Raw genomic sequence first — 57,671 nt, forward strand, 5'->3', positions numbered from 1 at the left:
TCCATTGCCACCAGCCATAAACCTGCAGCGCGGCGTAGATCACTTGCAGCAACATGTCCGAATACAGCTTCACTTCAAAGAAGATCCAGCTATAGAGCAACACCATGACCAGCCCGATCGGCCAGCACCACGGATTCTGTTTGACCGTCAGCCACACGGCAATGACACCGAGAGCGGCGGCAAACAGTTCAAGCCCGGACATGTGGGTTCCTTGGGGGGGAGTTGAAAGAGGGGGCGGATTGTACTGTATTCGCCAGAACACTGAAGGACCCAAGGAGCGAGCTTGCTCGCGAAAGCGTCGGCACACTCAACAATGATGCTGAATGTTGGGCCCTCATCGCTGGCAAGCCAGCTCCCACATGGATTTTTTGCGGTGCTCAGCCTTTGTGGCACGCCGACAAAGCCTGCCAACTCCCACATGGATTTATTTAGTGCTCAAAATGATGGCGCTGCACAAAAACTTGTGGGAGCTGGCTTGCCAGCGATAGCGGTGGGTCAGGCGACATCTCTACCGACAGATCCACCGTTATCGCGAGCAGGCTCACTCCTACAGGAGAATGGCGTTAGACGCGGAACTGGCGCAGCAGGCCGTTGAGTTGTTCGCTCAACTGGCCAAGTCTTACGCTGGCCGCACTCGACTGTTCTGCCGCCACGGCCGTGCTGTGCGACAGACCCGCCGCTTGAGTAACGTTCTGATTGATGTCCTCGACCACATGCGCCTGTTGCAGCGTGGCGCTGGCAATCGATGCGTTCAGGCCATTGAGATTGCGCAATGCCTGGCCGATGGCATTCAGGCTCGCGCCGGCCAGCCCAGCCTGTTCAATAGTCAGTTGCGACGCCTTGCTGCTGTCACCGATAACCTTGACCGCTGCCTCGGAATGATTTTGCAGGCGTTCGATCATCGACTGGATTTCCGCTGTCGACTTCTGCGTACGCTGCGCCAGCAAGCGCACTTCATCCGCCACCACGGCAAATCCACGACCCTGTTCACCGGCCCGTGCTGCTTCGATGGCCGCGTTGAGGGCGAGAAGGTTGGTTTGCTCGGCGATCGAACGAATCACCTCCAGCACACTGCCGATCTGGGTACTTTCGGTGGCCAGGGTGCGAATCACCTCGACCGCTTGGTCAATGGTGCCCGAGAGCTTGTCGATCTGTTGCAGGCTGCCGTCGATATTGATCTGGCCCTGTTGCGCCTGCGCCTCGGCATCACGCATTTCGGCGGCCGCATGCTCGGCGTTTTTCGCCACGTCCTGCACGCCGTAAGTCACCTCGTTGATCGCGGTGGCGACCAACTCCATTTGTTGCGACTGTTGCTGGCTACGTTGTTGGGCCTGCGAGGCATCGTTGCCCAGTTCGCTGGACGATTGACCGAGCGCGCTGGCCGACACCTGCAACTCACCGATCACCCCGCGCAATTTGGCGGTAAATGCATTGAAGTGGTGAGCCAGTTCGGTGACTTCATCCTTGCCGTGGGTGTCGAGGCTGCGGGTCAGGTCGCTTTCGCCGCTGGCGATGTTGGCCATGGCGTTCACGGTCTCCTGCAAGGGGCGCACGATGCTGCGCGCGATCAGGATCACCAACAGCGCCATGATCACGGCGATCACCAAGCCGATAACGGTGGCCTTGATCATCTGGCTCTTGAATTCGGCCTGCACGTCGTCGACGTAAACCCCAGAGCCAAGCACCCAGCCCCACGGTTCGAACAATTTCACGTAAGAAGTTTTCGCCACCGGCTCACTCGCGCCAGGCTTCGGCCAGCGGTAGTCGACCATGCCGGCGCCCTTGGACTTGGCAATCGCGACCATCTCGTTGAACACCGCAAAGCCGTCCGGATCGCGGATCGCCGACAGGTTCTGGCCTTCGAGCTTGGGGTTGGTCGGGTGCATGACCATTACGGGCGTGAGGTCGTTGATCCAGAAGTAATCGCTCTGGTCATAGCGCAGGCCACGGATGGCGGTGAGGGCTTGTTTCTGCGCGGCTTCCTTGGTCAGCGTGCCGGCGGTTTCCAGGTCATGGTAATAGGTCAGCAGGCCGCTGGCGGTCTGCACCACATGCTGGGTTTTCTGGGCTTTGGCGTGATACAGGTCATCGTGGATCTGCTTGAGCATCAACACGCCCAAGGTCAGCAACATGACCACTGCCACAATCAAGATGAGCCACAAGCGTCGGCTGATCGACACACTGCGCAAGCTGTTCATAACGCTGTCACTCCGGATTCTTTTTCTTGTAATAAACGACCGCCAGCATCCAACCACGATTTCGTGAGCGGGCATACGCGACCCAAGTCGGATAACGCGGCAGCGCTATTCAGGCTTGTCTGTTAGGATTTCGGCCCCGCGCGTGAAAACCTGAATCGAAGTTGCTATTTCACGGAATTTTGACCCTTTCGTAGGGATCCTGTGCGCGCGGAATCGGTCCAGCATTAACCAGCTACGCTGATCGCAGTGAACGTAAAAAAATACTATCGGGGCATGCCGGCGTGCATCGCTCTTTGGGGGATTGATGGATCTTTGGACCGCCTTGCAGGCATTGATACTAGGAGTTGTAGAAGGGCTGACGGAGTTTTTGCCCATTTCCAGTACCGGACACCAGATCATTGTTGCCGACTTGCTCAACTTCGGCGGCGAACGGGCCATGGCGTTCAACATCATCATTCAGCTCGGCGCGATTCTCGCGGTGGTCTGGGAATTTCGCCGCAAGATTTTCGACGTGGTCATCGGCTTGCCGACCCAGCCAAGTGCACGGCGCTTTACGGCTAATCTGCTGATCGCATTCTTGCCAGCCGTGGTGTTGGGAGTGATTTTTGCTGATCTTATCCACGAATACCTGTTCAACCCGATCACCGTGGCGGCCGCGCTGGTGGTGGGCGGGGTGATCATGTTGTGGGCCGAAAAGCGTCAGCATGAAGTGCATGCCGAGACGGTCGATGAAATTCGCTGGAGCGACGCGCTGAAAATCGGCTTCGCGCAATGCCTGGCAATGATTCCCGGCACCTCGCGTTCCGGCTCGACGATCATTGGCGGCCTGCTGTTCGGCCTGTCGCGCAAGACGGCTACCGAGTTTTCTTTCTTCCTCGCCATGCCGACCATGGTCGGTGCCGCGGTGTACTCGGGCTACAAGTATCGGGATCTGTTTGTGCCGGCGGATTTTCCGGTGTTTGCCATCGGTTTCGTCACCGCGTTTATCTTCGCGATGATCGCGGTGCGCGGCTTGCTCAAGTTCATTGGCAGCCATAGCTATGCGGCATTCGCCTGGTATCGGATCGTGTTCGGGCTGGTGATTCTGGCGACGTGGCAGTTCGGCTGGGTGGACTGGACGGCGGCCAAGGCATGAATGATTCGCGCGCCCGCCGACCCGAAGGTCGGCCGTCCGGTGGCAGCATTCAGAACCTGAAACTGAAGCTGGTCGTTCTGTTGATCGTCTGCGCGTTGCCGTTGGCCGGCTCGCTGTCGATGTGGCTGAGCGGCATTTCTCTGGTGCCGCTGGCGGCGTACGGCATCGTCAGCGTGTTGGCGTTCTTCATGTACTGGGCAGACAAACGCAAGGCGCGCACCGATGCGTGGCGTACGCCGGAAAACATCCTCCATGCCGTGGAACTGGCTGGCGGTTGGCCGGGCGCGCTGATTGCCCAGCAGGTATTCCGGCACAAGACGCGCAAGGTGTCGTTTCAAATGCTGTTCTGGGTGATTGTCGCGCTGCATCAGGTGTTCTGGATCGACCAGTTGTTCCTTGGCTCGAATCTGCTAACCCTGCTCTAACCCCACCGCAAACCCCCTGTAGGAGCTGCCGAAGGCTCGGGCCGCGATCGGACGATCTTTTGATCTTAAAAGACAAGATCAAAAGATCGTCCGATCGCGGCCCGAGCCTTCGGCAGCTCCTACAGGGAGTGAGTTACAGAAGTAGGCCAACCCGGGTTTTCTTCGGCAACTTGCTCACCACCAACTGATGCGAGCGTTGCAGCAACCCCTGCAATTCCTCGGTGCCCAGCGGGTAGGGTGGGTGCATGATGATCCACTGTGCCCGGGCCAGATAGGGCGCCGGATGAATCCCCGGTCGATCGCAATGACCAAGAAACAGGTCCTTGTCGACCTTGAACGCCAGCGAATCCCCGCGTAAACCCTGCAAGGCAAACATCTTGTTGCCCGCAATCGAAAACACCCGCACGCCACCCCACTTGTAGTCCTCGCGCGCGCCGGGCAAGGCCAGACAAAACGCGGCGACGTCCGCTTCGCTCATTTTTCCCTTGCTCATAACAACCGCTCCCCACAGGCATTGAACGACTCGACCAGGTGATCAATCCACGCACGCACCGCCGGCATGACCCCACGCCGATGCGGGTAAACTGCCTGCAGCCAACCGCCGGGCAGCGACCACTCGGGCAGCAATTGCACCAGAGCGCCGCTTTCCAGCTCCGCTTCGCAAAACATCATAGGCAGCATCGTGAAACCCTGGCCGGCCAGTACGCAGGCCTTGCGCACGACAAAATCGTCGATGCCCAGCCGTGCTTCCATGCTCAGTTCGAAGCTGTTGCCCTGCTGATCGAGTAAACGCAAGTGCACCAAGCGATCGGCCTCCAGCGCCCCGAGCACCGGCAGGTTCTTCAGCTCTTGCGGATGGCTGATCGACTGGCCTTGCATGAATGTCGGACTGGCCACGACCACCGTTTGTGCCTGGCGCAGACGTCGGGTGACCAGCAACGGGTCTTCATCACCCAGCTCGCGTACGCGCAGGGCAACATCAAAGCCTTCGGCGACCAGATCGACCCGACGATTAAGCAGCACCACTTCAAGTTGCACCTGAGGAAATTTGCCGAGAAAGTCGCTGATCACCCACGGCAGCATTTCATGCGCAAGACCGGTAGGGCAGGACACCCGCAAACGTCCCCGCGGTTCGCTGGACATGCTGGCGACGGCTTCATCGGCCATTTCCGCTTCCAGCAACATCGCCTGACAGTGCCGCAAATAACGCTCGCCGACCGCGGTGAGATTGAGTTGGCGCGTGGTGCGTTGCAGCAAACGCGCACCGAGGCGCTCTTCCAGTTCGGCGATTCTGCGTGACAGTCGTGACTTTGGAATCCCCAGCAGACGTCCGGCTGCCGCAAAACCGCCAGCCTCGACGACTTTGGCGAAATAGTAGAGATCGTTGAGATCTTGCATGGTTGGTACCCAACTGTTCTATCAGTGGGACGAACTATCGCATTGCTGGCGGCTAATCAGCTATTGGTTTCTTGCGTAGGATTGTCTCCATTCCGTCGCCACCGGCGATTCATTCCAGGAGATCCCACATGAAACTGCTGCATATCGATTCGAGCATTCTGGGCGACAACTCGGCTTCCCGTCTGTTGAGCAGCGAAGTCGTCAAAGCCTGGCAGGCCGCTGAGCCAAGTGCTGTGGTGACTTACCGTGACCTGGCCGCCGATGCCATCAGCCACTTCTCGTCGACCACTCTGGTTGCCGCCGGCACCACCGCTGAATTGCGTAACGCCGCACAGCAACACGAAGCCGACCTCAGCGCTTCGACACTGGCCGAGTTCATCGCCGCCGACGCTGTAGTCATCGCTGCACCGATGTACAACTTCACCGTACCGACGCAACTCAAGGCGTGGATCGACCGCGTTGCCGTTGCCGGTCAGACCTTCCGCTACACCGAAGCCGGCCCTGAAGGCCTGTGCGGTGGCAAGAAAGTGGTGATCGTTTCCACCTCTGGCGGCATTCACGCCGGTCAGGCCAGCGGCATCGCTCACGAAGAATATCTGAAGCTGGTATTGGGTTTCCTTGGCATCACCGACATCGAAATCGTCCGTGCCGAAGGCCTGGCGTACGGTGACGAAGTGCGCAACAACGCCATGACCGCCGCGCAAGCGAAGATCAGCGAGCAACTGTTCGCCGCCGCGTAAGGCTTGCGTAAAGAACAGCTGATGTTCAGGTAGTCTCTCAAAAACTCTGTATTCTGGTTCCGCAAGGGCCAAATACGGAGTTTTTTGTTTCTGACTGTTACATAATCTGGCCCGGGTTATGCAGTCAAACGATCAGCGTCTGAGCGCAGTGTCGACCCGGAACATCGATTACCCGTCGTTCGGGGCTCGCACTGCAACGGATCTTTGGATTGAGTCACAACAGGGTGGGGCATCCCGTGATGCGTCTTTGTGCAACGTTACTGATTTGCCTGCTCGGCAGCCTGAATTCAGTGCAGGCGGCGCCCGGGCGTCATCCTGTGTGGAGCGTCGGTTACCACGAGATGACGTTCCTCGATCCGCTCGACTTGCAACCGATGCGCGCCATCGCGTTCTATCCCTCCAACGACCGCGAACACCTGAGCCTGCTCGAGGGTTATTCGGTCGAAGCGGGCGAAGACACCAAAGTCGCCATGGGCCGTTTCCCGATGCTGATGCTGTCCCATGGCAACACCGGCACGCCGCTGGCCCTGCACGATCTCGCCACGTCGCTGGCGCGCAAGGGGTTCGTCGTGGTGGCGGTGATTCACCCCGGCGACAACTCCAAAGATCACAGCCGACTCGGCACCCTGAGCAATCTTTACGGGCGACCGATCCAGATTTCCGAAGCGATTACTGCGACCCTTGGCGACCCCATGCTGGCGCCATTCGTCAATGCAGAACAGGTCGGCGTGATCGGCTATTCGGCTGGGGGCGAGACAGCGTTGATTCTTTCGGGGGCACAACCGGACCTGGATCGCCTGCGCCGCTATTGCCAGGAACGCCCGGACGACCGCGACGCCTGCAACACCCAAGGCGAGCTCATTGTTGACCGTGATGACTTGCAGCCGGTGGCCGACCCACGCGTGCACGCCTTGTTGCTGATGGCGCCGCTCAGTTTGAAATTCGGCCGACATACGTTGGCTGACGTGCATGTGCCCGTGCTGCTGTACAGCGGCGATGGCGACAAACTCGTCGCTTTCGATAAAAACGCTGCCGCACTGGCGCGCAAACTGCCGACCGCACCGGATTTCAAATTGCTGGCCGGGGCAGGGCACTTTGTGTTCATGGCGCCGTGCAACGAAGAGCAGATTATTGCCATGCCGGCGCTGTGCACGGATGCCGATGGGGTTGATCGCAAAGACATCCATCGCAACCTGATTTCCGAGGCGGGTCGATTTTTCGCCCATGCGCTGGGCCGGCCTACACGGGCCGGGATGCAGACTGCGGATCAGTAACACGGAAGATCAAAAGATCGCAGCCTTCGGCAGCTCCTACAGATGTTCACAATCCAATGTAGGAGCTGCGGAACGCTGCGATCTTTTGATCTTTGCTTTTCAACCCACTGCCCGGCGCTTGAGCATCAAGGTCAACCCCAGCCCCGTCACCGACAACAGCGCCGCAGTGAAGAAAATCCACGAATACCCCAGATTCAACGCCACCGCGCCCATCAACGGCCCGGCAACCGCCAGTGCCAAGTCAAAGAACACCGCATAGGCACTCAACCCGGCTCCGCGACTGGAGCCCGGGACCTGCTTGATCGCCTCGACCCCCAGCGCTGGATACACCAACGACAGGCCAAAACCCGCCAGTCCGGCGCCAATCAATGCGAAAGCGGTGGAGGGCGCGAGCCACAGCATCACCAGCCCCACGGTTTCAACGGTCATGCACACGATGGCCGAGGTGAAACCGCCGAATCGACTGATCGCCGAAATAAACAGCAGTCGCGACACAATGAAACACACGCCGAACACCGTCAGGCAATACGCCGCGCCGCTCCATCCGCGGTTGAGGTAATAAAGGGTGATAAATGTGGTGAGAGTGCCGTAGCCGATCGAGGCCAGCGTGAGGCTCGCGCCGAACGGTGCAATCCGCCCGAACACGGCCCAAAACGGCAGGCGCTCACCGCGTATCACCGGCACCGAAGGTTTGTTGCGGATCAACAGCAATGCCCCCGCCGCCAACACCGACAGCGAAATGCCGAGGCTGGTGAAACCGTATTCGGCCACCATCACCACGCCCAGCGGCGCGCCAATCGCAATGGCGCCATACGACGCGATGCCGTTCCAGCCGATGGATCTGGCGGTGTGCTCAACCCCGACCTGGCCCATGCACCAACTGATGGTGCCGACACCGATCAGCCCCTGCGCAATGCCCAACAGCAATCGGCCGAGAATCAGAATCAGCAGGCTCGGCAGCGGATAGCTTTGCAGCAACGTGGACAGCAGCGTCAGCGCGCCACTGAGCACAATCCCCAGCAAGCCATAAACGATCGCCCGTTTGGTGCCGAGGGTGTCAGACATGCGCCCGGCCATCGGTCGGCTGAGCAGGGTGGCCAGGTACTGCGAGCCGATTACCAACCCGGCAATGATCGCGCTGAAACCCAGTTGTTCATGTACATAACCCGGCAGCACCGCAATCGGCAGACCGATGCAGAGGAAGGCAATAAAGGTATAGAAAACGATGGAGACGATCTGCACGGTGATCGCCATGGAGCTTTGTGGTGGCAGTTGCTGCGCAGACATGAGGACTCGTTCGCGGGCGGCGGTGGGAGAATTCGCATCATGGCGTGGGTGTGGAACAAAAGGAAGCTGGCTAACGATCAAAAGATCGCAGCCTTCGGCAGCTCCTACAAAGATCAAAAGCGGTCCGGTGTTGGGGCTGCCGAAGGCTGCGATCTTTTGATCTTCAACACTTGAATGCAAAAAGCCCTGTCACATGGACAGGGCTCTTGACTTGCAGCTAGCAGCTGAAAACTCGAAGCTGCTTTTTAGAACACCACACCCTGGCTACGCAGGTAATCGTCATACGTACCGCTGAAGTCGGTCACGCCGTCCGGGCTCAGCTCGATGATGCGAGTGGCCAGGGACGATACGAACTCACGGTCGTGGCTGACGAAAATCAGCGTGCCCGGGTAGTTTTCCAGCGCCAGGTTCAGCGCCTCGATGGATTCCATGTCCAAGTGGTTGGTCGGTTCGTCCATGATCAGCACGTTCGGCTTTTGCAGGATCAGCTTGCCGAACAGCATGCGGCCTTGCTCACCACCGGAAATCACCTTCACCGACTTGAGGATTTCGTCGTTGGAGAACAGCATGCGACCCAAAGTGCCACGGATCACTTGCTCGCCCTGAGTCCACTGACCCATCCAGTCGAACAGGGTCATGTCGTCTTCGAAGTCGTGCGCGTGATCCTGGGCGTAGTAGCCCAACTCGGCGGCGTCGGTCCACTTGATGCTACCGGCATCCGGAGTCAGTTCGTTGACCAGGGTACGCAGCAGAGTGGTCTTGCCGATACCGTTCGGGCCGATGATCGCTACGCGCTCGCCGGCTTCAACCTGGAAGCTGAAGTCCTTGAACAGTGGCTTGCCGTCAAAACCTTTGGCCATCTTCTCGACCATGACAGCCTGGCGGTGCAGCTTTTTGTTCTGATCAAAACGGATGAACGGGCTGACACGGCTCGAAGGCTTGACCTCGGCCAGCTGGATCTTGTCGATCGCCTTGGCGCGGGAAGTGGCCTGCTTGGCTTTCGAGGCGTTGGCCGAAAAGCGGCTGACGAACGATTGCAGTTCGGAAATCTGGGCTTTCTTCTTGGCGTTGTCCGACAGCAGTTGCTCGCGGGACTGGGTCGCCACGGTCATGTACTCGTCGTAGTTGCCCGGGAACAGGCGCAGCTCGCCGTAATCCAGGTCAGCCATGTGGGTGCACACGCTGTTCAGGAAGTGACGGTCGTGAGAGATGATGATCATCAGGCTGTTACGCTGGGTCAGGATGTTTTCCAGCCAGCGAATGGTGTTGATGTCCAGGTGGTTGGTCGGTTCGTCGAGCAACAGCACTTCCGGATCGGAGAACAGTGCCTGAGCCAGCAGCACACGCAGTTTCCAGCCTGGCGACACTTCGCTCATCGGGCCGAAGTGCTGCTCGATGCCGATACCCAGGCCCAGCAGCAGTTCACCGGCACGGGATTCGGCGGTGTAGCCGTCCATTTCGGCGAATTCGGTTTCCAGCTCGGCAACGGCCATGCCGTCTTCTTCGCTCATTTCCGGCAGCGAATAAATGCGATCCCGCTCGGCCTTGACCTTCCACAGCTCTTCGTGACCCATGATCACGGTGTCGATTACGGTGAATTCTTCGTAGGCGAACTGATCCTGGCGCAGCTTACCCAGGCGCACGTTCGGCTCGAGCATGACCTGGCCACCCGACGGGTCAAGGTCACCGCCGAGGATTTTCATGAAGGTCGACTTGCCGCAACCGTTGGCGCCGATCAGGCCATAACGGTTACCCGCGCCGAATTTGACGGAAACGTTTTCGAAGAGCGGCTTGGCGCCGAACTGCATCGTGATGTTAGCTGTAGAGATCAAGAGTTTTTCCTGCGAAGCATTCTGAATAGCGAGGGTGCGGCCGTAGCGCTTGGCCCGAGTCAAAGTGCGCTGAAGCGGGGAGTTCCCGGCATCAACCAAGGGGGCGCGTAAAGTTTGGCGGCGATTGTACTGGTCTGGCTCTTTAAACGATAGGGCGAAGACGTCGCGGGTGCCGATTGGCACTATCGCGGGACAGTTTTTCACAGATGAAGGTTCACTATCCGTTACAAAGTGTGGCTAAAATGCCATCCATTCAACCACCGCCCTACAGCGGCGCGGGCTCAAGGACGTGCCATTTTGTACTCAGACCACTGCATAAGACGCTGGGCCTCAGGCCGACAGGCGCGCAGTTTGTTCACTTCTGACGTGTGACGAATTCCGTGAAACTCATCATTGCTGCTATTTATGTCATTTCCATTGCATACGTTCACTTGCGTGGCCGGGTGCGCCACAAACTGGGGCGACAACTGAGCGACCATTCGACGTTTCTGGCGCCGATCAACTGCTTTCTCTACCTGTTCTCGAAAAAGCCGAACAAACCTTACCTTGATCCGACTGAATTTCCTGACCTGAGCCCGTTGCAGGCGCACTGGGAAGAAATCCGTGAAGAGGGCCAAAACCTGCTACGTGCGGGGGAAATCAAGCGCTCGAACCAATATGACGACGTCGGTTTCAACTCCTTCTTCAAAAGCGGCTGGAAGCGTTTCTACCTCAAGTGGTACGGCGAGAGCCATCCGTCGGCCATGAAACTGTGCCCCCGCACCACGGAACTGGTGCAGAGCATCGGCTCGATCAAGGCTGCGATGTTCGCCGAGCTGCCGCCAGGTTCGAAACTGGTACGCCATCGCGACCCGTACGCCGGATCCTATCGTTACCACTTGGGCCTGGACACGCCTAACGACGCGGGTTGTTACATCAACGTCGACGGTGAGAACTACCACTGGCGCGACGGTGAAGCGGTGATGTTCGATGAAACCTTCATCCATTACGCGGAAAACACCACTGACAAGAACCGGATCATCCTGTTCTGCGACATTGAGCGACCGCTGAAGTATCGCTGGGCTGCCGCGTTCAATCGCTGGTTCAGTCGTACGGTGATGTCTGCCGCCGGTGCGCCCAACGATGCGGGCGACCGTACCGGTGGGATCAACCGCTTGTTTACCAAGATCTACAAGATCCGGCTGCGTGGCAAAGAGCTGAAAAAGCGTAATCGTGCGCGGTACTACATGGAAAAGTGGGCGATTTTTGGTGGTTTGCTGGCGATCTTCATCCTGATCTGAGTGACCTCGAAACTGCGCGATTGACTGTAGGAGCTGTCGAGTGAAACGAGGCTGCGATCTTTTGACTTTGCTTTTTTTAAAGGCCAGATCAAAAGATCGCAGCGTGCCGCAGCTCCTACAGGAATTGCGTGCAGCCGGCCTGCTCGCGATGACTCTCTCAAAAACAACCTGTCAGTCAGCTGACAATCCTTCAACTGTCATGCCCCGGATGCCTTTTTGGTCTTCTTCGCCGGCGCTGCTTTCGCGGCCGTTTTGGCCTTCGGCTTCGCCGGTGCCTTGCCACCGAGGCTGCGTTTAAGCAGCTCGGTCAGGTCGATAACATCGGCAGTCTTGCGCTGTTCCTCGCCACCCACCGTCTCGACATCCTCGATCTCGCCCTCATGGGCCTTTTTCTCCACCAGTGCCATGATCTTGTCTTCGAACTCGTCTTTGTAATCCTCGGGGCTCCAGTCCCCGCTCATGTCCTCGACAAGACGTTTGGCCATGTCCAGCTCACCTTTGGCCAACTGCGGCTTGGTCACTTCGCTGCCCAGTTCCAGCTGGTCGAGACCGCGTACTTCCTGTGGCCAACGCAATTTCACCAGTACCAGCGCTGACTCCAGCGGCATCAGCGCCGCCAGATACTGACGCGTGTGCAACACGACGCGGGCGAGGGCAACCTTGTTGGTTTTGCTCAACGTTTCACGCAACAGCGCATAAACCTTGCCACCGCGCTTATCCGGCGCCAGGTAATAGGGTGTGTCGATGTTCTGTAACGGGATCTGCTCGGCGTCGACGAAGGAAAAGATGTCGATGGTCTGGGTCGAAACCGGGTGCGCTGAGCGGATTTCCTCCTCGCTGAGCACCACATAACGGCCCTTTTCATAGGCCACACCTTTGACGATGTTTTCCTTGGTAACTTCCTTGCCGGTCACCTTGTTGACGCGCTTGTAGCCAACCGGGTCCATGCTGCGACTGTCGAGCCAGTCAAAATCCACGCCTTGAGACGAGGTCGCTGAAACCAGCGCGACAGGGATATGGACCAGTCCGAAGCTGATCGCGCCTTTCCAGATTGCCCGAGCCATGGTGAGTTCTCCGAGTGATGATCAGGTGACCTGAAGCCCGGCGCGAAAGTTTCCGGAGAATGCGCGTTTTCAGTCTGGCTCGGTCAAGCCGTGTTACATGTTGTTTAAGACCGACGGGTTAACAAATCCGAACCTGAAGCGTAGCGTGGACTCGAAGGCTCTACTCCACGCACATCGAGAGGCTGTCTCATGAACCGATTTCTGATTGGCATCGCCGTCCTGACACTCAGTGGCGGTCTGGTTCATGCGGACGTTGTGCTGGCGCAGAGTCCGACCGGCAACAGCAACAACCCCTATAACAGTCCGATTCGCCGGGCCAATCCCAACAGCATGCAGGGCACCCAGCCCAGTTCGCCGCCCATCCGAGGGCCGAACACCGTTCCCGTGCCACGTCCGCCAACGCTCGACAACAGGGGCATTGGCAATGGCCAGCCGATTCGCTCGGTGCCCAGCAAGCCGCCCAACTTCATTCCCAACCCACCTTCGCGAAGCACCGACACTCAACGTTAAACGGCAGATCAAACGGTCGGCCAGCCTTTGAAACCACAAAAGGAATCGTGCATGTTGCGTAAAACCCTTCTAGCCAGCCTGTGCGCCGGCGCTCTGATAAGCGCTCCGGTGTTCGCCGCCGCCCCCCAAGAGCTGCAAAGCGAGCAAGGCACTCTTGAAGTCACCACGATTGCCCAAGGACTTGAGCATCCATGGGCGCTGGCCTTCCTGCCGGATCGCCAAGGCATGCTGGTGACCGAACGACCGGGCAATCTGCGCGTGGTCGGTGCCGATGGCAAGCTATCGGGACCCATAGACGGCGTGCCGCAAGTGTGGGCCAAGGGGCAGGGCGGTTTGCTGGATGTCGTGTTGTCACCCGACTTTAAACAGGACCGACTGGTTTACCTGTCCTACGCCGAAGGTGGCGGCGCGGGAGACAAGGCCGGCACGGCGGTGGGGCGCGGTTACCTGTCGGATGACTTGAAGACGCTGAAGGATTTCAAAGTGATCTTCCGCCAGGAACCAAAACTCTCCACCGGCAACCACTTCGGTTCTCGGCTGGTGTTTGATCGCGATGGTTATCTGTTCATCACCCTGGGTGAAAACAACGACCGGCCGACTGCGCAGGATCTCGACAAGCTGCAAGGCAAGATTGTGCGGATCTACCCGGACGGCAAAGTCCCGGACGACAATCCGTTCGTGGGTCAATCAGGCGTGCGCCCGGAAATCTGGGCCTACGGCATTCGCAACCCGCAGGGTGCAGCACTTAACCCGTGGAACGGCACAATCTGGGAAAACGAACACGGCCCGCGCGGTGGCGATGAGGTGAATATCATCGAGCGCGGGAAAAACTACGGCTGGCCGCTGGCGACCCACGGCATCAACTATTCGCTGCTGCCGATCCCGGAGGCCAAGGGAAAAACTGTTGAAGGGGGTGTCGATCCGCGCCATGTCTGGGAAAAATCGCCGGGTGTCACCGGGATGGCGTTTTACGATGCCGATCGCTTCAAGCCGTGGCAGCAAAACCTGTTTGTCGGCGCGTTGGTGAGCCAGGAGTTGATTCGCTTGCAGTTCGATGGCGACAAGGTCGTGCATGAGGAGCGCTTGCTGGGTGAACTGAAACAGCGCATTCGTGACGTGCGACAGGGGCCGGATGGGTATTTGTATGTGCTGACGGATGAGGAGAAGGGTTCGCTCTATAAGATCGGCCTGAAGCCCTGACTTTGAAATGCATGCCCTTGTAGGAGCTGCCGAAGGCTGCGATCTTTTGATCTTGTTTTTAAAAACCAGATCAAAAGATCGCAGCCTTCGGCAGCTCCTACAGGTTCAGCATCGGCATCGGCATCAGCATCAGCATCAGCATAAGGGTCAGTGTCAGAATCAGGGTCAGGGGCAGGCTAATCACTACGTGAGTAAAGAATCACAGCAGCCCGCAGCTTCCCCCGCCCAAACCGGCACATCTTCTCGAACTCTCCATGACTGACCGGCACATGCTGGCAGTCCATGGGCTGGCGATGCTGGCTGTGATCGACGTCGGGGTCATGCAGATAAACAAAATCCTCATCGCAATCGGTCACCACCACCCAATGCGGCGATTTCGATCGCGTGAGCCGATAGCTGCTGATCAGCACCAGCGGTTGGCCTCCCGCTTGCAGTAAGCGCGGCAAATCCAGCGCAGCACCTATCACTCGCTCGACATCGGTCTGCGCCAACTGCGCGGTGAACTCTTCATGGACCAGGCGCATGACGTCTTTTTTATGCTCATTGCGTACGCCGTCGAGGAACAACGGCCCCGCCAGACTCAACTCCAGACGCACGCGAAATCCCCGTCGCCACGCCGCGAGCGCCAATCCCTGCGGACTGCAACCACCATGCCCCGACGTCATGAAAACGGTGGTCGCCTCGCGCCAGATCTGCAATTCCTCCCGTCGCTCCAACAAGCGTTCTGACTGCAGTGCCCCCATGGCCATCAACAGACACGCCGGGCCACAGGTGAAATCGGTGGTTTGTCCGTACCAAGGCACTTTGATGCTGCGCGAGTCGCGATGCTGGAGAATGCGTTTCTCCAGGCGTAGCGCGTCGGCATGGTCTTCGTAGTAATCGTGGATCAGTGCAAATCGCCGGTAACCATTGCGTTCATACAGGGCAATGGCGGCGGGGTTGTCGGTGCGTACTTCCAGGCGCAGATACGCGCAATCATGTTCCAGCGCGCAAGCCTCGATCCGTTGCAGCAGTTGTTTACCCAACCCGCTCCCGCGCGCCTCGGCAGCAATCGCGATGGAATACAGCCGGGCCAGCGACGTACCACGGTGAAACAACGCCAGTGCGTAACCCCGTATTTGGCCGTCGAGCTCGGCCACCAGCAATTGTGCGTGGGCGCGGGTAATCATCCAGTGAAAACTGCGACGGCTGAGCCCGTCCGTGGTGAAACATTGCATTTCCAATGCCAGCAACGCCGGCAGATCTTCAACTACCGCCAAACGAAAAACAGCACTCATATGACCACCGTAAAAGTTGCGTAACGAAACGAGACTTTCGAAAAACTTCGTGCTTAATAGAAAAGGTCTTGTTCTCCAACGGATCAATCTCTATGTCAGCGGTACAGGGTCATTGGCGCGAAGTATCCGAGCAAAGTTTGCCGGCGGCAACTTATTTAAATGCAGCGACTGGCACTTCCAGTCGAGTGTTGATCATTGTCGAGCGCAAGGAAGACTGGGCTTCGTACTTCCCCAGCGAGGACATCATCACGGCGCAGGAATACCTCGAGCAAACCCGAGACAGCGAGCCGGGCAAGCGTGTGCAGGTAATCAATCTGTGCCGCAGCTACAAGTATCTCGGCCATGGCTATTACTGCTCGCTGCTGGCCGAAGCCCGGGGGCACAAAGTGATTCCGTCGGTTCGCACGATCAGCGAACTGACCAAGAAGTCACTCTACGGCCTGGCGCTGGATGATCTAGATAAAACCCTGGAAAAAGCCCTCAGCCATCATCTCTACAGCGATACCGAAGGTTTCACCCTGACGCTGTATTTTGGCAAAACGCATATCGAGCCGTTACAGGATCTGGCTCGACAATTGTTTGAAGTGTTTCCCTGTCCAATTCTGTTAGTTGAGTTTCGTCGAACTAACGGCTGGCACATCGAGGGCATAAAGTCCGGCACTTTGCATAAGTTGCGCGACGACCAGGAAGATCAATTCGCCAATGCGCTTGATGGCTTCAGCCGCAAAGTCTGGCGGGTGCCGCGTTCCCGGCAAGTGGCGCGGTATGACCTGGCGATCTTGCACGATCCGCAAGAAGCGTTGCCGCCATCAAACAGCAAGGCGCTTGCGAACTTTGTTCGGGTCGGCAAGACCATGGGCATCGACGTCGAACTGATCGAGCGCAAGGATTACGCGCGACTCGCCGAGTACGACGGCTTGCTGATTCGCGAAACCACCAGCGTCGACAACCATACCTACCGTTTCGCCAAGAAGGCCGAAAGCGAGGGGCTGGTGGTGATGGACGATCCGGCCTCGATTCTGCGCTGCACCAACAAGGTCTACCTCACCGACCTGCTCAACAGCCATCAACTGGGCATGCCCGCGACGGAGATTTTGTACAAGGAGCGACCCGAAGATTTCGAGCGGGTAGGGGAACGGCTTGGTTTTCCGTTGGTGTTGAAGATCCCCGACGGCTGTTTCTCGCGGGGTGTGATCAAGGTCGAAAGCCAGCAGGCGCTGCTCGAAGCCACGGCCGAGCTGTTCGAACATTCGGTGCTGTTGCTGGCCCAGGAGTTTTTCTACACCGAGTACGACTGGCGCATTGGCGTGCTCAACCGCAAACCGATTTTCGCGTGTCAGTACTTCATGTCCAAGGGCCACTGGCAAATCTACAACCACAAGGCCAAGGGCCAGGACATCAACGGCGAATGCCGGACAATGGCGGTCCACGAGGCTCCCCGCGCCGTGGTGGAGCTGGCGGTGAAAACGGCCAACCTGATCGGCGACGGCCTCTATGGCGTGGACCTGAAACAGGCCGGCGACAAGGTGGTGGTGATCGAAGTCAACGACAACCCGAACATGGACGCCGGTATCGAAGACGCTTATTTGCAGGACGATTTGTATTCACTGGTGCTGGAAGAGTTTGTGCGGCGGCTGGAGCTCAAACGTCGCGGCCAGGCCTGGTGAAGCGCCGATGATCAACAGTTTTGCATTGAGCCATGGTGCTTTGCAGCGGGTCGAACGACTGGACGCCGAGGTGATGCTGTTCAGCGATCCCGACGCCGCCGAGCGTGACCTGCTGCACAGTTATTTCAAAGTCGATGAACACGCACTGGCCTCGGCACTCGATCCGGACGAAGTGTCGCGAATCGAGTTTCACCCCGATCACTTGTTCCTGATCTGGAAGCGCCCGGAAAACTATTCCGGTGGCGGCAGCCTTGCGTTTGAGGTGTCTTCGTGCGGTTTGCTGTTCTCGCCCGGGCAGTTGCTGGTGATCGCCACCGACGACACGCCGCTGCACGGCCTCGGCACTCGCCAGCCGTTAAACACGCCGCTGGATGTTCTGCTCGACCTGCTGTTCAACAACATCCATCACTACCTCGGGCACTTGAAGGTGATCAAACTGGTCGCCCGCGAGTTGCAGCAAAAATTCAACGCCTCGATGCAGAACCAGCATCTGGTGCAGATGTTCAACCTCAGCGAAAGCCTGATCTATTACATCAACGCCCTGCACAGCAACGGCGCGGTGCTCACGCGGCTGCGCAACCACGCCGAAAAACTGCATTTCAACAGTGAAGCGATCGGCCTGATCGACGACCTGATCATCGAAAACAACCAGTGCTACAAACAGGCGGAGATTTACTCCACGGTGTTCTCCGGGCTGATCGATGCGCGCGGCAACTTGATGAACAACAGCATGAACAACCTGTTGCGCAAACTGACGTTGATCAACGTGGTGTTTCTGCCGTTGAACCTGATTGCGAGCATTGGCGGGATGTCGGAGTTCAGCATGATGACGGCGGGAACACCGTGGTGGGTGTCGTATCCGCTGTTTTTGGCGGCGATGTTGCTGGGGGCAGGGGGGATGTTGTTTGGGCTGCGGCGCTTGGCCAGTTGATCGTTGGTAATCCCTGTAGGAGCTGCCGAAGGCTGCGATCTTTTGATTTTCAAGATCAAAAGATCGCAGCCTTCGGCAGCTCCTACACGGTTTATGTATTTCTCACAGTCCCGCATTTGGCCGAACCGCCACCGTGATGCCTTGTTATAGTTCGGGCCTCATTTTCAGCCCGGTAAAGGATCACTGCCATGACTCAATACACCGCCTTCAGCGTCGAACTGGCCGACAATATCGCCCATGTGCAGATCAATCGTCCGGAAAAGATCAACTCGATGAACGCCGCGTTCTGGAGCGAGATCGTCGAGATTTTCCAGTGGATCGACGACACCGACGAAGTGCGCGTGGTGGTGCTCAGCGGCAACGGTAAACACTTTTCCTCCGGCATCGACCTGATGATGCTCGCCGGCGTCGCCAATGAACTGGGCAAGGATGTCGGCCGCAACGCGCGCCTGCTGCGCAAAAAGATCCTGACCCTGCAAGCCTCGTTCAACGCCGTCGACAATTGCCGCAAACCGGTGCTTGCGGCGATTCAGGGTTACTGCCTGGGCGGCGCCATCGATCTGATCGCCGCCTGCGATATGCGTTACGCAGCTGAAGACGCGCAATTCTCGATCAAGGAAATCGATATCGGCATGGCCGCCGATGTTGGCACTTTGCAACGGTTGCCACGGATCATCGGGGACGGCATGCTGCGTGAACTGGCTTACACCGGTCGCCACTTTGGCGCTGAAGAAGCGCGCAGCATCGGTCTGGTCAATCGCGTTTACAGTGACAATGACGCGCTGCTCGAAGGCGTGCTGGACATCGCTCGCGACATCGCGTCCAAGTCGCCCATCGCAATTGCCGGCACCAAGGAAATGATCAGCTACATGCGCGACCATCGCATCGACGACGGCCTCGAATACGTTGCCACCTGGAACGCCGCCATGTTGCAATCCACCGACTTGCGCGTGGCCATGGCCGCCCATATGAGCAAACAGAAACCCGAATTTGTGGATTGAGAACCATGACATCTCGCTGGACCACTGCAGTACTGGACACCGATCAACCCGGCGGCTTGGCCGTGGCGCGTAGCCCCGAAGGCTTTCTGTTCGACGACAACGGCGCGCTGTTCCCGCGGGAGTGGCTCAAGCGTCAGGACTTGTCGGTGCTGGCCGAGCATGGCATCGGTCACCTCGATGGCGAGCCGGTGTACCTGCTGGAGTTGCGCAGTGCCAGCGAGGTCATGGGTTGCAGCTGGAAAGGCTTGCGGGCGTTCATGCTCGACGGCGATCACACGATCTACAAAGTGCTGGGTTACGCCGCGCAGATCGGCACTTGGGCCCGTGAACACCGCTTCTGTGGCAATTGCGGGCAAGCCATGACGCAAGTGCCGCGCGAGCGGGCGATGTATTGCCAGCCCTGTGATCTGCGCAGTTATCCGCGGATTTCGCCGAGCATGATCGTGCTGATCACCCGGGGCGACGAGATTTTGCTGGCACGCTCACCGCGGTTTGTCAGTGGGGTCTACAGCACGCTGGCCGGTTTCGCCGAACCGGGCGAGTCGGCGGAGGAATGCCTGATTCGCGAGGTGCGCGAAGAAGTGCAGATCGAAGTGAAGAACATCCAGTATCTGGGCAGCCAGTGCTGGCCGTTCCCGCACTCGATGATGCTGGGGTTTCATGCCGAATACGCGGGCGGCGAGATTGTCTGTCAGGAAGACGAGATTGAAGACGCCCAGTGGTTCAACGTGCACGATCTGCCGCCGTTGCCGGCGTCAAAATCAATTGCCCGTTACCTGATCGACGTCTATGTGGCGCGGCGTTTAGGCCACGCTGAACCAGTGTTGCCAGGCTAGGCGCACGGTCAACCCCAGCACCACGGTGATGAACACCGGACGAATGAACTTGGCGCCACCGCTGATTGCGGTGCGCGCGCCAAAGAAAGCGCCAACCATCACCGACAGGCCCATGCTCAGGCCGATGATCCAGTCCACTTGCCCGGAAAATATGAACACCGACAGCGCCGCAATGTTGCTGACGAAGTTCATGCTGCGCGCCACGCCGCTGGCCTTGACCAGGTCGATCGGGTACAGCAGCAGGCTGCTGACGGTCCAGAACGCGCCCGTGCCGGGACCGGCCACACCGTCGTAGAAACCGAGGCTGAAGCCTTGGGTCGATTGCCATTTCTTCTTGATCGGTGCGTCGCTGTCCAGCGGCGCTTTTGGCGTGCCGCCGAACAGCAGATACAGGCCGCAGGCAAAGACGATCACCGGGAGCATTTTGTTCAGCCATTCCGCCGGCAGGTAATGGGCGACGACGGCGCCGGTCAACGCACCGACCAGGGTGCCGACAATCGCGTGCATCCACTGGCGAGGATGAAACAGCTTGCGCCGGTAGAAAGTGAAACTGGCCGTCGCCGAACCGAAGGTTGAACTCAGCTTATTGGTGCCCAGTACCAGATGCGGCGGCAGGCCAGCAGTCAGCAGCGCAGGCGTGGTCAACAGACCGCCGCCGCCAGCGATGGCATCGATGAAACCGGCAACGAAAGCGACAACGGCCAGAATGGCCAAAGTGGTGAGGTCAACGCTGAGTTCAAAAGGCATGGAGTCGACTTATTCGGCAGGGGCGCAGATCGGAGCTGCGGGGAAGGGCCGCCATGTTACCTGTATCCAACTGTTGCGGCGAGACGACTGAAGTCTTCGCGAGCAGGTCTTAGAGTTGTTCCCAAAACCCTGTAGGAGCTTTCGAGTGCAACGAGGCAGCGATCTTTTGATCTTGAAATTCAGAATCAAAATCAAAAAATCGCAGCGTGCCGCAGCTCCTACAGGGGTGTTGTGCTTGCTAAGAGTCAGGCGTTGCGATTGGCCAACGCGCGTTCCATCCGCGCAATCCCTTCTTCCAGCAACGACCGCGGGCACCCAAAGTTCAGCCGCACGAACTGCTGATTCTGATCGCCAAAGTCCAGCCCGGCGCTCAAACCGACCTTGCCCTGTTCCAGAAAGAACTGCTGCGGGTTTTCCAGATCCAGCGCCGAACAATCGAGCCAGGCCAGATAAGTCCCCTGCGGCACATTAATGGTCACGCCCGGCAAACGGCTGCGAACCGCTTCAACCAGATAATCACGGTTGGCCTGCAGGTAGGTTTTCAACTCGGCCAGCCATGGCCCACCTTCGCTGTAAGCGACGCGGGTAGCTTCCATGCCCAGCGGATTGACGCTGTCGACCATGCCGCAACGGGCGTGATTGACGCGTTCGCGCAGGGCGGCGTCCTGAATGATCATGAACGAGGTCTTGAGACCGGCGATGTTGTAGGCCTTGCTCGCCGACATCAGGGTGATCGTGCGCTGGGCGATTTCTGCGCTCAGCGAAGCGGTCGGAATGTGCACGCGGCCATCGAAGCACAGCTCGGCGTGGATTTCGTCGGAGATGATCCATGCGTCCTGCGCCACGCAAATGTCCGCCACCGCTTGCAGCTCATCGCGGCCGAACACTTTGCCGATCGGGTTGTGCGGGTTGCTCAAGAGCAGCGCGCCGCCGCCGTTCAGCGAATCACGCAAAGTGTCCAGCGGCGTGGCGTAGGTGCCGTCAGCCTGCGGCACGAATTCCAGCTCAACCTTGTTCAAACCCCAATGGGCCGGCGCATGGCGCAGTGGCGGGTAGTTCGGTACTTGCACCACGACATTCTGCTGCGGCTGCACCAGCGCCTTGAGCGCCATGTTGAAACCGGATTCAACGCCCGGCAGGAAGATCAGTTCTTGCGGCTGGACTTTCCAGGCGAACTTGGTCCAGAGGTCGGCAACGATGGCTTCACGCAGGTTGTCCTGCGCGACGCTGTAACCCACCAGCGGGTGCAGCAAGCGCTGTTGCAGCGCCTCGATGACCACCGGCGGCGCGGCGAAATCCATATCAGCGACCCACATCGGCAACACGTCGGCCGAGTAGCGGCTCCACTTGGTGCTGCCCGTGTTGTGGCGGTCGAATACCTGATCAAAATCGAAAGTCATGCGCGGTCTCGTGAAGGCGGGTGAGTTCTGCCGGACATGATAAACCTTGAACCCCTGTAGGAGCTGCCGAAGGCTGCGATCTTTTGATTTTGTTTTTAAAAACCGGATCAAAAGATCGCAGCCTTCGGCAGCTCCTACACAGACTCGGTTGCGCCCCGACAAACGGCCGACGGTCGGTTTTCACACAGTCTGTGTGGTCATTGTCTACAGTGAAAAGGCTGGCACCCGTTGCCGCAACCGTGATTGTCCAGATAAAGCCCGGCATCAGTACCGGGTTCCACCTGATCAGGAGTGCACGATGGATCTCAGCCGTCGTCAGTTCTTCAAGGTCGCCGGTATCGGCCTTGCAGGCTCAAGCCTGGGCGCGTTGGGCATGGCCCCGACGATTGCCTTCGCCGAGCAGGTGCGTCACTTCAAGCTTGCCCACACCCATGAAACCCGCAACACCTGCCCGTATTGCTCGGTCGGTTGCGGCTTGATCATGTACAGCCAGGGCGATGCCGGGAAGAATGTCGCGCAAAATATCATCCACATCGAGGGCGACGCCGACCACCCGGTCAACCGCGGCACCCTCTGTCCAAAAGGCGCGGGCCTGCTGGACTTCATTCACAGCCCGGGCCGTTTGCTGTATCCGCAGACGCGCAAACCCGGCAGCAGCGAATGGACACGGATCAGTTGGGATGAAGCGCTGGATCGCATCGTCGACCTGATGAAAACCGACCGCGACGCCAATTTCATCGAGAAAAATGCCAACGGGCAAACGGTGAATCGCTGGCTGACCACCGGTTTCCTCGCAGCCTCGGCGGCTTCCAACGAAGCGGGCTACATCACCCAGAAGGTGATTCGCAGCCTCGGTTTATTGGGGTTCGATAACCAGGCGCGTGTCTGACACGGTCCGACGGTGGCAAGTCTTGCCCCGACGTACGGCCGTGGAGCCATGACCAATACCTGGACCGATATCGCTAACGCGAATCTGATCCTGGTGATGGGCGGCAACGCAGCAGAAGCGCATCCGTGCGGCTTCAAATGGGTGACCGAAGCCAAGGCGCATAACGCCGCGCGGCTGATCGTGGTCGACCCGCGTTTTACCAGGACCGCTTCGGTGGCCGACTATTACGCGCCGATCCGCACCGGTACCGACATCGCCTTCATGGGCGGTTTGATCAACTACCTGCTGACCGAAGACAAGATCCAGCACGAATATGTGCGCAACTACACCGATGTGTCGTTCATCGTCAAAGCCGGATATGGCTTCGAGGACGGCATCTTCAGTGGCTACGACGTGGCCAAACGCAGCTATACCGACAAATCCGGTTGGGGTTACGAAATGGGCGAGGACGGCTTCGTCCGAGTCGACCCGACCTTGCAAGATCCGCGCTGCGTCTATCAATTGATGAAGCAGCATTACAGCCGCTACAACATCGACCTCGCGAGCCAGATCTGCGGGATGCCGGTCGATGCGATGCAGAAAATCTGGGACGAAATCGCCACGTGCTCGATACCGGGCAAAACCATGACGATTCTCTACGCGCTCGGCTGGACGCAGCATTCGATCGGCGCGCAAATCATCCGCAGTGCGGCGATGGTGCAACTGCTGCTGGGTAACGTCGGCATGCCGGGCGGCGGGGTGAATGCCTTGCGCGGGCACTCGAACATTCAGGGCCTGACCGACCTCGGATTGCTCTCCAACGCGCTGCCGGGCTATCTGTCACTGGGCACCGACACCGAGCAGGATTACGCCACCTACATCCACAAACGCACGCAAGTGCCGTTGCGGCCGGGGCAACTCTCATACTGGCAGAACTACAGCAAATTCCACGTCAGCCTGATGAAGTCGTGGTACGGCGCGCACGCCACGGCCGAGAACAATTGGCTCTACGACCATTTGCCGAAACTCGACATCCCCAACTACGACGTGTTGAAGATGTTCGACCTGATGAGCCAGGGCAAGGTCAACGGCTACTTCTGCCAGGGCTTCAACCCTATTGCGGCGTTGCCCGACAAGAACCGCGTGATGGGCGCGTTGGCCAAACTCAAATGGCTGGTAGTGATGGACCCGCTGGCCACCGAAACTTCGGAGTTCTGGCATAACGTCGGGCCCTACAACGATGTGAAAACCGACGAGATCCAGACTGAAGTCATTCGCCTGCCGACCACCTGTTTCGCCGAAGAGGACGGCTCGTTGGTCAACAGCAGCCGCTGGCTGCAATGGCACTGGAAGGGCGCCGATGGCCCGGGCGAAGCGCAGACCGACATCCGCATCATGAGCGAGCTGTTCCTGCGCCTGCGCAAGCGTTATCAGGCTGAGGGCGGCAAGTTTCCCGACCCACTGCTGAAACTGACGTGGCCGTACAAGATCGCCGACGAACCATCCCCGGAGGAACTGGCCAAAGAGATCAACGGCAGCGCCGTTACAGACTTTACCGATGCCACCGGCGCCACGGTCAAGGCTGGCACGCAACTGGCCGGGTTCGGTTTGCTCAAGGACGACGGCAGCACCGCGTCCGGTTGCTGGATCTTCGCCGGCAGCTGGACCGAGGCCGGTAATCAGATGGCGCGGCGCGACAATGCCGATCCATATGGCATGCATCAACACCAGGGATGGGCGTGGGCCTGGCCGGCCAATCGGCGGATTCTCTACAACCGCGCTTCCGCAGACGTTGCGGGCAAACCGTGGGACCCGAAAAAGCGTCTGGTCTGGTGGAACGGCAAAGTCTGGACCGGCACCGATGTGCCGGATTACAAGGCCGACGTGCCGCCGGAAGCCGGGATGAACCCGTTCATCATGAATCCGGAAGGCGTGGCGCGATTCTTCGCCGTCGACAAGATGAACGAAGGGCCATTCCCCGAGCACTACGAGCCGTTCGAAACACCCATCGGCATCAACCCGCTGCACCCGCAAAACAAACAGGCCACCAGCAACCCGGCGGCGCGGATCTTCGATTCGGTCTGGGAAACCCTCGGCGAAGCCAAGGACTTCCCGTACGCCGGCACCAGCTATCGCCTGACCGAGCATTTCCACTTCTGGAGCAAGCACTGCAAGTTGAATGCGATTGCCCAGCCTGAACAATTCGTCGAAATCGGCGAGGTGCTGGCGAAAGAGAAGGGCATCGCGGCCGGTGATCGGGTGCGGGTCAGTTGTAAACGCGGGTTCATTGAAGCGGTCGCGGTGGTGACCAAAAGGATCCGGCCGCTGCAGGTCAACGGCCAGGTGGTGCATCAGATCGGCATCCCGCTGCACTGGGGGTTCACCGGCCTGACGCGTCACGGTTACCTGACCAACACCCTGGTGCCGTTCCTCGGCGATGGCAACACACAGACCCCGGAATCCAAGTCATTCCTGGTCAACGTGGAGAAACTGTAAATGGCCAGCCAAGACATCATTGCCCGCTCGGCCACCACCACGGTGCCGCCCTCGGTGAGAAATCAGGAGGCCGTGGCCAAGCTGATCGACACCACCAAATGCATCGGCTGCAAGGCCTGCCAGGTCGCCTGTTCGGAATGGAACGAACTGCGCGACGAGGTCGGCCACAACCACGGCACCTACGACAACCCGCAGGATCTGAGCGCAGAATCCTGGACGCTGATGCGCTTCACCGAGCATGAAACCGACGCCGGCAATCTCGAATGGCTGATCCGCAAGGACGGCTGCATGCACTGCGCCGAGCCGGGGTGCCTTGCGGCATGTCCGAGCCCCGGCGCGATCATCAAGCACGCCAACGGTATCGTCGACTTCGATCAGGATCACTGCATCGGTTGCGGTTATTGCATCACCGGCTGCCCGTTCAACATTCCGCGTATCTCGCAAAAAGATCACAAGGCTTATAAGTGCACCTTGTGTTCGGATCGGGTCGCGGTGGGGCTGGAGCCGGCCTGCGTGAAAACCTGCCCGACCGGCGCCATCGTCTTCGGCACCAAGGAAGACATGAAGGAACACGCCGCCGAACGTATCGTCGACCTGAAAAGCCGTGGCTTTGAAAATGCCGGTTTGTATGATCCGGCCGGCGTCGGCGGCACTCACGTCATGTACGTGCTGCACCACGCCGACACCCCGAGGATTTACGCCGGTCTGCCCGACGCGCCGGCCATCAGTCCGCTGGTGGGTTTGTGGAAAGGCATCAGCAAACCGCTGGGCTTGCTGGCAATGGGCGCGGCGGTGCTGGCCGGGTTCTTCCACTACGTGCGCATCGGCCCGAACCGGGTTGAAGAGGATGAGCATCCGACAGCGCCCGACACCTCGGTGCATGTCGTTGATCCGGCGGTGCACACCTTCGATCCACGCGGGGAGGACCGGCCATGAGCAACAAGACGATCCTGCGTTACACCGCCAACCAGCGCACCAATCACTGGCTGGTGGCGATTCTGTTTTTCATGGCCGGGCTGTCGGGGCTGGCGCTGTTTCATCCATCGATGTTCTGGCTGACGCATCTGTTCGGCGGTGGGCCTTGGACGCGGATTCTGCACCCGTTCATGGGTGTGGCGATGTTCGTGTTGTTCCTCGGTCTGGTGTTCAATTTCTGGCGCGCCAACTTCTTCATCGCCAACGACCGGCAGTGGCTGCGGCGCATTGATCGGGTCATGGTCAACGACGAAGAATCCGTGCCACCGGTTGGCAAGTACAACGCTGGGCAAAAGCTGCTGTTCTGGACTTTACTGCTGTGCATGCTCGTGTTGCTGTTCACCGGGTTGGTGATCTGGCGCGCTTGGTTCAGCGCGTTTTTTGGCATCACCCTGATTCGCTGGTCGATGCTGCTGCATGCACTGGCCGGGTTTGTGCTGATCCTCAGCATCATCATTCACATCTACGCCGGGCTGTGGATCAAGGGCTCGGTCGACGCGATGCTGCATGGTTGGGTCAGCCGCGCCTGGGCGAGGAAACACCACGCACTGTGGTATCGCGACATCACCCGCGATGAGCGTCAACCGGACGTGCCAGAGCGACCGATCACCAAAAAGGGCTGACCTTTGCCAAGCATTCTTGAACCCGGAGAAATCGAAGCGGCGGCCAGTTCGCCGCCGTTTCTGCACCTGCCACCGCACAACCTTTTCACCCTGCGCGCCGAACGTCTGGAGCGATTGGCCGAGGGGCATCCGTTGGCCGAGTATCTGCGCTTGATCGCCGGTTTGTGCCGGGCTCAGCAGCAAGTGCTGGATGATCCGCCGTCGACCGAACCGGTTGATCAGCAGCGTCTTGCGCTGTGTCAGCAACACGGTTTGCCGCCGTTCGGCGCCGATACCTTGATCCGCGAAGATGACTGGCAAGCCTGGCTGGAGGCTCTGTTGCAGCGCTACACAGCACCCGAGCAACCCGCCGTGATCGATGCAATCGCCACATTGCGCAGCGCCGATTCTGGGCAATTGCGCAGCTGGGCGGTGGCGCTGGTCAGCGGCCAATATTCCATGGTGCCGGCGCAACTGGTGCCGTTTTTGGGCGCGGCGCTGCAAGCGGCGTGGAGCCACTGGTTGCTCAGCGCGCCCAACCTGCAACTCAAACCCGGCGACAGCCTCAGCCAATGCCCGGCCTGTGGTTCACCGGCCATGATCGGCGTCATTCGCCATCGCGGTAAACACAACGGCTTGCGCTATCTGGTGTGTTCGCTGTGCGCCTGTGAATGGCATGTGGTGCGGGTCAAATGCGTGTATTGCGAGTCGAGCAAAGGCCTCGACTACCTGAGTTTTGAGGACGATCGCCACGCCGCCAATCAGGCGCCGCTGCGTGCCGAAGTCTGTCCGGGCTGCAACAGTTATCTGAAATTGCTCTATCTGGAGAACGATGCCGACGCAGAGGCCTTGTCGGCGGACCTCAGCAGTTTGCTGCTGGACATGCGTCTGGCGCAGGACGGCTATCAGCGCCTGGCACCCAATCTGTTGCTGGCGCCGGGAGACGAATGACCGCAGCGTCTACACTCGCCGGACAGTCTTTTGTTTCGGGAGTGGCAGATGTCTGCAAGTGTTGCCCTGCGGTTACCTTCCATTGATGGTTTGTTGCGTCACCCGGCGTGCCTGCCGCTGGCCGAGCGTTATGGGCGTGAGGCGTTGCTGGCGAGTTTGCGACAGCTACTCGATGAATTGCGTTCGAGTGTGTTGAACGGGCAGTTGTCGGCGGTTGAAATCAGTCCTGAAGTGCTCGCCGGGCGGGTCGGCGAACGGCTTGTCCAGCAACAACGCAGCCAGATTCGGCGGGTATTCAACCTGACCGGCACGGTGTTGCACACCAATCTCGGCCGGGCACTATTGCCTGAAGAAGCGATTGAAGCGGTGCAAATGGCAGCGCGTTATCCGCTCAATCTGGAATTCGATCTGGCCAGCGGTAAACGCGGCGATCGTGATGATCTGATCGAAGGTCTGATCCGCGAACTGACCGGCGCCGAAGCCGTCACCGTGGTCAACAACAATGCCGCTGCGGTGCTGCTGACGCTCAACAGTCTAGGTGCGCGCAAGGAAGGCATTATCTCGCGCGGCGAGTTGATCGAGATCGGCGGCGCGTTTCGCATCCCCGACATCATGGCCCGCGCCGGCGTGCGTTTGCATGAGGTCGGCACCACCAATCGCACCCATGCTCGCGACTATGAAGCAGCGATCAGCCCGCGCAGTGGTTTGATCATGCGTGTGCATGCGAGCAATTACAGCATTGAGGGTTTTACGGCGCGGGTGGCGACCGCCGAGTTGGCCGAGTTGGCGCATCGTCACGGGCTGCCGTTGTTGGAGGATCTGGGCAGCGGCAGTCTGCTGGATTTGACGCGCTGGGGTTTGCCGGCGGAACCGACGGTGCGACAAGCGCTGCTCGATGGCGCCGATATCGTCACCTTCAGCGGCGACAAGTTGCTCGGCGGCCCGCAGGCCGGATTGATCGTCGGCAGCAAAGCGCTGATCGCGAAGATCAAGAAGAACCCGCTGAAGCGCGCATTGCGTGTCGACAAGCTGACCTTGGCGGCGCTGGAAGCAGTGCTCGGTCTGTATCGCGATCCGGATCGACTGGCCGAGCGATTGCCGAGTCTGCGCCTGCTGACCCGTGCGCAATCCGACATTTTTGCGCAGGCGTCACGATTGCAACCGGCCATGGCTGACGCTTTGGGCGAGGTCTGGAGTGTTGCTGCCGTGCATTCACTGGGCATGATCGGCAGCGGCAGCCAACCGGTGGCGCGCTTGCCCAGTGCGGCGCTGTGTTTGCGTCCGCAAGTGTCCAGGCGATTACGCGGCCGTCATCTGCTTAACCTTGAAGCCGCGCTGCGTGCCTTGCCGATCCCGGTGCTCGGGCGCATTGACGACGACGCGTTGTGGCTGGACTTGCGCCAACTCGACGACGAACCTGCGTGGCTGGCGCAGTTGCCGCAATTGCAGGTCGCGCAATGATTGTCGGCACAGCGGGGCACATCGACCACGGCAAGACGTCGTTGCTGCAAGCGCTGACCGGGCAAACCGGCGACCGCCGCCCGCAGGAACGCGAGCGCGGCATGACCATCGACCTTGGTTATCTGTATGCCGAACTGGAGCCGGGTGCCGGGCTGACCGGTTTTATCGATGTGCCCGGCCATGAAAAATTCACCCACAACATGCTCGCCGGTGCGCAGGGCATCGATCTGGTGTTGTTGGTAATCGCGGCGGATGACGGCGTGATGCCGCAAACCCGCGAACATCTGGCGATTGTCCAGTTGCTCGGCATTCCCCGCGCAGTGGTGGCGATCACCAAGTGCGACCGGGTCGAGGCGGGCAGGGTGGAGGAAGTGCAACGCCAGACACTGGACTTGCTGGAGGCCGGGCCGTTCGCCGAGGCGCCGATTTTGGCCGTGTCGAGCGTAAGCGGGCGGGGCATTGATGAGTTGCGACAGATCTTGTTGCAGAGCCAACGCGAAGTGCTGGAGCGCAGTCGAGAAGGAGGTTTTCGTCTGGCCATCGACCGCGCTTTCAGCGTTGCCGGCGCGGGGATTGTGGTCACCGGTACGGCGCTGTCGGGCTTGGTCGCGGTGGCGGACAAACTGGTTTTGGGTCCCGCCGGCAAAGCGGTCAGGGTTCGTGGTTTGCACGCGCAGAATCAGCCTGCCGAACATGCGTTTGCCGGGCAGCGGGTGGCATTGAATATCAGCGGCGATCGCTTGGCACTGGAACAAATCCATCGCGGCCAATGGCTGCTGAGCGAGTGGCTGTACGCACCGACGCAACGGGTCGATATCGATTTTCAACTGTTGCCCGGCGAACGCCCCTTCGAGCACTTCCACCCGGTGCACCTGCACCTTGGCACACAAGACGTGATCGCCCGCGTCGCCTTGCTCGAAGGCCCGCGCCTGAACCCTGGCGAACGCATGTTCGCGCAATTGCTGATCAACGCGCCGGTGCACGCGGTGCAGGGTGATCGGTTGATCCTGCGTGATCAAAGTGCGCAACGCACCCTCGGCGGCGGCCGGGTGCTCGACCCGTTCGCCCCGGCCCGACAGCGTCGCAGCCCCGAAAGACTGGCGCAACTTGAAGCCTTGGCGCGCAGTGAGCGTTTTGAGCAGGTGCTGCCGGTGTTGCTCAATCACAGTACCAGCGGTCTCGATCCACAGCGGCTGGAACGCCAGTTCAATCGTCCCCGCGAAGGCTGGTCGTTGCCGCAGAACGTTCGGTTGATCGATACGCGTCAGGGGTCGGTGCTGTTCAACGTGCAGCGTTGGGGCCAGTTGAAATTCACGCTGCTGGAACAACTGACGAAGTTTCATGAACTGGAGCCCGATCAGATGGGCCCGGATCGGGATCGTCTGCGGCGTTTCAGCGGGTTGGCGCTGGAGCGTTCTATCTTCGTCAGTCTGTTGGAGGAATTGCTCGGTGCCGGTTCGATCAACGCCAGCGGGCCGTGGCTGCATCTGCCGGATCATCAGGTGCGCTTGAATGCCGAAGACGAAACCTTGTGGCAACAACTGCAACCGCTGTTCGAACAGGCCGGATTCGATCCGCCGTGGGTGCGCGACATCGCCAAAGCCGTTGAGCAGGACGACGCCGTCGTGCGCTTGCTGCTGCGCAAACTCGCGCGCCTTGGCCTGATGCATCAAGTGGTGCGCGACCTGTTTATCAGCGACGCGATGCTGCGGCAAATGGTGGCCGTGTTGCTGGAACTGGCCAAGGAAAATCCGCAGATCCAGGTGACAACCTTCCGCGATGCGCTAGGCTTGGGACGCAAACGTTCAATTCAATACCTCGAATACTTCGACCGCCTCGGCCTGACCCGGCGCAGCGGCGAATCACGCCAAATCCGTTACGACAACGCGCTGGCCACCGCTGACGCGCACTGAGTTCAAGGAAGGCAATCGCGCCCGGTGGCGCGGCCGGGCTTCAAACCCGGTTGGGGACGGCATCCGTTCCCGGGCAGGTTCGACTCCGGCTGCCTTCCGCCAGTTTGCCAAAAGCAAAAGATCGCAGCCTTCGGCAGCTCCTACACGGATTGGTGTAGTCGCTGCCGAAGGCTGCGATCTTTTGATTCGGAATGCTTGAAAGACTTAGTCTGGCCCCGTTTAGTCACGATTCAAACGGGGCAGCGGTTTTTATGTTGATCGTTCCCACGCTCCGCGTGGGAATGCAGCCTGGGACGCTCTGCGTCCCATCCAGAGCCGAACGCGGAGCGTCGTTTGAGGCGTTCCCTCGCAGAGCGAGGGAACGATCTGTACCCGAACTAGTCCGGCAACTCCAGATTATCCATCACCCGATTCACCGCCAGCTCCCCGAGCATGATCAGTTGCGCGATCCCCAACAGCGTCCTGCGTTGCGACGCGGGGATGAGGTAGGCGAAGTCATGGGCGATGGTTCTGGCTGAGGCGAGTGTTTCGCTGGCGTCGGCCAGCAGTTCTTCGTTTTTGAAGTCCGCGGTAACGGCGTACATCCGGCGGGTTCTACGGGGTGGTGGCGTGGAGCCGGGTGGACAGAGATAGTGATCAAGCGCGCGGTCGGCGGCTTCGTGGAGTTTTTTCGAATCGAGGCATTCGTAGGGGGAGGTGGGGTCGGTTTCGGGTGGGTTGGGTGTTGGTTTGATCATGGTGAAGCTCCTTGAGATGTGGAGCCGTCATCCATCGCTGCTAAACGGATAGGGTGGCGGCTTTTACGCGGGTTAGCAGACCAGGCTCAAGGATCCCGGCGCACCGAAGTGCCCCACGCAAAGCCGCCATAACGTATGGCGAAACTCGCGTGCCTTGAAATTTGCCGAGCTGCTAAACCCGATCGCTGATTCGTCAGCGACCGCACCACAATAGAACCCGACCCCAAGGCGCACAAGCCGGTGGATTCTGGCGTAGCTGTAGGCAATGGCGCAAGGATGTGTAGCCTAGAAGGCGTGTCTGGAGGTGTCTTTTAAACTACTGCGTTTAAAACAAAGGATCGGGCGGCTTTCTGGGTGAAGTGTGGTTCTTCCCTGAGAGTTTCCCGATCTGTTTTTGAGTGACATGCAATTGCGCCGAATGGCGGACGTGTGACTCAAACGGGCCAGGGAAAATCCGCAGATCTAGGTGACAACCTCCCGCAATGCCTAGGCTTTGGACGCAAACGCTGTATTCAGTATCTCGAATACTTCTTCCGCGTCGGCCTGACCCGAAGCCTCGGCGAAGCCCGCCAGATCAGCCCCGACAACGCGCTGGCCTACGCCGACGCACAATGAGTTCAAGGAAGGCAATCGCGCCCGGTGGCGCGGCCGGGCTTCAAACCCGGTTGGGGACGGCATCCGTTCCCGGGCAGGTTCGACTACGGCTGCCTTCCGCCAGTTTGCCCAAAGCTGCCATTTTTCTGATCGGCGACGGCTCCTGTTTCAGATTGTTCTGATGTAAGCGCTGATGCTAATGGATTCGAATAGTCCGTCCTGTGGCCACTACAGCGTCACGGCCTGATAATTTCGAGACCGTCCAGATGATATTGCGTGCAGTACTGTTAACCGCGTTGACTATTCCGAGTGCGTGGGGTTGTGGTTTCGGTTTTTCTGACGAAGTCGACAAGATTCGTGATTATGTTGTTCGCGGTCCGGGCGCTGAGGGAATCAGTACGCCGCGCGATATTAATGCCAATAAGACTATTTACAGGGAGGCTTTGCCCCTCATTGGCAACAAGATGGTGATCATCTGCCCGCTGTTCTCGGAAAAACTGGGGATACAGATAAATCCCGCGATTGGCGTGCAACCCAATGTGGACACATCACTTTTTCGATTGAAGGACAGTGGCGTCGCACTGCAATTCAGTATTGATAACAGCAAAATTGCATTGGTTCCTGTCGAGTTCAGCGATCTGAAGATTTTAAACAGGACCGAAATTCCAACACCGACGCCTGAAGTACGCATCGTTCAAACCGGCCCAATCAAGGACGGCACGATTATTCCGGCAGGGCGGTTGGCCTCTCTGATGACCTCCGACGGATCGACTTTCGCCACGTTCAATTTGACCAATGCCATTCGCATCGTTGGCGGCGCCTGCATCACGCCCGATGTCGATGTCGATATGGGACACACCACTAAAACAAGCCAGTTCAAAAAAGTCGGCGATCACAGCGATGCCGTGGATTTCATCATTCAATTGCGCGACTGTCCGAATTTCCTGAATGCCGTGAAGTATTCGATCAAGGCCAATACTCAAGTCATCGATAAAACGAATGGAATCGTCTCACTCGACTCAACCTCCAGCGCTCGAGGTATAGGACTTCAAGTCAAGCGAGACAATGATCAGCCGTTAGTGTTTGGAACCGAATACACCTTCTCTGGATACAATCGTGCCGGTGGAAACTTTGTCATTCCATTCAGCGCGGCTTACACGCAGGTTTCTCCTTCCATAGAAGCCGGCGCGGCTAATTCATCGCTGACGTTCACCATGAGCTACCAGTAAGGTTCAATCACGCCATCTGCTGCTGTTCAGGTTGCCCGGACCTCAGCAGCAGGGCAATGCGCGAAGGGTCAGTCCGCGCACTGAAGACGCACGGTATCGTAATTGCGCGCCTCATCTTTTACCGGCAGCGCGTAGGGCGCCTGGCATTGTTGCTCACCCCACTTGATCGTCAGCACACCTTGGTCGTTTTCGACCAAGGCCAGTGCCTTGCCACTTGGATCACTGATGGACAGTTGTTTGCCGCTTGCGTCTTCCAGCGATGCACCGAACGGCAACTGAATATGCTGCTTGTCAAACAGTTCGAACTGCACGCGCCGGCCACTTTTGCCGGCGTAACTGGCTTTGACAATTGCGCCACGACGCGGCACACGTTGCTGGCTGGCGTTTTCAATGTCGACATCAGCGCCCAGATCGCGGGTGTCGAGGCTGATCCAGTTGACCCGATACGGCTGGACACTGGGAATCACCGCGTAGCCGTTGCGCCCGGTCGTGACGCCGCTGTAGCTGGCGACGTTCGCCCCTTTGACGCCCGGAACCTCTACCAGCGCAAAGGTTTCACCCACGGTTTGGCCAAGGTTGATACCGCCGCCATGGGCCACGACTGAGCCGGAGACATTCATGTTCTGCGATTTGTAGCCTCGGCCTTGGCTGTAGCCGAGGTTCACATCAGCCATGGCGGTCCGGGTATTGAGGTTCAACGAGCCTGAATTGCCGTTGTTGCTGTTGCCCCCCTGCACCGAGTAGAACGTGTTCTCGGTGCCGGGTACATAACCATTGATCCCTGCCTGCGTGGTGCTGCCGCTTTTCTGTGTTGACGAGCTGACGAAGGCGCGGGGCGAGCGCGGTTTTCGGCCCAGCGGAAATGACAGTGACAGGCTTATTTGCGTGTCCTTGTTGGTGGCGCCACGGTAACCGAGATCCTCGGTGTGGGTGACGCCAAGGTTGTAGGTCAGATCGCCCCAGTTATTGGCGTAACCGGCCGAAAAGCTCTGAGAACCACCGCGATCCCAATAGCGCTGATCGCTGGCGTTGAGGTACAGATTACCCAGCGTCCGGTCTCGCCCAAGACTCTGGTTGATGGTCAGGTCCGTGCGGGTTTTGGAGCCACTGACACGTTGGTCCGCTTCAGCACGTTGGGCTTGAATATGGTCGGTCAGCGTTCGGTATCCCTCGGTCGAATAGCGGTACGCTGCGAGGGTGAAACTGGTGTCTGTGCCGGTAAATGTCTTGGCGTATAGCGCACGCACACTGTCACCCTGAGTGGTGAGTTCACCCTTGCGACTGGAGGAATGCGTCACGTCGACCGAGACCGCGCCCAGTGCGGTATTTTTGCCAATGCCCAAGGCGACGGCGCTGAAACCTTCGCTGGCCTGGACGCCAATCAGACCGGTCAGGTTGCTGTTCATGCCGTAGGTGAGGGTGCCGCTGAACATTTTTGGCGTGTTGCGATCCTCGTAATGACTGCTGTAGTGGCCGGCCGACAGGCTGTATTTCAATTGCCCTTCACGCACCATGATTGGCAGGCTGGAAAAGGCCTGGCGCGTCGTTCTGCGGGTGCCGTCGGCTTCGATGACCGTGACTTCCAGATCACCGTTGGAGCCGCTTGGGTAGATATCGCTGATTTCGAAAGGGCCGGGCGGCAGGCTGTTGGTGTACAGCACGTAATTGTTCTGGCGAATTTCTACCGTCGCGTTCGATTGCGCCACGCCGCGAATCACCGGAGCGTAGCCGCGTTCGCTGTCGGCGCGCATGCCTTCGTCCGAGGCCAGTTTCAGACCGCGATAGCGGACGCTGTCGAACACATCGGGATCGGAAAAAATGTCGCCGGCGCTGAACTGGCCTTTGATCGCCGTCACGTCGTGTTGCAGGTAATTGCGGTTGCTCTTGAAGGTGTTGGGACGCCCTGTGCCAGAGCTCAGGTTGGATTCATTGCGATAGCGCCAGCCGAACAGGTTGATACCGTTACGCAAACCAAGGTTGTTGGAAACACTGACACCGTTGCCGTTGCCGTTGCCGCTGTCGTTGCGGTAGGTGTTGAATTGATAATTGACGAACGCTGCTGGCACACCTTCATCCCATAGCGCCGGATCGACAAAACCGCGTAATCCTTTTTGCATGGACGACTGCGGCACGCTCGTGGAGAGGCGCAGACGACTGGGGTCGTAGCGTACGCTGGCCTGTTCGATGAGCAGCGGCAAGTCGTAACAGGCCTTGGGTACTTGCGGATCGTATTGGCCGCTGGCTTGCAGCTTGCCCAGATCGATACCGAGTTGGTTGAGCAATTCAAAGGTCAGGCATGCTTCAACCCGACCCGTACGGTCGTTACGCAGAAAATCGACATCGCGCCGGCCCACCAGCACTTCATTGCTATAGAGATCGACGCGATAGTTGCCGGGCAACACGCGATTGGCAGACAACAGCAACGCCAGGTCTACCCCGGCCGCAGCCCCTTGCAGAAACGTCGTGTTGTAGCCTTCCAGTTGTGCGTCTTCATCATCCGCTAGCGCCATGGCTGGCACGTTAAGGCCGATGGCCAAAGCTAAAATGCCAAGCCGTGTGGGAGTGAAAGGGGGCAGGTTGTACGCGAGCTTCCCTGAACAACGTCCGGTTTTGTTTAGAGTCGAGATTAGCATGCAGGAAACCTGTATCGGCGCCCGTCTGGAGGACGGGCGCTCGCTCGTTAGCGGCGCAGGTGGGGAACTACTTCGTGGCGTTGTCTTGAGTAAGCGTCGCGCTCACCGGATGGCTTTCGCTCAGGCTGGCCCTGTAAACGCTCAATGCCCCGTAGTCATTGATACTGGAGAATGTCAGGACCGGCGTGCTGTTGGCGGCGAACCGGGTGACGGAAAAGCTGGCTTCGGCGCCCGGGGCGATCATGGTCGAGTCCGTCGCCAGTTCATTCTGTCGCGGGTCGTGAAGCGTAACGTCTGCCATGGACACGTGATAAAGAGTCGGGTTTTTAACCCTGAGCACGGTTTTATCGTTGTCCTGCGCCAGTCGCCATTGCAGTTCAGTGGGCGCCGTCAGTGCGTCTCCGCTCAGACCTTTTGGTCGAAAGAAGATCTTGATCCGCTGCCGGACGGCGAGCTGCAAGGTATTGGCGGTTTTCGACGTTTGCGGAATTTCCTGCACGTTGAGCCACACCACAGACTCTTTGTCCTGCGGCATGCCCTGGCCTTCATAAAGAATGCGCAGCAGTTGCTGGTCCTTGGCAAAGACCCGGGCCAATGGCGGTGTAACAGCGAAGGGCGTGGCTGTCCCCGTGTCCTGCTGATCGATCCAGGATTGAATCAAAGTGTCCTGGGCGCCATTTCTTACCGTGATGTTGGCTTCTTTGTGCGCACCGTCGAACACGACGCGCGTGGCACTCAAGGAAATGCTAGCCATGGCCTCGGCACTCAGCATGAGTACCAGGCAGGCTGATAGGGTTTGACGCAACATGGCTTAAATCGCTGTATCAGAAGGGAGGGCGAGGTCGAACGACCTCGCGCAAATCAATCGCAGACTGGGTTTATTCGTATTCCAGAATGAACGGCAGAGTAGCGTCACCACGACCGGCAGTTGCGGTGCTTGGATCATCAAGCGTCACGTAGGCCGCGGAGAAACTCAGGGTGGTATCGCCGCCTTCTGCGCCTACACCGTGCATGTCGGCTTCGATGCGCGCAGTTGCCTTGGAGCTCAGGTCAATCGACTGGCCATTGCTGTCGAGCAGGGCGATACCAATACCGGAAGCGCTACCGTTGCCTCGAGTCAGTGCCAGCGCGTTCTTGCCAGCCACCAGACCGGAGCCGCCTGCCGCCGCGTCGAAGATCATCGCGACCTTGGTGCCTTTGTTGCAGTTGACGTTCAGATTGAAGTTGCTGCCGCTGACGCGACCGGAGGCTGGATTTACTGCGGTGCCCATGTCTTTGATCGACACATCACCCATGTTGACGGCAATGACGTGATTGGCATCGCTACCGTCAATCGAGCAGGCATCGTTGTTGATCACACCGGTAAAGCTGATTTGGCCGCTGCCACCCTGTGTTGGTTTTACTGGATCTTCTGCGAGCGCGTTGCACGAAGCACCCAGTATGGCGGCAGCGAGAAGGGCGATTGAGACGTTTTTCATCGTTGTGTCCATTTATATGAAAGTGAAATGTGCTGAATGAAATTGCATGAGCAAGATAGTCAGCGAGCACTTTCGAGGACATCAGACGAATCTTAATAGTCGTGGCCGTTTAATCCCTGTTAGTTAAAAACATTGAGTGCGTGACAATAAGCCAACAAGTCCTGATCGCTAGAAACTTCCAGTTTACGCATGGCCGATATCTTCTGCGCGCTGACTGTTTTGGTACTGCGGTTTTGACTGCGGGCGATATCACTGACGCTTTTTCCAGACACAAACAGCCGCAGAATCTCGAACTCCTTTGGCGACAGGGTTGAAAATCGCTGTTGGATATCGGCGTTGGATTTGATGACAGATTGCGGTACGGGTTGCTGGCTGAGGTATTGGCCTTTGCGGGCAATGGTTTCGAGGGCCAATTGAATCTCATTGTGCAATTGACTCTTTTGAATCACACCGGCCACACCCAACTCATGCAAACGCGTGAGTATCAGTTGATTGGACAGCATGGTCAGTACCAGCACCTGTACCGCAGGGAAGTGTCGCTGCAGATATTCAACCAGCTTCAGGCCATCGCCATAGGGCGAGTCGGCGGGCATGTTGTAGTCGGTAATGACAATGTCTACCGAATGCAGGTTGAGCAGATCGATCAGACCTTGTGAGCAGATGGCTTCACCTACTACGCAAAAGCGACTATCGCGTTCAACCAGTTCGCGCACTCCGAGCAGAACAATCGGGTGATCGTCAGCAATGACTACGTTCAACTTTTTCATGAAAACCAACCCGTGGACGCGTGTATCGATGAGTGAACTGCATGTAAGTCGTTCAAGGGGAAACCTTGTCGAGCAGGTTCTGGATGCGCCGCACCATTTGCCGGACATCAGCCAGCAATGTCGCGGTGACTGCGCCTGATGACAGTCGGCACTCCAACTCAGTGCAAGCATGAGCCAACTCGCCTGCCTGTACGGCGCCCATGGCACCTGCAATGCTGTGAAGCCTTTGTGCCACAGCCAGCATGTCAAGGCTGTCCAGGGCTGAGTTGAGTCGTGCCAGGTCCTCGCGCATTGTCACGGAAAAGATGTTGCGCATTCGCGGCGAAAGCACCACGTTGTCATCAAAAGATTCGGGGTGAACAGAAGTCGAGACTTCACTGACTGACACGGCTTCAACCGGTAACGAGCAAAATCCAAGCAATTGTTCGCGCAATGTTTTGAGGCTCAACGGTTTTACAATCCAGGCATTCATCCCGACCTCAAGGCAGCGGGTGCCTTCTTCACGCATTGCATTAGCCGTGACGCCAATAATAGGTGTGCGCAAATCCAGTTTCCGCAATGCCTTGGCCAGTTCATAACCGTTCATTACGGGCATGTTGACGTCAGTCAAAACCAGGTCGAAAGCCCGCTCGCGCCACTGCTCCAACGCTTGCTCGCCATTGGCCGCAACGCAGACGCTACAGCCCAGTGCTTCCAGTTGTTCTTTGATGATCGCCTGGTTGATCGGATTGTCCTCGGCGACCAGAATCCGCAACTCAAGCGGTGTTTGGGCAGGGCGTGCCAGTTCGGTCGCGTCTACCACCTTGCCTTTTTGCACCAGACTGACCGCCCGGGCGATCGCTCGGATGTCGTACAAATCGACATCTGGCGTATCTGCAATCGTTTCAGGCTGATTGAGTCCATTTATCCGGCAGACAATCCGCGAGCCCTGCCAGGCCGCGACGTTGTAGGATGGAAGAATGTCAACCAGGACCGCGCCAGGCTCAACAGTCAGGTTATCGCTGAGTGGGCGGGCCATCAGTCCGAAACGATTGAGCCAAGCGCAGACATTCTCTGCCAGTTCCGGCACTGGGGCGCGAACGAGGACAGTCGCCGGGCTTGGCGTGATGTCCATACAATCGGTCAATTCGCCGGGCAGTCCCTTGAGCCTCAGGTCCAGCGAAAAACTGCTACCAAGCCCCGGCTCACTGATGACGGTCAACTCGCCATTCATCATTGCGCAAAGCCTTTGACAGATCGCCAGCCCCAAACCGGCCCCGGCCTCGCTGGAGGCGTCGCGTACTTGAAAGAACGGCGTGAACAACTGAGTTTGTTGTGCCTGAGCGATACCTATTCCGGAGTCGCTTACTTGCCATTGCACCGAAACTTGATCCAGGTCGCTGGCCAGCACCCGAGTACGCAGGACAACCCGGCCTGAGTCGGTGAATTTGATCGCGTTGCTCACCAGATTGTTGAGGATCTGACGGATGCGCACCGGGTCACCCTGCAACCGATTGGGCAGGGCGGGGTCGGTGCACGCACAGAGCAGCAGCCCCTTGCGCTGGGCGAATGCGGCATACGTATGCAGCGTGTCCTCGATCAGTTGCAGGGGGCAAAAACCGATGGACTCGATCAGCATTTGTCCGGATTCGATCTTGGAAACGTCCAGCACATCGCTGATCAACTGAAACAATGTGGTCGATGAGCGTTGAATGGTCTGTAGATAGTCCTCTTGACGTGCGCTCAGGCTGGTCATGCCAAGTAACTCAAGCGTGCCCAGAACGCCGTAGAGCGGGGTGCGGATTTCGTGGCTCATTGTCGCCAGGAACCGGGTCTTGGCCTGGTTCGCCAAATCGGCCGTTCGCCGAGCCTTTTCCAGGGCCAAGGCATCCTGGACGTGGCGCGTGATGTCATTGAACGCGCAAAGTAGTACGTCCTGCCCTTGATAACGGGTCGAAATAAAGCCGACATGTAAGTGCCGGCCTTCGATGTCCAGGCGCGTTTCACCGACATCGGCCAGATCGTGATGGCGGTCCAGCACCGCTACCAGTTTTGCGGTGCCTTGCCACTGCTGGGCACGCTGGTTTTCCAGCAGCACTTTGAAATCGGTGCGCCGCACCACACACAATCCGGTGGGGGCGGTATCGATCACCGCACGGCTGAACGCTTCGCTTTCGGCGATGCTTTGATGCGCTTTTTCGGCTGGCTGAACGACGCGAATCCTGTACCAGCGACTGATCATCCAACTGATACCCGCCCCGCCCAGTAACAACATCAGCAGGCCAACCAACGGCCACATCAGTTGCCCGAAGTAACTCTTGAAGCTGATGGTATAAATGGCTGTCCAGGGTTGCTCCGTTTTAGCCACGACCTTGAACACCATGCCATTGCGATTGATGTTCAGACCTTCATGCAGTGTTCGATCGGAATTGATGGAACCGATGACCGCACGACCGTCGGGGGTTATCAACGTGAAACTGTCGTAAATCGACCATTCCATGATGCGTTCAACATCATTGACCTGGTTCATGTTCAATAGCGACGCCACCACGCTCGACTCACTGGTCCCATTGATTTTCCGTTCGTTGGGATCAAGCTGAATATTGATATAGGCGAGCATTTCGGTTGAGCGCGGGTAATCGTCGGGCACGTTGTAGGCTTCCCAGTGCACCCGACCATCGGCGAGTCCGTTGTTCTTCACTTTGAGGTGTCGGGCCACGCGCGCGACGATCGTATTAAGCGGTTCCTCACTTTCTTTTGTGCCGGCGTGCAGAACGCCGTTGGATGGAACGGTGATGTCGAAGTTGTCATTGTCGTTGTACAAGAAGATTTGCGGCGATTGATAGTGCGACGTCGACCAAAAGGCGCTGTAAAGACTCGAAAGGTGGACGCCGAGGGTGAACACTTTAGGCAGTTCACTTTCCTTGAGTTTTTGATGGTTGAAACTCAGGCCGAAAGGAACGGAATAGGGGAACTCATAACCTTCGTAAATATTCGGGCCTTCGGTTGGCAGCTGTCTGGCGCTATAACGCGCATTCAAACCCTTGTAGAACATTTCCCCTCTTACACTTTGCTGCGCTACTTCACGCAGAAACGCTTCATGCCGCTGCACATTCTCCATCAAGCGAGCAAAGTGAAATCGCACGGTGTCGTTTTGCTCCCTGAGCAAACGCTGGAAAGCCCAATAGCTGAATCCCACCAACAGGATGGCAATGCCCAACAACACCAGCAGCACTTTGTTCAGGCGCATGGAGCTTCGGGAAAGGTTTTCAAGCAAGGAGGGATTGTGTTTCATGTTCGGTCATTTCCAAAGGGCATGCAGGTGCCTCGTTGAAGGGCATCTTGTCTCTAAGCTCCTTTTTTCATTGGCTTGAGACCGGCTGCACCGTAGCGTTTTGCGGGGCTGTCCGACCATAGGGCAGCAAGCAATTGAACAGCGCTCGCAATGCAAACGGCTTGACCAAGCAGTGGTCCATTCCTGCTTCAAGGCACAACGCTTCTTCGCCGCGCATGGCATTGGCCGTCGCGCCGATGATGGGTTGTACATAGCCTAGACGTCGTAATTCTTTTGCCAACTCGTAGCCGTTGAGTTTCGGCATATTTACATCACTGAGCACAACATCGAAGGTGCCGGCTTTCCAGAGTGCCAAAGCTTCTTCACCGTTGCAGGCCAACTCCACCGAGCAACCTAATTCTTCGAGTTGATCACGAAGAATCAGCTGGTTGATGTCATTGTCTTCAGCAACCAAGAGATGCAGATTGAGTTTTTTCAAAGCGCTGGTCGTCAAGCTTTGTGTGGTCTGGTCGACCCACAGGCCTTGTGCCTGGCTGACAGCCTGGTGAATGGCATACAGGTGGCTGACATTGACGTACCGGCATTCGGGCTGCGATGCAGGCGTATTGCGCAGGTTGGCGGTGGCGATTATAAGTGGACCGCACCAATTCGGCACCAGGCGTTTTTCAACATCACCCGCATGCAGCTCGATCAACAGGCTGCCACTTGCCGCTGTGGTGTTTCCAAGGGGCGCCACCTGAGCCCGTGCCCCCCACCGACGCAACCAGCCCGCGATGGACTCGTTCAACTCTCGCACCGCAGACGCCACATAGATTGTGTTCGGAAGCAAACTATTCGTTGCCGGCAACGATCGGGTGACGATGTCGAGTGGCAACGTCAGCGTAAAACTGCTGCCCAGTCCCTTTTCACTTACCATACGCAGTGTGCCTTTCATCAGCTGCGTCAGGCGTTTGCAGATCGGCAGGCCCAAACCGGTTCCGGCGACGACATTGGTATTGCCTTCAGTCTGATAGAACGGCTCGAAAATATGGGCCTGGTCATCCCGGGAAATACCTCGGCCGGTGTCTGTCACTTGCCACGCCACCTGTGCTTGTTCGTCAGCACAGTCGAGTAGCCTGACCCGCAAAACCACCCGCCCTGAATCAGTGAACTTGACTGCGTTGCTCAGCAGATTATTCAAAATCTGCCGGATACGTGTGACGTCGCCAATCAATCGCTCGGGCATTTGTGGATCCATGCACGCATACAACCGGACGCCTTTTCGCTGCGCCGCCGCCGCGTAAGCCTGAATGGCCTCGTATACCAATTCCGTCGGGGCAAACTCGTGCAGTTCGAGGGCCAGTTGACCTGCCTCGATCTTCGATACGTCCAGGACATCGCAGATCAATTGCAACAAGGTCGCGGATGAACCTTCGATGGCACGCAAATACCCTTTCTGTTGGGTGTCCAGCCGAGTCCGGCCCAAGAGTTCCAGTGTTCCCAACACGCCATACAGTGGGGTACGGATTTCGTGGCTCATGGTTGCCAGAAACAAGGTTTTGGCTTCATTCGCCGCGTCAGCCAATCGCCGCGCCTCTTCAAGCGCCGCCTCGACTTGCTTGCGCGCACTGATATCGCTGAATGCGCAGAACAACACGTCTTCACTTTTGTAGCGAGTCGGTGCGCTGCTCAAATAAAGGTGGCGTCCGTCGGCTGTGGAAAAATAGTCACTGCGAATGGGTTGCGTCGCATCAAACGCTTGCTCGATCCAGCTTTTGCAGAGCATTTCGCGCTCAACACCACTGCCCAGCCAACGCTCGGACAAGGTGTTTTCGAGCATCACCTGGCCGTCAGTGCGCCGCAATACGCAAAGTGCGACGGGCGCGGTTTGAATCACGTCACGGCTGAATGCTTCACTCTCGATCAGTGCCTGCAAACGGTTGAGTGCCGGTGTAATAAACCTGTGCTCGACCCGACGAATCAATAGCCAGATCAAAACCATGCTTGCCAGGCAGAACGCCAATGTCGCGATCAGTTGCGGCAATAAAGCCTTCAGCAGATCCAGCAAGTCGAACGAGTACACCAATTGCCAGTCCGTGGATTTCAACTGCTTGCGGATCACCAGATGATCGGGAAGCCAGCCGCTGCCCACAAAACCGAAGTAGTTGTTCTCATGCGATCGGCTCAACGTCTCGCCGAGTCGGTGCGCAGGGGTGTTGGCAAACAGCAGAGAACCTTGGGAGTTGAGCATCATGAACGTGCCGGCGCTTTGATCGTTCAGGGCTGCGGAGATTTCTGCACCCTCCATTTCCAGACCGAGCCAGCCTGAGTCTTTCACGCCATCATCCAGACGGATGAAGATGTACAACTGCGAAGCGCTTGCCGCTTGGTCAGTCAACCACAACTCCTGATCCCGTTCCGGCAATTGGTCATTCAATGCGGACAGTTGATCCAGGATCGACCGGGGAAGCCGCGGAAGATTCGCACTGGCGGTATACAGGCGATTCACCTGAGGATTCGCTTCGGCGGAAACATAAATCAGATTCAGCTGATTACGCTGCATGTAATCGAGCATTCTGCGTGTCAGCCAGAGGGTCCACTGAGCTCCGCCGGAAATGCCCAATTGAACAGAATGGTCCTCAATCGACGGCGAGTAGGAGAGTGGGGTGGCCATCATCGGCTTGTATACGGCTGAAAGCCCCAAGCTCTCAAGCAAGGACTCGCGGCTGGTAAAAAATGTCTGCGCCTCTGCTACCGCGCTGCTCATATAGCTGCGGCGCTGGGAAATATCGTTGGCGAGGGTGGAGCGCAAGAAGTTGTACGAAGCGCTGAGGATCCCGGCCATCAGGACCAGCGCAAACAGACGAAGCAGCCGGCGGGCTGCTTCGGGACTGGATAAGAACGGGTTGATCTGATGCAGGTAACTTTTGAGTCTCATTACCCCACTGTAAGGACTGTGTCATCCGCGGGGCATAAGACGATTCTTAAAGTGGCGTTTTTGTGAGCCTCTTCACCCACATTGTCGGTCACCCGTTTCAGAAGCCCATCGGGTACTGAACCACCACATAGATCCGATCAATATCATCCCCCGCTTGAGCTTCATTGGCCCGGTGTGAAACATGCGATACCTGCACCGACAAATCCTTCGCCGCACCCGACTGCACGATGTATTTCAAATCAATGTCGCGCTCCCAGTGTTTACCGCCATCGCCTTGCTGCGGCTGGTATTCGCCGCTATCGGCATCAAACGGATTGTAGGCACCACCCTTGGGCGCATGGGTGCCATCGATGTGGCTGCCGGAGACGTAGCGGGTCATGAACTTGAGGCCGGGAATGCCAAAGGCGCCGAGGTCGAGGTCGTAGCGTGCTTGCCACGAACGTTCACCGGCACCGTTGAAGTCGGCGTATTTGATCGAGTTGGCTAGGTAGATCGAGTCGCCGCCGACGAAATCGAACGGTGTGTTGCCATTGATCCGCTGCCAGCCGAGCATTACTGCATGCGGGCCGAGGGTGTATTTGCTCGAAAGGCTGAACGCGGTGTTGTCGATTGTCCCGGCCAGCGCCTGCCCGGTGTCGCGGGTGTGGTAGAGGTTGGCGTCGAGCAACAGGCCGGGTTGCTTGAAATGCAGGTTGCCGTAGTACTGATGCCAGGTGTCGGTCAGCTCGGAGGCATACAGCGCGCCGCCCAGCGGACTATCAGCAAACAGATCGGCACCGACAAAGCTGATGGCGCCGGATTCTGTGCTGGCACCGTACCCGTAAAAATCATCTTTTCCGCTAGAACCATCCTGATTCTTGAATGCCGTGAAATGCCCGGCCTGTAGATTGACGTTGTCGATCTCCCGGCTGCTGAGCAGAAACCCTGTGGCGTATTCCGGTTGCAGGCGTTTATCGGAGGTGTCGAATACAGGGGTTTCGACGGTCATTTCGCCGAACGCCAGGGTGGTGCGCGAAGCCTTCAACTTGAGGGCGCCGCCGGCGCTGGAGTAGTCGTTTTCGCTGCGGCCATCGCTGTCGACCGGCAACAACCCCGTGCCGGAATGGCCCTTGCCGCCATCGAGTTTCAGTCCGAAAAATGCGTGTGCATCGACGCCGAGTCCAATGGTACCGGGTGTGAAACCAGATGAGAAAGTGCCGATAAACCCTTGAGCCCATTCCTGTTTATAGTTTTTCCCGGTAGGTGAGGGCGAGCGGTAGTCGTTGCTCAGGTAGAAGTTGCGGCTGAGCACTTCAGATTTGGAATCGTCGAAAAAACCGTCCGCTGCCGCTGTTTGTGTCAGGCCGCATAACAGCATAAGTAGCGTCATACGCGTAAGTGCGCGATCAATCATGGTCGGTGGCCAACATTCAAGGGTTGACGCTGATGATCAAGGGACTTTGAGCGAAGGGATTGAGGCGATGTGCTGTGCGGAACACAAAACCTTGTAGGAGCTGCGGCACGCTGCGATCTTTTGATTTTGATTGCAAAAAAAGAAAGATCAAAAGATCGCAGCGTGCCGCAGCTCCTACAGGGGTATCGTCGTTAGCGTTATGACAACGGCGGGGTGCGTGGCGGGATCATTCGTTTGCTGCCCGTCGATTCAAACGCCGCGGCCAGGCGCAGCAGGCTGGAGTCGTCGTAGGCGCGGCCGGCGAAGGTCAGGCCGACCGGCATGCCGATGTCGGCCATCACGCCCATCGGCACGGTGACGGTGGGCACGCCCAGGTGGCGGATCGCGAGGTTGCCGTTGGCGACCCAGATGCCGTTGCTCCAGGCGATGTCGGCGGACTCAGGGTTCACATCCGCATCCGCCGGGGCGACATCGGCGACGGTCGGGAACAGCACGGCGTCGAGGCCCAGCTTATCCATCCAGTCCTCAAGGTCGATGCGCCGGGTTTGTTCCAGACCGCGTAAGCCATCGGGAACAGTGGAGATTTCATTCCAAGGCGTGATGCCACGCTCGGCCATGCGTACGTACTCGTCCATACCGGCAACGAGATCGCCCTCACGGTTGGGCAGAGTGCCCGGCTCGTGCGGGAAGATTTTCGCGCCGTCGACGTCCACCAGACGATTGAGCTTCGGGTCGCCGTTGGCTTGCAGGAAGTCGTCGAACGCCCAGGCAGTCAGGTCCCACAGTTCATGGTGGAGGAACTCTTTGGACACCAGCCCACGAGTGAACACGGTCGGTGCGCCGGGACGGTCGCCTTCGCAGTTGGAGACCAGCGGGAAGTCGGTTTCGATCACTTCGGCACCGGCAGCTTCCAGTGCCTGACGCGCCTGTTTCCACAGATCGATCACCGACGCGCGCGTGTTGATGCGTTGGCCAGTCGGGCCGCCGATGCCCGGCGCTTCGCTGGTGCCAGCGTCAGGGTCGGCGTTGATGAACATGCGCGGCACGGCGAAACGCTTGCCAGCCAGTGCGGTGCGGTCGGCAGCCAGTTCAGCGTAAGCGGCAGGGCGTACGGTGCTGACACTCGGGATCGGCACCCAAGGTTGCAGGCGCCACAGATCGCCGCGTGTATCCGGGTCTTCTGCAACGACGATGTCGAGGACTTCGAGCAAGTCAGCCATGGTGCGTGCGTACGGCACCACGACATCCATGGTCGGGGTCAGTGGCCAGTTGCCGCGCACCGAAATCACACCGCGCGACGGGGTGTAGGCACACAGGCCATTGTTCGAAGCGGGGCCGCGTCCGCTCGACCAGGTTTCTTCGGCCAGGCCGAATGCAGCAAAACTGGCGGCAGTGGCGGTACCGGCGCCATTGGACGAACCGGAGGCGAACGGTGCGGTGAGGAAGTCAGCGTTGTACGGGCTCTCGGCGCGACCATAAACCCCGCGCTGCATGCCGCCATTGGCCATCGGTGGCATGTTGGTCTTGCCCAGGCAAATCGCCCCGGCACCGCGCAGGCGCTCGATGGTGAACGCGTCGCGATGGGCGACCAGATCAACGAAGGCCGGGCTGCCGGACGCGGCGGTCAGGCCCTTGACCAGATAACTGTCCTTGGCGGTGTAAGGAATGCCGTCGAGCGGGCTCAGGGTTTTGCCTTTGGCGCGGCGGGCGTCGGCGGCCCGGGCTTCGTTCAGCGCTTCGGGGTTGCGCACGACAACCGCGTTGAGCGCTGTCGCCGTGTCGGCGCCGTCGTAGGCATCGATGCGAGCGAGATAGGCCTGCACCAGCTCAAGCGATGTGGTCTGACCGGACTCAAGCGCAGCGCGCAGTTGGGCGATGGAAACTTCAGTGACTTCGATCATGCGTTCACCGCCGATTGCAGTTGAGCGTCATGGTTTTTTGCAGAGCTATTCATATCAGTTCTCGTGCACGGCTTTAGCGACAAGGTTAAGACTGGCGCCTATTTAACACCATGCCGGGCGCGGAGTAATCGGCGGGATGGTTTTTGTCCATCGATGCCTCCTTGGCGGACCCATCAATCAAACAGGAAGAATGCAAGGAGGTGATCTAGGCTCAGCGCAGTCCGACCGATGCGCTTGACAGGGGAACCACTGTGGAAGAGAAACCGCTGATCGCATTCAACAGTTCCAGAACTTTGCTTGACGTGCTGATCCGTGCGGGGTTGATCGTCATGCTGGTGCTGTTCTGTTACGACATTTTCCATCCGTTCCTCAATGTGATGCTCTGGGCGCTGATCCTGGCCGTCACCCTGTACCCGCTGAACAGAATGCTCGGCGCCAGACTCGGTCAACGTTACGGCTGGGCCGCGGTCATTGTGGTGGTGCTGGGGCTGCTGATCCTGATGGTGCCGTTGAGTCTGCTGGGCGCATCGGTGGCCGAGTCGGTGAAGGGCGGGATGCAGGTGCTTGAAAGCGGCCATTTCGAAATCCCGCCGCCGCCGGCCAATGTCGAGACCTGGCCGCTGATCGGGCCACCGATTTTCGGTATCTGGCAGCACGCCTCGCAGGATCTGAGCTGGGCCTTCCAGGAACTGGCGCCGCACCTCAAGGAATGGGGCAGAGTGATGCTGCACCAGGCGGCCGGGGTGGGAGCGGGCATTGTGGTGTTCGTCGTAGCGTTGATCGTTGCCGGGTTGATCATGACTTACGGTGAAAGCGGCCATCGCACCGCCGTCGCCGTCACCACGCGGATTTCCGGGCCCGCGCGTGGGCCGCAGATTGCCCAATTGTGCACGGCGACCATTCGCGCTGTAGCTCAGGGCGTGGTGGGCATCGCTTTTATCCAGATGCTGCTGATCGGCGTCGCCCTGGTGATCATGGGCGTACCGGCGGCCGGCATATTGGCGCTATTGGTGCTGTTGCTGGGCATCACCCAATTGCCGGTGCTGTTGATCACGCTGCCTGTGGTGATTTTTGTTTTTGCCCAGCAAGGGGTCAGCGCCGCGACGGTGATCTTTGGCGTGTGGATGGTGGTTGCCGGGCTTTCCGACAATGTGCTCAAACCGATGCTGCTGGGACGCGGCGTGGCCGTGCCGATGCCCGTCGTGTTGATCGGCGCCCTCGGCGGCATGGTGACCAGCGGGATTATCGGGCTGTTTACCGGGCCGGTGATTCTGGCGGTCGGTTATGAGTTGTTTATCGGTTGGGTGTATCAACCCGCCGACGTTACCCAGGTTCTGGAACCGCCCCCAGAGCAAACTCTGCCCTGATTCGCGCGGTGCTGAGAGGCTGCGGCAGCCCGGGCAGGTTTCTACACCGGGCTACGCAGAGGTCATGTTGCCTTAGTTGATCCGTGGATGCTGTTGCACCAGGTTCTTGCGCTTGGCTTCCAGTTCGGCAATTTCAGCATCGATGTCTTCGATCTTCTGCTCGATATTGTCGTGATGCTCTTGCAGCAGCTCCTTCGCCTCTGCGAGGTCAGAGGCTGCCGGGGCGGCGCCACGCAACGGTTTGTTCGCCGTCTCCTTCATGGTCAGGCCGGTGACCAGACCGACCACGGCAACTACCATCAGGTAGTAAGCCGGCATGTAAAGGTCGTTGGTGCTTTCCACCAGCCAGGCCACGACGGTCGGCGTCAGGCCGGCGATCAACACCGAAATATTGAAAGACGCCGCCAGTGCGCTGTAGCGAATATGCGTGGGGAACATGGCCGGCAGGGTCGAGGCCATCACGCCGATGAAGAAGTTCAGCAACACCGCCAGCATCAGCAGCCCGGCGAAGATCAGGCCGATCTTGCCGCTGTTGATCAGCATGAACGCCGGAATGGCGAGAATGAACAGGCCAATGCTGCCGATGACGATGAAAGGCTTGCGGCCGATCTTGTCGCTGACAAAACCAATCAGCGGCTGCACGAACAGCATGCCGACCATGATCGCGATGATGATCAACACGCCACGATTTTCGCTGTAGTGCAGGTTATGCGAAAGGTAACTCGGCATGTAAGTGAGCAGCATGTAGTAGGTGACGTTGGTCACCGCTACCACTCCCACGCAGGTCATCAGGCTGCGCCAGTGCTTGGTGGCGATTTCCTTGAACGACACCTTCGGGCCACGGGCCAGACCTTCGCGGTCGCCTTGTTCGAGCTTCTCCACGTGCTGCTGGAACGCTGGTGTCTCTTCGAGCGCGTGACGCAGATAGAGACCGATCATGCCCAATGGCAGGGCGAGGAAGAACGGCAGACGCCAGCCCCATTCGAGAAACTTTTCTTCACCGATAATCGCCGAGATCATCACCACCACACCGGCGCCAAGGACGAAACCGGCAATCGAACCGAAGTCCAGCCAACTGCCGAGGAAGCCGCGTTTGCGGTCCGGCGCGTATTCGGCGACGAAGATCGAGGCACCGGTGTACTCGCCACCGACGGAGAAGCCTTGAGCCATTTTCGCCAGCAACAGCAGGATCGGCGCCCAGATACCTATGGAGTCATAGGAGGGGATCAGGCCGATGGCGAAGGTGCTCAGGGACATGATGACGATGGTCGCGGCGAGGACTTTCTGTCGTCCGTACTTGTCGCCCAACGCGCCGAAAAACAGGCCGCCCAGCGGCCGGATCAGGAAAGGCACGGAGAACGTCGCCAACGCCGCGATCATCTGTACGCCAGGGTCGGCGCCGGGGAAGAAGATTTTGCCGAGTGCATAGGCGACAAAGCCGTAGACGCCAAAGTCGAACCATTCCATGGCATTGCCGAGTGCAGCGGCCGTAATGGCTTTGCGCATCTTGACGTCGTCGACGATGGTGATGTCTTTCAGACCAATCGGTTTGACGCTGCTTTTACGTGATTTCATCCGGGTATTCTCTTTACTGATCCATCTTGTTACGCCGATGCCATCTATTTGATGGCGCGTGCTTAATGGGTCTGATACATGAGGACACGAAATAATTCACCGCTCGCGGCTTTTTTTAATTTTTAAACACAAGATCAAAAGATCGCAGCCTCGTTTCACTCGACAGCTCCTACAGAGTCCTGTGTTCAGTGTAGGAGTTGCCGAAGGTTGCGATCTTTTGACTTTGCTTCTGCGGTTTTACTTACGAATCGCCACGTACGATTTGCCTAGATCATTGGCCCAGCCATCCAGCACCACTTTGACGTCGTCAGCTGTCAGCACTTGTTTATTGTTGTCCAGCGGCACGCCGGTGCCTTTGCGCATGACTTCTGCAACCACTTCACCGGTCGAGCCGTCCTCGAACGACACTTCGGTGGCGATTTCGCTGTCTTGGTCACGAATGCCAGTGGCGGTGCTCACGCCGGCCGCGACCAGTGTGACCGGCAACCATTCGTAAAAACGCAAACCTTGAGTGCTAGTGGCGACCCGGGTAATCGCAGGCCTGACGATCAGCGTATTGGGACCGGGAGTCGATACCAGTGGCAGGACTTTGCCCAGTTCGTGCCTGAGGGCCGCGTCGTAATAGTCGGTGACGCCCGCGAGGGTGCTGAGGGGAATGCGTGCGGTGGGCTCGGCGCTGGGAAAAAACTGACTCGGCGCCAGATAGGCCTGGGTGTAACGCCCCCTGGCCAGGGCAGGGCTGACCCACCCCAATACATCGTGACCCGACGGCGATGTGTGTTCCGTCAAAACGCTGTAATCATGCAGAAATCCCGTGTGTTCGACGCTTGTACTGGTGCAGGCCGACAGGCTCAGGGACGCAGTACAAAGCACCGTCATCAGGCAATGGCTTCTCATTAATGTGAATCCTTGTTGGTTTGCGGGGCATTTTCCGAGCACTCGATGTGCAACTGGCCGTGGGTCATGATCCAGTGGATGAGGTCGGCGGCCGGGATCGAATGGGCGTACTCCACCCACTGGGCATTGGCCGGGCTGAACTGTTCAAAGTAACGGCGCAGGACAATCCGGCTCTGATCACTGGACAACCCCAGGCAAAACTCCTGAAACAGGATCGGCGTATCGTGCGTCGGCGCCGTGGTGCGCTGGCTGAGGATCAACGGATATTTGGCGTTATGCCCCTCGGCGGTATACCTGCTGTGCAAGGCCTTCATGAACAACCCCCTGATTTGGAAAGGTGTGCAGGATGCACGAGGGTTTTTGCCGGACGATGTCCGGTTGATGTCGCTGGCGAAGGAATGTTGCTCGATTGAAATAAATGACCCGGACGCCAGAATGGTTTTAGATGCGCTCTTTTTTGGCCTGAGGATCCTGTGCCCGTGAGCAGACTGCTGATCGTCGACGACGACGTGGAAATTCTGTCGCTGCTGAAGAAGTTCTTCGTCCAGCACGCCTATGAGGTCGATGTGGCGGTGGACGGCGAGGCGATGTGGGCGGCGATCGCGCAGCAGCGACCGGACACGATCATTCTCGACCTGATGCTGCCTGGGGAGGGCGGCTTGAGTCTGTGCCAGAAAGTGCACGCACAGATGGCCATTCCGATCATCATGCTCACCGCCATGGGCGAACTGAGCGACCGCATTGTCGGCCTTGAGCTGGGGGCGGACGACTACGTCACCAAGCCGTTTGCACCGCGTGAGCTGCTGGCTCGTCTGCGTGCCGTGCAACGCCGCGCGGGCGAACCGGTCAGCCAGCCGAGTGAGCCATCCCGGCCAGTGATCGCCTTCGCCGGTTGGCATCTGGATATCACCTGTCGCGAACTGCGCTCACCGCAAAACGTGATGATCCCGCTGTCCGGTGGCGAGTTCGATTTGCTCGTGGTGTTTCTCGAAAATCCGCAACGCATCCTCACTCGAGAGCAATTGATCGACCTGACCCACGGCCAGGGCCACGACGCGTTTGATCGCAGCATTGATGTCCAGGTCAGCCGGCTGCGGCGCAAGATCGAGCCCGACTGCAAACGCCCGGATTTGATCCGCACCGTTCGCAACGGCGGTTATATGTTCACTGCCAAGGTCAGCCGCTCGTGATCCGCCGGATGCTGCGGCGCGACACCCTCAGTCGGCGGATTGCCCTGACTATCGTCGCGGCGATGCTGACGTCGCTGGCCCTTAATGCATTGTTCGTGCAGGTCGCCGGGATCTGGGCGCGTCCACCGATTGAGCGTACCGGTTTGCTGGAACAGATTGCCGCTACCGTGCGCGTGATCGAGGCCGCGCCGGTACCGTTGCGCCCGCAGTTGGCGGACGCGGCAAGCAGCCCGCGGCTGAAAGTGGCGTGGAAAGCGCAGCGCGCCGACTTTGGGCTGCCGGCGGGCGGCAATCCGGTCGAAGCGGGCAGGGTGCCGGTGCTGCAATTGCTTTTGGGTAATGGCCGAACCATGGAAGCCTTCAACCCCGACGACTGGCCGAGCCACAGCCCGCAGGCGCACTACGCCGCACTCGTGCAACTGGTCGATGGCAGTTGGTTGTCGTTCACCCCACCCGAACGGGTTTGGGGGCTGGAGGCCAGCACGCGGATCGCGGTGGTTATTGCCCTTGGCCTGATCGCCACGTTGCTGGTTGCCTGGATCGCCACGCGCCAACTGGCCAAACCCTTGCAACGTTTCGCCAGCGCTGCGCGGCGTTTCGGTGGTGACCTGCGCGCACCGCCGATCAAAATCGAAGGCCCGGACGAAATCCGCCAGGCGATCATCGCCTTCAACACCATGCAGGCGCAGATCCAGCATTTCATCGGCGAACGCACGCACATGCTCGCGTCCATCTCCCACGACTTGCGAGCACCGCTGACGCGCATGCGCTTGCGTAGCGAGTTCATGGAAGACCTGGATCACCAAGGCAAACAGATTCGTGACATCGAAGAGATGCAGTCGATGATCAACGCCGCGTTGGCGTTTTTTCGCGAGGACACGCATCGCGAGTCCACTACCGCGTTCGATCTCGCCGAACTGCTGCAAACCATCATCGATGACTACCGTGACCAGAACATCGCCGTCGATTACAGCGGCCCCGCACATTGGGTGTATGAGGGCCGGCCGCTTGGCATCAAACGAGTAATCGTCAACCTGCTGGATAATGCCGAGAAGTACGCGCAACACCCGCGCATCGCGTTGAGTGGCGATGGCTACACGATCTGCATCGAGGTCAGCGACGACGGGCCGGGGATTGCCGAAGAGTCGCTGGAGCGCGTGTTCGATCCGTTTCTGCGCCTCGAAACCTCACGCAACCGCGAGACCGGCGGGGTCGGACTCGGGCTTTCCGCGGCGCGCGCCATCGTGCGCGAGCAGGGCGGGGAACTGACGTTGAGCAATCGCAGCGGCGGCGGGTTGGTGGCGCGGGTTGAATTGCCGGTTCAATGACCGCGCCTGTAGCCGCTGTCAGGGGACACCGTCATCAGCGTCGGACATTCAGTGGTAGTACGAAACTTCCGTCAGATAATAAGCCATGCCGTCTCGGGTCTTTTATTGAATCGCCAAACTTGATCACGACATATTTTGTTTACCGTTTCAGAAGGGTCCTACAACCTGACTAAAACTCCTTTCATTAGGATGTGCGGCTTACCAAAAGGAGGGGGCACGCATGGCTAATCACGGTTACATGACCATCACCGGCAAGGCTCAAGGATTGATTTCATCGGGTTGTTCGACCCAGGACTCTATTGGCAACAAGTGTCAGACAGCCCATGCAGACGAAATCATGGTGCTGTCTTACAGCCACAACATGGCCAATATCGGAAATATCAATAAACCGACGCATAATCCGATCGTCATCACTAAGAATGTTGATAAATCATCGCCGCTACTGGCTCAAGCGCTCTCAAGCAGAGAAGAAATCAACTGCATCATTAACTTCTACCGCATTTCTCCGTTTGGCTTGCAGGAGAAGTTTTATACGGTCGAAATCAGGGGCGGCGTGGTTACCGACCTGACACTTGACATGCCCCATGTGGTTTTACAGAACGACGTCGAACCTCAAGAACATCTTGCTATTCGCTATCAAGACATCATCTGGACTCACCACCTGGCAGGGACCAGTGGCTACAGTTCATGGGGGGAATAACCCATGGGCCGGTCCAAGGATAGCTGCAAGCCAGGAAGTTGCGACTATTGGATGGTCAGTAACGCCGCTGCCAATCTGGCGAACCAAGCCTGTACGTTAAGTGCTCGCCACATTAAAGACGGCACGTTACGCATTCAATTCAATCGTGAGGTTTCTTATTACGCAAAAGGCATTGTCAATGACGTTGCGCAGGGCAGAAAAAGCTCTGAACAGGGACTGAAAGACATAAAGGACGAGCAGGTCAGTCTGCTAAGTCAATCAATGGAGGTTGCTCAAAGAGGCGTCGGCGCAATTGCAGGTGCACTTCAGTTTGTAGCCGGTGCCGGGATTTGTTACGGCTCGGTCGGTACGTTATGCCTTTTCGCGGGGGCGCCGATGATGGCTCATGGTGCCAACAATGTGTATGAAAACGGGCGGAATTTATGGGAGGGCCGTTCAGATACACAAGGCCCCCTCAGAAAAGGTTATCAAAAGATCGCTATATTTATTGGCGGCGGAGCATTTGAAGGGAATATGGCCTATGGGACTGTTGACTTGGGACTTTCCGTATATGGCGCCGGCAGACTGATATTGAAGCCGGATGCATGGCGCCTTTTTAGATATGTGCGTGCTGATTATGTCCGGGCTTATGAGAACTCAAACAAGACCGCATTGATATTCGGGGCGTTTTCCGACGTCACAACAATAAATTCCATGTATAAGGAGGTCAAAAATAATGACGAGTGAGCCAATATTCATAACGTCGATATATTTAATTGTTTCTCTGGCGGGTTTCCTGTTTTTTCTCTTCATCTCAAGAAGATTTTCAGGGGTTAACTTTACGCATGGAAAGTATTGGTTGTTTTTTGCATTAGTAATGCCTTGGGCAACCAATCAACTCAGCGTGGCTCGCTATGGTTACTTGCTTTCATTTATGCCAGCCATAGGTTTTTTTGAAAATGATTACGTTATTCGGTGGGTCGCATTTATTACTGCTATCGCTCAAGCGTTCTTTTTTCCAAGCAGAAAAGAACCAAAACGCTGGTTTTTACGAAAGTAGACGCACCTATGACAAGCCCCGCACCACTCTCTCCAACTAATCGTTTTGGGGATCACCATGATTGGCGGTGGAGGCTTTCCGTATATGGCGCCGGCAGACTGATATTGAAGCCGGATGCATGGCGCCTTTTTAGATATGTGCGTGCTGATTATATTCGTGGCCATGAAGGTTCAAGCAAAATTTCGCTGTTGATCGAAAGTGTTTCCGGCGCAGCTACAGTGGACGCCCCGTATCGGGAGGTCAAAAATAATGATCAGTGATCCGAGATTCATAACGGCACTATATTTTCTTGTCTCTGTAGCGGGCTTCTGGTGTTTGCGCTCTGTCTCAAGAAGGATTTCAGGAGATAACTTTACAGATGGAAAATTTTGGGTTTTTTTTGCTTTGTTTTTATTTTGGGGCGGGAACCAGATGAGCGTGGCTCGCTTTGGTCAATTGATGTCTTTCATGCCAGCCGTGGAAGCTTTTGAGGATGATTACATAATTCGATGGATCGCATTTATAACTGCCATCGCTCAAGCCTTTTTTGTTCCAAGCGAAAAAGAACCAAAGCGCTGATTCTCACGAAAGTAGACGCACCTATGACCACCACCGCACCACTCGCCATTTATTTCTGTTAATGGCCCCCACGTTCGCGCTGTCCATATCGCGTCCTCGATCCGCCCACATCACAATAACAATGTCGCGGTAGCACACTGTCATGCAGGTCGACGGCCGAACAGGCGCGCATCCCTCGACCTGCTGGAAAGCTGCGTAAAAAGGGATCTGTGGCTTTTGGTCGACAACCGTCCCAATGAACACACACTTTTTCACAAAGACCTCCTGCCAACCATTCAATGGCAGAATCTCTCCAACTGACTGTTTTGGAGATCATCATGCTTCGTGCGTTTGAACGAAGACTCGACCCTTTTCCTCCTGACGAGGTACCGCCGCCGCCCAATGGCCTGGCGCGTTTTCTGTGGGCCTGTACGCGGGGCGCGCGCGGTTACATTCTGCTGCTTGCGCTGGTGAGTGCCGCTGTATCGATTTACGAAGCCTGGCTGTTTTCATTCCTCGGGCAGGTTGTGGACTTGCTCTCGACCTGGCAGGCCGGCGGTGAAGCGGCCGCGCAAGAAAGTCGCGTGTTGTGGGGCATGGGCATCGTCATGGTAACCAGCGTCGGGCTGGTGGCGTTGCGCACCATG

The 57,671-nt window shown here is 58.1% G+C and carries 51 protein-coding genes and 2 tRNA genes (2 of these 53 cut by a window edge); 31 read left to right on the forward strand and 22 right to left on the reverse strand.

Translation table 11 applies throughout. The annotated features are described in order from the left end of the window. On the reverse strand, positions 1–202 hold the 5' portion of the coding sequence (gene pnuC / locus ACA061_RS13130) for a nicotinamide riboside transporter PnuC (RefSeq protein ID WP_210554719.1). 362 nt of this gene lie to the left of the window's left edge; the window shows 202 of its 564 coding nt (coding positions 1–202); the start codon lies at positions 200–202; its stop codon lies beyond the left edge, outside the window. 361 nt (positions 203–563) lie between these two features. Beyond that, positions 564–2,198: a methyl-accepting chemotaxis protein gene (locus ACA061_RS13135; protein WP_497301840.1), complete on the reverse strand. Its 1,635-nt coding sequence runs from the start codon at positions 2,196–2,198 to the stop codon at positions 564–566. 304 nt (positions 2,199–2,502) lie between these two features. On the opposite strand from ACA061_RS13135, the gene ACA061_RS13140 reads away from it, so the two are divergent. Together ACA061_RS13140 and ACA061_RS13145 are read left to right on the forward strand one after the other, a co-directional pair. After that, positions 2,503–3,333, forward strand: a complete 831-nt coding sequence (locus tag ACA061_RS13140; RefSeq protein WP_150603105.1) for an undecaprenyl-diphosphate phosphatase — start codon at positions 2,503–2,505, stop codon at positions 3,331–3,333. After that, on the forward strand, positions 3,330–3,758 hold the full coding sequence (locus ACA061_RS13145; RefSeq protein ID WP_497301842.1) for a DUF1294 domain-containing protein: 429 nt from the start codon (positions 3,330–3,332) through the stop codon (positions 3,756–3,758). The genes ACA061_RS13140 and ACA061_RS13145 overlap by 4 nt, the downstream gene beginning before the upstream one ends. 133 nt (positions 3,759–3,891) lie before the next feature. Here the strand turns inward: ACA061_RS13145 and ACA061_RS13150 are convergent, their stop codons facing one another. Both ACA061_RS13150 and ACA061_RS13155 read right to left on the reverse strand, forming a co-directional pair. After that, a complete protein-coding gene (locus ACA061_RS13150) occupies positions 3,892–4,251 on the reverse strand; it encodes an MmcQ/YjbR family DNA-binding protein (RefSeq protein ID WP_150603104.1) in 360 nt (119 codons plus the stop codon). Continuing rightward, positions 4,248–5,156 (reverse strand): LysR substrate-binding domain-containing protein, encoded by a 909-nt coding sequence (locus tag ACA061_RS13155; RefSeq protein WP_150615699.1) that lies wholly within the window; start codon positions 5,154–5,156, stop codon positions 4,248–4,250. Before ACA061_RS13155 ends, ACA061_RS13150 begins: the two co-directional genes overlap by 4 nt. 128 nt (positions 5,157–5,284) lie before the next feature. On the opposite strand from ACA061_RS13155, the gene ACA061_RS13160 reads away from it, so the two are divergent. Next, the gene (locus ACA061_RS13160; protein WP_047301015.1) at positions 5,285–5,896 is read left to right on the forward strand and encodes an FMN-dependent NADH-azoreductase; all 612 of its coding nucleotides are present in this window, start codon (positions 5,285–5,287) and stop codon (positions 5,894–5,896) included. 236 nt (positions 5,897–6,132) lie between these two features. After that, on the forward strand, positions 6,133–7,170 hold the full coding sequence (locus ACA061_RS13165; protein ID WP_210700086.1) for an alpha/beta hydrolase family protein: 1,038 nt from the start codon (positions 6,133–6,135) through the stop codon (positions 7,168–7,170). 99 nt (positions 7,171–7,269) lie between these two features. Here ACA061_RS13165 and ACA061_RS13170 read toward each other — a convergent pair whose 3' ends face one another. Further along, on the reverse strand, positions 7,270–8,457 hold the full coding sequence (locus ACA061_RS13170; RefSeq protein ID WP_497301843.1) for an MFS transporter: 1,188 nt from the start codon (positions 8,455–8,457) through the stop codon (positions 7,270–7,272). Positions 8,458–8,702: 245 nt separating this feature from the next. Then, positions 8,703–10,289 carry an ABC-F family ATPase gene (locus ACA061_RS13175; protein ID WP_150603099.1) on the reverse strand — a complete coding sequence of 529 codons (1,587 nt, stop codon included), beginning with the start codon at positions 10,287–10,289 and terminating at the stop codon, positions 8,703–8,705. Positions 10,290–10,669: 380 nt separating this feature from the next. Here ACA061_RS13175 and lpxO point away from each other — a divergent pair, with 380 nt between their 5' ends. Further along, complete coding sequence (gene lpxO / locus ACA061_RS13180; protein ID WP_150603098.1) at positions 10,670–11,569, forward strand: lipid A hydroxylase LpxO; 900 nt, start codon at positions 10,670–10,672, stop codon at positions 11,567–11,569. Between the two features lie 197 nt (positions 11,570–11,766). On the opposite strand, the gene ku is transcribed toward lpxO, so the two are convergent. Next, positions 11,767–12,633: a non-homologous end joining protein Ku gene (ku, locus tag ACA061_RS13185; RefSeq protein WP_150603097.1), complete on the reverse strand. Its 867-nt coding sequence runs from the start codon at positions 12,631–12,633 to the stop codon at positions 11,767–11,769. Between the two features lie 189 nt (positions 12,634–12,822). Between ku and ACA061_RS13190 the strand changes: the two genes are divergently transcribed. Both ACA061_RS13190 and ACA061_RS13195 read left to right on the forward strand, forming a co-directional pair. Beyond that, positions 12,823–13,143, forward strand: a complete 321-nt coding sequence (locus ACA061_RS13190) for a hypothetical protein (RefSeq protein ID WP_497301845.1) — start codon at positions 12,823–12,825, stop codon at positions 13,141–13,143. 51 nt (positions 13,144–13,194) lie between these two features. Beyond that, positions 13,195–14,343 (forward strand): PQQ-dependent sugar dehydrogenase, encoded by a 1,149-nt coding sequence (locus tag ACA061_RS13195; protein ID WP_210700082.1) that lies wholly within the window; start codon positions 13,195–13,197, stop codon positions 14,341–14,343. Between the two features lie 176 nt (positions 14,344–14,519). On the opposite strand, the gene ACA061_RS13200 is transcribed toward ACA061_RS13195, so the two are convergent. Continuing rightward, on the reverse strand, positions 14,520–15,620 hold the full coding sequence (locus tag ACA061_RS13200) for a GNAT family N-acetyltransferase/peptidase C39 family protein (protein WP_497301847.1): 1,101 nt from the start codon (positions 15,618–15,620) through the stop codon (positions 14,520–14,522). Between the two features lie 92 nt (positions 15,621–15,712). Here ACA061_RS13200 and ACA061_RS13205 point away from each other — a divergent pair, with 92 nt between their 5' ends. From ACA061_RS13205 to nudC, 4 genes are all read left to right on the forward strand, one after another. Further along, positions 15,713–17,287, forward strand: a complete 1,575-nt coding sequence (locus ACA061_RS13205) for a RimK family ATP-grasp domain-containing protein (RefSeq protein WP_497301849.1) — start codon at positions 15,713–15,715, stop codon at positions 17,285–17,287. 7 nt (positions 17,288–17,294) lie between these two features. Then, entirely contained in the window at positions 17,295–18,218 is a 924-nt protein-coding gene (locus tag ACA061_RS13210) for a magnesium transporter CorA family protein (RefSeq protein ID WP_497301851.1), read from the forward strand. A gap of 188 nt (positions 18,219–18,406) precedes the next feature. Continuing rightward, positions 18,407–19,219 (forward strand): crotonase/enoyl-CoA hydratase family protein, encoded by an 813-nt coding sequence (locus tag ACA061_RS13215; protein WP_497301853.1) that lies wholly within the window; start codon positions 18,407–18,409, stop codon positions 19,217–19,219. 5 nt (positions 19,220–19,224) lie between these two features. Further along, positions 19,225–20,055 (forward strand): NAD(+) diphosphatase, encoded by an 831-nt coding sequence (nudC, locus tag ACA061_RS13220; RefSeq protein ID WP_150603426.1) that lies wholly within the window; start codon positions 19,225–19,227, stop codon positions 20,053–20,055. Here nudC and ACA061_RS13225 read toward each other — a convergent pair. Beyond that, complete coding sequence (locus ACA061_RS13225) at positions 20,023–20,802, reverse strand: TSUP family transporter (protein ID WP_150615690.1); 780 nt, start codon at positions 20,800–20,802, stop codon at positions 20,023–20,025. The genes nudC and ACA061_RS13225 overlap by 33 nt on opposite strands. 245 nt (positions 20,803–21,047) lie before the next feature. Continuing rightward, on the reverse strand, positions 21,048–22,202 hold the full coding sequence (locus ACA061_RS13230) for a MalY/PatB family protein (protein WP_210554729.1): 1,155 nt from the start codon (positions 22,200–22,202) through the stop codon (positions 21,048–21,050). 298 nt (positions 22,203–22,500) lie between these two features. Between ACA061_RS13230 and fdnG the strand changes: the two genes are divergently transcribed. The 7 genes from fdnG to ACA061_RS13265 all read left to right on the forward strand — a co-directional run bounded on the left by fdnG (position 22,501) and on the right by ACA061_RS13265 (position 31,570). Next, the gene (gene fdnG / locus ACA061_RS13235; protein WP_497301856.1) at positions 22,501–25,566 is read left to right on the forward strand and encodes a formate dehydrogenase-N subunit alpha; all 3,066 of its coding nucleotides are present in this window, start codon (positions 22,501–22,503) and stop codon (positions 25,564–25,566) included. After that, the gene (gene fdxH / locus ACA061_RS13240; protein ID WP_150615687.1) at positions 25,567–26,502 is read left to right on the forward strand and encodes a formate dehydrogenase subunit beta; all 936 of its coding nucleotides are present in this window, start codon (positions 25,567–25,569) and stop codon (positions 26,500–26,502) included. Beyond that, entirely contained in the window at positions 26,499–27,164 is a 666-nt protein-coding gene (locus ACA061_RS13245) for a formate dehydrogenase subunit gamma (protein WP_497301858.1), read from the forward strand. Before fdxH ends, ACA061_RS13245 begins: the two co-directional genes overlap by 4 nt. Before the next feature lie 3 nt (positions 27,165–27,167). Then, complete coding sequence (gene fdhE / locus ACA061_RS13250) at positions 27,168–28,094, forward strand: formate dehydrogenase accessory protein FdhE (protein WP_497301860.1); 927 nt, start codon at positions 27,168–27,170, stop codon at positions 28,092–28,094. Between the two features lie 48 nt (positions 28,095–28,142). Next, positions 28,143–29,555: an L-seryl-tRNA(Sec) selenium transferase gene (selA, locus tag ACA061_RS13255; RefSeq protein ID WP_497301862.1), complete on the forward strand. Its 1,413-nt coding sequence runs from the start codon at positions 28,143–28,145 to the stop codon at positions 29,553–29,555. Then, positions 29,552–31,468, forward strand: coding sequence for a selenocysteine-specific translation elongation factor (selB, locus tag ACA061_RS13260; RefSeq protein ID WP_497301864.1), 1,917 nt, complete (start codon positions 29,552–29,554; stop codon positions 31,466–31,468). Before selA ends, selB begins: the two co-directional genes overlap by 4 nt. A gap of 6 nt (positions 31,469–31,474) precedes the next feature. Next, positions 31,475–31,570, forward strand: a tRNA-Sec gene (locus ACA061_RS13265). Positions 31,571–31,845: 275 nt separating this feature from the next. On the opposite strand, the gene ACA061_RS13270 is transcribed toward ACA061_RS13265, so the two are convergent. Then, positions 31,846–32,205 carry a DUF6124 family protein gene (locus ACA061_RS13270; protein WP_497301865.1) on the reverse strand — a complete coding sequence of 120 codons (360 nt, stop codon included), beginning with the start codon at positions 32,203–32,205 and terminating at the stop codon, positions 31,846–31,848. A 429-nt stretch (positions 32,206–32,634) separates the two neighbouring features. Between ACA061_RS13270 and ACA061_RS13275 the strand changes: the two genes are divergently transcribed. The 3 genes from ACA061_RS13275 (at position 32,635) to ACA061_RS13285 (ending at position 34,028) form a co-directional block, all read left to right on the forward strand. Continuing rightward, positions 32,635–32,820, forward strand: a complete 186-nt coding sequence (locus ACA061_RS13275) for a SelB domain-containing protein (RefSeq protein ID WP_497301867.1) — start codon at positions 32,635–32,637, stop codon at positions 32,818–32,820. A 6-nt stretch (positions 32,821–32,826) separates the two neighbouring features. After that, positions 32,827–32,922, forward strand: a tRNA-Sec gene (locus tag ACA061_RS13280). Between the two features lie 143 nt (positions 32,923–33,065). After that, the gene (locus ACA061_RS13285; RefSeq protein ID WP_497301868.1) at positions 33,066–34,028 is read left to right on the forward strand and encodes a fimbrial protein; all 963 of its coding nucleotides are present in this window, start codon (positions 33,066–33,068) and stop codon (positions 34,026–34,028) included. A gap of 68 nt (positions 34,029–34,096) precedes the next feature. Here ACA061_RS13285 and ACA061_RS13290 read toward each other — a convergent pair whose 3' ends face one another. The 8 genes from ACA061_RS13290 to ACA061_RS13325 all read right to left on the reverse strand — a co-directional run bounded on the left by ACA061_RS13290 (position 34,097) and on the right by ACA061_RS13325 (position 48,391). After that, positions 34,097–36,538 (reverse strand): fimbria/pilus outer membrane usher protein, encoded by a 2,442-nt coding sequence (locus tag ACA061_RS13290; RefSeq protein WP_497301870.1) that lies wholly within the window; start codon positions 36,536–36,538, stop codon positions 34,097–34,099. Positions 36,539–36,728: 190 nt separating this feature from the next. After that, positions 36,729–37,469, reverse strand: coding sequence for a fimbrial biogenesis chaperone (locus tag ACA061_RS13295; RefSeq protein WP_305437914.1), 741 nt, complete (start codon positions 37,467–37,469; stop codon positions 36,729–36,731). Positions 37,470–37,539: 70 nt separating this feature from the next. Beyond that, positions 37,540–38,139, reverse strand: a complete 600-nt coding sequence (locus tag ACA061_RS13300; protein ID WP_497301871.1) for a fimbrial protein — start codon at positions 38,137–38,139, stop codon at positions 37,540–37,542. Positions 38,140–38,258: 119 nt separating this feature from the next. After that, positions 38,259–38,906 carry a response regulator gene (locus tag ACA061_RS13305; RefSeq protein WP_210554739.1) on the reverse strand — a complete coding sequence of 216 codons (648 nt, stop codon included), beginning with the start codon at positions 38,904–38,906 and terminating at the stop codon, positions 38,259–38,261. 52 nt (positions 38,907–38,958) lie between these two features. Continuing rightward, complete coding sequence (locus ACA061_RS13310) at positions 38,959–42,180, reverse strand: hybrid sensor histidine kinase/response regulator (protein WP_210554740.1); 3,222 nt, start codon at positions 42,178–42,180, stop codon at positions 38,959–38,961. A gap of 67 nt (positions 42,181–42,247) precedes the next feature. Continuing rightward, positions 42,248–45,097: an ATP-binding protein gene (locus tag ACA061_RS13315; RefSeq protein ID WP_497301873.1), complete on the reverse strand. Its 2,850-nt coding sequence runs from the start codon at positions 45,095–45,097 to the stop codon at positions 42,248–42,250. A 97-nt stretch (positions 45,098–45,194) separates the two neighbouring features. Continuing rightward, on the reverse strand, positions 45,195–46,490 hold the full coding sequence (locus tag ACA061_RS13320; protein ID WP_210554742.1) for an OprD family porin: 1,296 nt from the start codon (positions 46,488–46,490) through the stop codon (positions 45,195–45,197). A gap of 197 nt (positions 46,491–46,687) precedes the next feature. After that, positions 46,688–48,391, reverse strand: a complete 1,704-nt coding sequence (locus ACA061_RS13325) for an amidase (protein WP_210554743.1) — start codon at positions 48,389–48,391, stop codon at positions 46,688–46,690. Positions 48,392–48,642: 251 nt separating this feature from the next. On the opposite strand from ACA061_RS13325, the gene ACA061_RS13330 reads away from it, so the two are divergent. Continuing rightward, on the forward strand, positions 48,643–49,758 hold the full coding sequence (locus ACA061_RS13330) for an AI-2E family transporter (RefSeq protein WP_497301874.1): 1,116 nt from the start codon (positions 48,643–48,645) through the stop codon (positions 49,756–49,758). 72 nt (positions 49,759–49,830) lie between these two features. Here the strand turns inward: ACA061_RS13330 and proP are convergent, their stop codons facing one another. The 3 genes from proP to ACA061_RS13345 all read right to left on the reverse strand — a co-directional run bounded on the left by proP (position 49,831) and on the right by ACA061_RS13345 (position 52,544). Further along, a complete protein-coding gene (proP, locus tag ACA061_RS13335) occupies positions 49,831–51,333 on the reverse strand; it encodes a glycine betaine/L-proline transporter ProP (RefSeq protein WP_150603444.1) in 1,503 nt (500 codons plus the stop codon). Positions 51,334–51,570: 237 nt separating this feature from the next. Beyond that, the gene (locus ACA061_RS13340; RefSeq protein ID WP_210700065.1) at positions 51,571–52,230 is read right to left on the reverse strand and encodes a DUF3313 domain-containing protein; all 660 of its coding nucleotides are present in this window, start codon (positions 52,228–52,230) and stop codon (positions 51,571–51,573) included. Then, a complete protein-coding gene (locus ACA061_RS13345) occupies positions 52,230–52,544 on the reverse strand; it encodes a hypothetical protein (protein WP_150615677.1) in 315 nt (104 codons plus the stop codon). Before ACA061_RS13345 ends, ACA061_RS13340 begins: the two co-directional genes overlap by 1 nt. On the opposite strand from ACA061_RS13345, the gene ACA061_RS13350 reads away from it, so the two are divergent. The 9 genes from ACA061_RS13350 to ACA061_RS13390 all read left to right on the forward strand — a co-directional run. After that, positions 52,543–52,713 (forward strand): hypothetical protein, encoded by a 171-nt coding sequence (locus tag ACA061_RS13350; RefSeq protein ID WP_191627646.1) that lies wholly within the window; start codon positions 52,543–52,545, stop codon positions 52,711–52,713. The two genes, ACA061_RS13345 and ACA061_RS13350, sit on opposite strands and share 2 nt — an antisense overlap. Beyond that, complete coding sequence (locus tag ACA061_RS13355; protein WP_497301876.1) at positions 52,710–53,420, forward strand: response regulator; 711 nt, start codon at positions 52,710–52,712, stop codon at positions 53,418–53,420. The genes ACA061_RS13350 and ACA061_RS13355 overlap by 4 nt, the downstream gene beginning before the upstream one ends. Then, positions 53,417–54,748 (forward strand): ATP-binding protein, encoded by a 1,332-nt coding sequence (locus tag ACA061_RS13360; RefSeq protein WP_497301877.1) that lies wholly within the window; start codon positions 53,417–53,419, stop codon positions 54,746–54,748. The genes ACA061_RS13355 and ACA061_RS13360 overlap by 4 nt, the downstream gene beginning before the upstream one ends. A 220-nt stretch (positions 54,749–54,968) precedes the next feature. After that, positions 54,969–55,448, forward strand: a complete 480-nt coding sequence (locus ACA061_RS13365; protein WP_150603449.1) for an Hcp family type VI secretion system effector — start codon at positions 54,969–54,971, stop codon at positions 55,446–55,448. A gap of 3 nt (positions 55,449–55,451) precedes the next feature. Next, positions 55,452–56,174, forward strand: coding sequence for a DUF4225 domain-containing protein (locus tag ACA061_RS13370; RefSeq protein WP_497301878.1), 723 nt, complete (start codon positions 55,452–55,454; stop codon positions 56,172–56,174). Further along, positions 56,164–56,487: a hypothetical protein gene (locus ACA061_RS13375; RefSeq protein WP_497301879.1), complete on the forward strand. Its 324-nt coding sequence runs from the start codon at positions 56,164–56,166 to the stop codon at positions 56,485–56,487. The genes ACA061_RS13370 and ACA061_RS13375 overlap by 11 nt, the downstream gene beginning before the upstream one ends. 8 nt (positions 56,488–56,495) lie before the next feature. Beyond that, positions 56,496–56,747 (forward strand): DUF4225 domain-containing protein, encoded by a 252-nt coding sequence (locus ACA061_RS13380; protein ID WP_497301881.1) that lies wholly within the window; start codon positions 56,496–56,498, stop codon positions 56,745–56,747. Continuing rightward, positions 56,737–57,045, forward strand: coding sequence for a hypothetical protein (locus ACA061_RS13385; protein ID WP_210554751.1), 309 nt, complete (start codon positions 56,737–56,739; stop codon positions 57,043–57,045). Before ACA061_RS13380 ends, ACA061_RS13385 begins: the two co-directional genes overlap by 11 nt. Before the next feature lie 317 nt (positions 57,046–57,362). Beyond that, positions 57,363–57,671, forward strand: partial view of an ABC transporter ATP-binding protein gene (locus tag ACA061_RS13390; RefSeq protein ID WP_150603453.1) — the 5' portion only. Its footprint extends 1,551 nt past the window's final position; the window shows 309 of its 1,860 coding nt (coding positions 1–309); the start codon lies at positions 57,363–57,365; the stop codon falls past the right edge of the window.

The organism is Pseudomonas sp. LBUM1668 (assembly GCF_059695715.1).

Coding starts and splice junctions, on each gene's coding strand:
- ACA061_RS13135 (WP_497301840.1), bottom strand. CDS start 2,198: ATGAACAGCTTGCGCAGTGTGTCGATCAGCCGACGCTTGTGGCTCATC.
- ACA061_RS13140 (WP_150603105.1), top strand. CDS start 2,503: ATGGATCTTTGGACCGCCTTGCAGGCATTGATACTAGGAGTTGTAGAA.
- ACA061_RS13145 (WP_497301842.1), top strand. CDS start 3,330: ATGAATGATTCGCGCGCCCGCCGACCCGAAGGTCGGCCGTCCGGTGGC.
- ACA061_RS13150 (WP_150603104.1), bottom strand. CDS start 4,251: ATGAGCAAGGGAAAAATGAGCGAAGCGGACGTCGCCGCGTTTTGTCTG.
- ACA061_RS13155 (WP_150615699.1), bottom strand. CDS start 5,156: ATGCAAGATCTCAACGATCTCTACTATTTCGCCAAAGTCGTCGAGGCT.
- ACA061_RS13160 (WP_047301015.1), top strand. CDS start 5,285: ATGAAACTGCTGCATATCGATTCGAGCATTCTGGGCGACAACTCGGCT.
- ACA061_RS13170 (WP_497301843.1), bottom strand. CDS start 8,457: ATGTCTGCGCAGCAACTGCCACCACAAAGCTCCATGGCGATCACCGTG.
- ku (WP_150603097.1), bottom strand. CDS start 12,633: ATGGCTCGGGCAATCTGGAAAGGCGCGATCAGCTTCGGACTGGTCCAT.
- ACA061_RS13190 (WP_497301845.1), top strand. CDS start 12,823: ATGAACCGATTTCTGATTGGCATCGCCGTCCTGACACTCAGTGGCGGT.
- ACA061_RS13195 (WP_210700082.1), top strand. CDS start 13,195: ATGTTGCGTAAAACCCTTCTAGCCAGCCTGTGCGCCGGCGCTCTGATA.
- ACA061_RS13200 (WP_497301847.1), bottom strand. CDS start 15,620: ATGAGTGCTGTTTTTCGTTTGGCGGTAGTTGAAGATCTGCCGGCGTTG.
- ACA061_RS13205 (WP_497301849.1), top strand. CDS start 15,713: ATGTCAGCGGTACAGGGTCATTGGCGCGAAGTATCCGAGCAAAGTTTG.
- ACA061_RS13210 (WP_497301851.1), top strand. CDS start 17,295: ATGATCAACAGTTTTGCATTGAGCCATGGTGCTTTGCAGCGGGTCGAA.
- ACA061_RS13215 (WP_497301853.1), top strand. CDS start 18,407: ATGACTCAATACACCGCCTTCAGCGTCGAACTGGCCGACAATATCGCC.
- nudC (WP_150603426.1), top strand. CDS start 19,225: ATGACATCTCGCTGGACCACTGCAGTACTGGACACCGATCAACCCGGC.
- ACA061_RS13225 (WP_150615690.1), bottom strand. CDS start 20,802: ATGCCTTTTGAACTCAGCGTTGACCTCACCACTTTGGCCATTCTGGCC.
- ACA061_RS13230 (WP_210554729.1), bottom strand. CDS start 22,202: ATGACTTTCGATTTTGATCAGGTATTCGACCGCCACAACACGGGCAGC.
- fdxH (WP_150615687.1), top strand. CDS start 25,567: ATGGCCAGCCAAGACATCATTGCCCGCTCGGCCACCACCACGGTGCCG.
- ACA061_RS13245 (WP_497301858.1), top strand. CDS start 26,499: ATGAGCAACAAGACGATCCTGCGTTACACCGCCAACCAGCGCACCAAT.
- selA (WP_497301862.1), top strand. CDS start 28,143: ATGTCTGCAAGTGTTGCCCTGCGGTTACCTTCCATTGATGGTTTGTTG.
- selB (WP_497301864.1), top strand. CDS start 29,552: ATGATTGTCGGCACAGCGGGGCACATCGACCACGGCAAGACGTCGTTG.
- ACA061_RS13270 (WP_497301865.1), bottom strand. CDS start 32,205: ATGATCAAACCAACACCCAACCCACCCGAAACCGACCCCACCTCCCCC.
- ACA061_RS13285 (WP_497301868.1), top strand. CDS start 33,066: ATGATATTGCGTGCAGTACTGTTAACCGCGTTGACTATTCCGAGTGCG.
- ACA061_RS13290 (WP_497301870.1), bottom strand. CDS start 36,538: ATGGCGCTAGCGGATGATGAAGACGCACAACTGGAAGGCTACAACACG.
- ACA061_RS13295 (WP_305437914.1), bottom strand. CDS start 37,469: ATGTTGCGTCAAACCCTATCAGCCTGCCTGGTACTCATGCTGAGTGCC.
- ACA061_RS13300 (WP_497301871.1), bottom strand. CDS start 38,139: ATGAAAAACGTCTCAATCGCCCTTCTCGCTGCCGCCATACTGGGTGCT.
- ACA061_RS13305 (WP_210554739.1), bottom strand. CDS start 38,906: ATGAAAAAGTTGAACGTAGTCATTGCTGACGATCACCCGATTGTTCTG.
- ACA061_RS13310 (WP_210554740.1), bottom strand. CDS start 42,180: ATGAAACACAATCCCTCCTTGCTTGAAAACCTTTCCCGAAGCTCCATG.
- ACA061_RS13315 (WP_497301873.1), bottom strand. CDS start 45,097: ATGAGACTCAAAAGTTACCTGCATCAGATCAACCCGTTCTTATCCAGT.
- ACA061_RS13320 (WP_210554742.1), bottom strand. CDS start 46,490: ATGATTGATCGCGCACTTACGCGTATGACGCTACTTATGCTGTTATGC.
- ACA061_RS13325 (WP_210554743.1), bottom strand. CDS start 48,391: ATGATCGAAGTCACTGAAGTTTCCATCGCCCAACTGCGCGCTGCGCTT.
- proP (WP_150603444.1), bottom strand. CDS start 51,333: ATGAAATCACGTAAAAGCAGCGTCAAACCGATTGGTCTGAAAGACATC.
- ACA061_RS13340 (WP_210700065.1), bottom strand. CDS start 52,230: ATGAGAAGCCATTGCCTGATGACGGTGCTTTGTACTGCGTCCCTGAGC.
- ACA061_RS13350 (WP_191627646.1), top strand. CDS start 52,543: ATGAACAACCCCCTGATTTGGAAAGGTGTGCAGGATGCACGAGGGTTT.
- ACA061_RS13345 (WP_150615677.1), bottom strand. CDS start 52,544: ATGAAGGCCTTGCACAGCAGGTATACCGCCGAGGGGCATAACGCCAAA.
- ACA061_RS13365 (WP_150603449.1), top strand. CDS start 54,969: ATGGCTAATCACGGTTACATGACCATCACCGGCAAGGCTCAAGGATTG.
- ACA061_RS13370 (WP_497301878.1), top strand. CDS start 55,452: ATGGGCCGGTCCAAGGATAGCTGCAAGCCAGGAAGTTGCGACTATTGG.
- ACA061_RS13375 (WP_497301879.1), top strand. CDS start 56,164: ATGACGAGTGAGCCAATATTCATAACGTCGATATATTTAATTGTTTCT.
- ACA061_RS13380 (WP_497301881.1), top strand. CDS start 56,496: ATGACAAGCCCCGCACCACTCTCTCCAACTAATCGTTTTGGGGATCAC.
- ACA061_RS13385 (WP_210554751.1), top strand. CDS start 56,737: ATGATCAGTGATCCGAGATTCATAACGGCACTATATTTTCTTGTCTCT.